The organism is Paenibacillus sp. UNC451MF (assembly GCF_000686845.1).
Classification (GTDB): Bacteria; Bacillota; Bacilli; order Paenibacillales; family NBRC-103111; genus Paenibacillus_S.
Map to the genome: position 1 here is coordinate 82,188 of NZ_KK366026.1, position 57,671 is coordinate 139,858.

Sequence of the window (57,671 nt, forward strand, 5' to 3'; positions counted from 1 at the left end):
AGGGTCCCCTTATAGCCACTTGGGTATCTCTCCAAAGCTATGGCTCCCCGAACAGGACTCGAACCTGTGACAACTCGATTAACAGTCGAGTGCTCTACCAACTGAGCTATCAGGGAATAACAATTTTTAATTTATCATGAATTTTGTTTCAAGTCAAGAGTATGCAACTTCAATTTCCCCCTGCAATTTCCACATGCGTATTTGCGCGGGTCCAGCTTTCTTTTGCGCAAATACTCTGTCTTGCAGACCGTGCATACCAGCTTGTAGCGGTAAGGCTCACGACGTTTGACCGTCGGCAAGGATCGGCAGAACCTTGTCCCCCCCACCTGCTTCAGCAGCGTCTTAAAATCTGCATCCCGGTGCTGGTAGCCCCTTTTGAGTAAATGCAAATGATAGTGACACAATTCGTGCTTGATGATTTTCTCTACATCTTCCATTCCGAATTGCTCAAGCTGATGCGTGCTGATCTCAATATCGTGCGTCTTGGTAAAATAGCGCCCTCCCGTCGAGGTCAGCCTACGATTGAATCGCGCCTTATGCAGAAACGGACGCCCAAACGAGTTCAAAGATATTTGCTCCACCCACTGCTGCAACTGCTGGTCATCCACTCTGCTCACCCACGTTTCTTTCATATTCTCACTTGAATTGTAACCGCATCATAGGCTACACTGTCAAGTAGATAGTTAATCAACCGGATATTTTGAACAGCAAGCATGAGAGGAGTCCATATTCATGTCCAAAATGAAATACGCCATCCTGCAGTTGGATACAACAATCGAATTTGTCGAGCTGCCCGCATCCCACATGTATCAATTAACAGCATTAAATCTTCGTCTTCATAAAGAGTTGGAGAAGTTAACTGCATCCAACGTACCTTCTCTTCCTAAGGTTATTGCCGAGTGCGACGGATTAGATATCGTCAATCTTGAATATAAACTGCATCACGGTCTCGAGTACATTAACCAGCTGGAGCAAGCCTTCTCTTCTATTAATGAGCAAGCTTATCCGCTAGTATCCCTGCTGACTGAAATCCGCGCGCTGCAAGCTCAATTGGAACAATGGTACGAGGACGAAGAAGAACTCGCGAATTAGGACCTGCACCCATCTGCCCACCCAGCCATATGCTATAGCATGAAGATGCATATCGGAAGGGCGGGAAGGGGCTGATTCATTTGCCACAATGGCTTTGCAATCAACTAATGAGAGCATTTTATAACAAAAACCGCAGGCAAATCAGGTTGTTGAACGATTGCTGGTTTTTCTACCGAACGCGAAGAAGCGACACGGAGGAATCCTCATCTTCACAACTTTAATAAAACTCATGTTAACCAAAAAATAGAGCACAGTACGGAGAAGTCTCCGGCTATGCTCTATTTTTTGGTATCGCATCTACTTTGATATCACGATAGTGCCTATGTTAGCATCGTCAAGCGCCTCTTACGGCTTTTTCATAGTCAGGCTGACGCGGCCTTTTTTCAAATCAACGCTCAGTACCCATACGGTAACGGTATCGCCTACGGATACCACATCCATCGGGTGCTTTACGAAAGAGTCACTTAATTGAGAAATGTGGACAAGCCCATCATTCTTGATGCCAATATCAACGAATGCTCCAAAGTCAATAACGTTGCGCACTGTGCCTTGAAGCTCCATGCCCGGCGCCAAATCCTCGATTTGTAGCACGTCCGTGCGGAAAATCGGCGCAGGCAGTTCGTCACGCGGATCGCGTCCTGGCCGCTGTAGGCTGTCCAGAATATCGCGCAGCGTCGGCACCCCTACACCAAGCTTAACAGCCAGCTCAGCAGGCTCTACGTGCTGAAGCATGTCCTTGAGCTCCTGAGAGCCTAGCTGGGACAGCTTCAGTTTCAGCTCGCCGAACAGCTTGTCCACTACATCATAAGACTCCGGATGGATCGGCGTATTATCGAGCGGATTTTTCCCTTCGCTGATACGCAGGAATCCAGCGCACTGTTCATACGCCTTGGCTCCTAGGCGAGGAACCTTCTGAAGTTGAGCGCGGCTGATAAATTTACCGTTATCTTCACGGTATTTCACAATATTTTTGGCCAAGGTGCTGTTAATCCCTGATACATAAGAAAGCAAGGAAGGCGAAGCCGTGTTCACATCCACACCGACATGGTTTACGGCGGATTCTACGACAAAGGTCAGGCTCTCATCCAGTCTCTTTTGTGTGACATCGTGCTGGTATTGGCCTACACCTATGGCCTTTGGCTCGATTTTGACCAGCTCGGCCAACGGGTCCTGCAAACGACGCGCAATCGAAATCGCGCTGCGCTCCGCTACGTCGAGATCCGGGAATTCAGTCTGTGCCAGCTTAGAGGCGGAGTACACGCTCGCTCCCGCTTCATTGACTATCAAATATTGCAATCGACGTTCTTTAATCTCGCCGATCAATTCAGCCACGAACTGCTCGGTCTCCCGTGAGGCCGTTCCGTTGCCGATAACAATCAGCTCTACACCATAGGTATCTATCAGCTTGCGGAACTTCGCCTTCGCCTCAGCTACCTTATTATTAGGAGGTGTCGGATAGGTCACAGCGATTTCAAGCATTTTGCCTGTATCATCCACCACAGCGAGCTTACAGCCTGTCCGGTAGGCCGGATCGACGCCAAGCACCACTTTTCCTTTAATCGGAGCTTGCAGCAGCAAGTTGCGCAAGTTCTCCGCGAACACTTCGATCGCTTTCTCTTCTGCTTTCTCCGTCATTTCATTGCGAACCTCGCGTTCGATAGAGGGAGCCAGAAGACGCTTGTATGCATCTTCAATAACTGCAACCAGCGTGTCCTTCACTACCGATGCGCCCTTGACCATCTGGCGGCCAATGTAATCATGGATACGGTCGGTCTGGACCTCCAGCGACACCTTCAGCACATCCTCCCGCTCACCGCGGTTAATTGCCAGTATCCGGTGAGGAGGCAGCTTGCGAACTGGCTCCTGGTAGCTGTAATACATTTCATAGACGGACTCCTGCTCGGCATCCTTCGCCTCGGTCCTTACAATCCCTTGATCATATGTATACTGGCGTATCCAAGCCCGTATCTTGGCATCGTCAGCAATCTGTTCCGCAATGATATCCATTGCGCCCTGAATGGCCTCGTCCGCTGTTTTAACGCCCTTGTCTTCATTAATGTACTTACCCGCTTCCGCACGCAAATCCCCCTGACGCGGTTGAGCCAGCATCCAGGTCGCCAACGGTTCGAGACCTTTCTCCTTAGCTACGCTTGCCCGAGTTTTTCGCTTCTGGCGATATGGACGGTATAAATCTTCCAATTCTTGCAGCTTCACGGATTTTTCAATGGCCAGCTTCAGCTCATCAGTCAGCTTGTCCTGCTCTGCAATAAGCCGAATCACTTCTAACTTTCTTGATTCCAGATTACGCAAATAAGCTAATCTTTCTTCAATGTCCCGCAGCTGGTTTTCATCGAGCTCCCCTGTCATTTCTTTACGATAGCGTGCTATAAAAGGAATCGTGTTGCCTTCATCCAGCAAGCCAACCGTAATTCGCACCTTAGCCGCAGCTAACTGCAGTTCACCTGCAATTTGTTTCAAAATACGCTCTTGAATAGCTGCTTTCATCTCTTCGTTAAGCTCGGTTCCTGCTTTGTTATCCTCTAGCTGAAGCACTTCATCTTTAGACATCGACATCTACTCCTAGTCCTCCTCCGTCTGTTCCCACTACTAAGGGACTGCCTGGTTCCGTGAAAAGGTCCCCCTGCTCTCCATAAAAATAGCTGCGTACAAATTAAAAAACGAGGGATCCCACGCGGTCCCTCGCTTCAATCCCATGAATGCGTTAAAACTCAATCAGTCCCACGCTTACCTGCAATGCATCATCCACTTTACGCATCGTCTCTTCGTCAAGGTGAGTAATTTTATCTGTCAGACGCTGCTTATCAATCGTGCGGATTTGCTCCAGCAAAATGACAGAATCCCTGTCAAAGCCGTGAGATTCCGCATCGATTTCTACGTGTGTAGGCAGCTTAGCCTTTTGAATTTGGGCCGTAATCGCCGCTACAATCACCGTAGGACTGAAGCGATTCCCAATATCATTTTGAATAATGAGCACTGGACGGATACCGCCCTGCTCGGAACCAACGACTGGTGATAGATCTGCGAAAAAAACATCGCCTCGTTTGACAATCAATAGTTACACCCCGCTTACTAAACGGTCAAGAGTGTTATCCGCTTCTTCCTCCGCCTGAAATGCCTCCGAAGCCATGTGTAAGTTGATCTTCGCCATCTCCATATAACCGCGCTGCATAGATTCCCTCAGGTGACGTTTCTTCCGTTCCACCAAATACAGCTTCATCGCCTGACGAATAAATTCGCTGCGATTCGAATTTTCTTTCTCCACAATACCGTCTACTTCCTGCAGCAAATAGTCCGGCAAGCTGATCATAATCCGTTTAGTGTTCTGCGCATTGGACACCAAGCATGCACCCCCAAAAACAATACAAACAATATTACCATTATGGCGAATATACAGCAAAATTATACAAGATGAGTATATGCCAGAGGTATAGCAAATATGTTATACCCCTCCTGTTTACTACACTATAGAGTTCCAAGTCATAAGAATCCACAGAAGTATGTATTATACATATTCGCGGCCAAACCCGAAATTCCTCTACTTTACTAACAATAAAATCATTGGAAAATGTTACCCTATACGGTTACTGGCGGGCGTTCCAGCCTTGACGCATAAGAGGATTGACCGTCGATACTACCGCACCGTCACGAATATAGACGCGGGGCACCCGATGAGATATCATGCAGGTGATCTCGTAATTGACCGTACCAAGCCACTCGGCATGTTCTTCCGCCGTAATTTTCTCTTCCCCTTGAGTACCCAAAATAACGACTTCTTCTCCATTTTGAACATCGGCGAGCCCTGTTACATTCATCATGCACTGGTCCATGCAAATACGGCCTACAACCGGCTTGCGCTCTCCTCTTACCAAAGCTTGCGCTTTGCCGGTCAACATTCTGGAAAATCCGTCCGCATATCCGATCGGAAGAGTAGCAATAGTTTCATCACCCTGGGTACGATAAATCGTCCCATAGCTTATACCTGAGTCTACAGGGAGCGTTTTTACCATTACGATCCCAGTTTTAATGCTCAGCACAGGCTCCAGATTAATAACCTGATGATTCACTTCCTCGGAAGGATATAACCCGTACATACTGATCCCGAGACGTACCATGTTATGGGTTAATTCCGGAGAATCGATCGCTGCCGCACTGTTGCCGGCATGAACATAAGTAAACTCCGTTCCTTTGTCCGTAAAATACTTTACAATCCTGTCAAAACGCCGATACTGCTCCAGCGTATACGTTTTGTCCTCTTCATCAGCACAAGCGTAGTGGGTGAACAGTCCCTCAACATGAAGGCCTGGCATACCAAGTGCCCGCTCAATAAACGATATGGCTTCTGCTTCCGTAGTAAGCCCCAACCGATTCATGCCAGAATCAATCTTAACATGGATTTTAAGCGGCTTTTCTCTAGGCTGCAGTCGTTCGAAAGCATCCAACAGCTCATGGCTGTACATGTTGACCGTAATATCATACTCCCACGCCATTTCCAAGCCTTCCGGAGGCGTATAGCCCAACACCAAAATGGGCGCCGTTATTCCCGCCTGCCGCAATTCCAAGCCTTCATCCAAAAAAGCCACCGCTATATATTCGACACCGCACTTCAGTGCCTCCCGGCTGACCTCTACCGCTCCGTGCCCGTAAGCATCCGCTTTGACCACAGCCATCATCTTCACATGGGCTGGCAGCACATGACGAAACCCTATCAGGTTGTTTCTCAGTGCATCCAAAGAAATCTCCACCCGCGTAGGCCGGTAAAACGAATCCATAAGTCCACCTTCTTCTGCGAAAATCAAGGGAAGCTCCCCATAAGCAGGGAACTTCCCCCTTGTCATTTTCCATGTGTCATTCAATAAACCTATGGTAATCCGATCTACAACAGGTGTCAATGAACAAAATCTTGAACATTCAGATATCAGGGAAACGTTAGTTTTTGGTAATTCCCACCCTGTAAATCACGTTTTTCTGGCTCTTTTGCCTTAAATATTGGAAGAAGTTCAATTATTAAATCCATTCAAGTACTCGAATCATTCTCAATATAGGAATGGCGTGTGGAAGGTTCAGGGTATACCACCACTAATTACTTGTCATAAAGTTACTTGCCCATCTCATCTTGGACGGCTTGAGCTACCTTAATCATCTCCGTTTGGTGAAGATCAGCTGTCGAAAGTCTGAATTCAACGCCTTCATATGTCCATGTCATTGTCTTCTTTTCATCCCCAATGACGACAGCCAACGTGAAGCCCAAGTCCACGATGTTTCCTGGAAGCGAGGTTACCGTCTGGGTCTCAGGGCGGGATTCAACGAGCGTGTAGTTATACTTACCTGCGTAGCGCAGCATAACCGCATCCTCATCGCCCAGCTTGATCATCTTAACGTCTTGCTTCTTCACGCCGCTAGGTACATAGTTCGGCTCGATGACGCCGAAAGACTGTACTTGTTTAGCTGCATCGGCTTTCGCTCCTGCTGCGGTACCGTTAGTTCCTGTTGCAGCTCCATTTGCAGCTGTACCGCTCGTAGGAGTGCCGGAGCCGTTGGCTGGAGTCGTAGTGTTATTGGTAGGGTTAGCTGTGCCTGTACCATTGGTTGCACCTTTGGACGCTGTGCCAGTTGCAGTACCGCTTGCTGCTCCCGACGTCGTTTTGTCAGCTGGAGCTGTGCTGGCTGAATTACCGTTAGTTGTTGTGCCGGCAGCCGTTGTACCCTTCCCTGCATCAGAAGAGGCACCACTAGTCCCTGTAGAGCCCGTAGTGGTTGATCCTGCTTTAGCCCCTGTTGTACCATTTGTGGTGGTGCCATTACTACTCGTGGAAGTACTGCTACCGGCTGACGTTCCGCTGTTAGTACCTGTCGCTTTATCACCGGCCTTGCCGTCAATCGTTCCAGCGTCATGAGTGCCTGGTTGCCCCGATGTTGGCAAGGACATGATGTTCCAGCTTGTCATATTCCGCTGCATATCAAAAGAATCCTTATCGAATTTCTTACCGAATTCAAATTGATTAAAGTCCACAATCATCATTACATTGGCATTGGCATCAGAAACTTCCACATGCTGTGGTGCGTAACTCTTTTTGTCCAGCCAGATCTTTTGCCGCGCTAACGATCCGTTTTGGTAATTAGCCAATACATCGAACACGTATGCATTTTGATCCGTTGTAAAATGACGCTCGTTATCCATCAGAATGCTTTGTACCAGCGACTGATACAAATAAACCTGGCCTTGATTCTCCGGCCAATCGCTTTGGAACCGGAAGCTCTTGTTCAGATGCGGCGTCAGTACAAACACCCCGTCATCGTTACGCAGTACAATCTGAGTAATGTCCTTCTTCGCATTCGTCAAAGAGATCCGATAGTAATGAGGGTTCTGGTACCATACCTCCACTTGATACTCCTGCGGCTCCTGCCCTGTGTGCAGCACCATCCGCCCGCTGCCTTGATAGCTCTGCAGCTTGTTCATTACCGAATCTAAATCCTTCACTACTGATCCCGAATCCTTCTTGCCGCAGCCTGCCAACACCAAGGTCAAGCTCAACACTAAGGCAATCACCCACGTGAATCGCCGCATTCGAATCCCCTCCACCACCATAGTTAATTTTCAACTGATAACATGTCTATGTGGGGACTTGGACAATTATGCAGACAAGGTTGGGGGAGGAAATAAAAACTCCTATAACCGGTTGGTTATAGGAGTTGGTGGGGATACTAATCTAAAGTATCTTCTGCTGCTTTTAATCTTGGTACTAAATCTCCTTGAATAATTAAATCTGACATATCCAATCGCTTGCGTGCTTCATTAGCATTTGCAGAGCAAGAGCTATTAGGTTGCAGTTGATTCGTCTTTAGATCATAGCACTGTCCTTCTGGGATCGAACCACTTGGTGTAAGAAAATAATGTGATTCATCTGCGTAGGAACCATTTCTGAAAACAACTAATCTAGAAGGATCCTTTTCGAATAAATCATTACCCATGAAGAAATGATTTTCAGTAGAAATACCAACTAGATGAAGTAAACTCGGGGTTAAATCCAAATGCCCTGAAGGAATATCACTAGTTGTATTATTCTTGTAGCCTGGTATGTGAATAATTAAGGGTACTTTATCCCACTTTGCTGCATCAATGACATCGGTATCCGTTTTTACAACTGTCGCGATATCCTTTATATCGATTGAACTATCATGATCACCATAAATCGCTAAGATTGTGTTGTCATATAGCCCTTTTTGCTTTAATTGATCAATGAATGCTCCAATAGCCATATCCGTATAATGAACTGTGTTTAAATACCTATCCAGCATATTGTTGTCTTTCTCCTCAAACACCTTATAATTAGCTGGCAATGCATCATAAGGATGATGATTGGAAAGAGTGATCAAAAATGAGAAAAAAGGTTGAGGTAGTGTAGATATCCTCTGAACGGATTGCTCAAGAAAATCTTTATCCGACAGCCCCCATCCAATGTTTTCTCCTGGTGAAAAATCGGAACCGAACATGCTAGAATCTATTCCAAGATGTTGATGCATGGTTTTCCGATTCCAAAACTGTCCATCATATGCATGAGCAGAAAAAGTTGAATATCCATTCTGTTTTAAAGCATTCGGCAAAGAATCGTAGTTTTGTTGAGGATATGAAAAATATACAGAGCCTTCATTCAAAGGATGTAAGGAAACCATTGACGTGAATTCCCCGTCCGAGGTTCTTCCCTGGTTTGTTTGGTCAAAGTAATTATCGTAGTACATACTATCTTTTATTAATTTATTTAGGTTAGGTGTTACTTCTTGCCCATTTATCTTAAGACCGATAACAAACTGTTGAAGGGCCTCAACCTGAAGGACAATAACATTTTTACCTTTGGCAACACCAAAATCAGCATTATTACTATCTTTTGTAGAGTGCGTCTTATACCAATCATTCATAGAATTAATCTGATCTGTAGTCACTTTTGGTTTATTAAAGCTCATGCTAATAAATTTATAGGCATCGAAGATATGGTAATTCATGACACCCACATTCTCAATAATCTTACTATTACTGAACCTTTGTACGAAAATCCCTGGATTTTCTTTGCTGATCAATTGGATATTGAAAAACAATAAGGCTGAACAAATGACAATCAAAATACTGGTAATAGCCTTACTATTTATTAAATTACTTGATACCCTCAATTGTGAGAAATGCATTTTTTGTGGTAACAGTAGCAGTAGTATCCCTATTAGTAAATCTGCAAAAATATATAATTGATTATAATGTAGAAGCTGAAGTATGCTTCCTTTAACGGAAGTTGCTTGCCCCATATACAATAACACAGGAATTGAAAGCACATTATCAAAGTACTCTAAGTAAACCAAGTCACCTAAAATCAATACCGACACTATTAAGTTAATAGCAAGTAAAACGGCCACACGTCGTTTTCGATTTTTCGTTAAGTTAAAGACAATACCAACCAGAAAAGCAAACAAGAATGAGCCTTTTTTCGCTTCTGGTGTTAAAACGAAGTGAGTTAGGTTGGAGAAATAATAAATTTTCAGAAAAATAGCTACAACAAACCATATTAAATCGATTTTTGACCATAGCCACTTTATAAAAGTAAGAATGTAGTTAGAAAACGGAACTATATTCTTTTTAGCCAAAATGTTCAATAATATCGCTATAATAGTTAACAAAATGAAACCAATATATAGGAAGTAATATAAGTTAAAAACAACTTGTTTGGTCGTCAATGCGTTATTAGGATTTTTTTCGGAAAACCAAGTAACATTCTCTTGGACCATATCCCACTGTAATTGATAAAGCCCAGATTTCTCGGGTGTATGGATCTGGGCAACAAATGTAATGTCTTCTCCTGGGGCTATATCTTTTGGCAAATTTGATCTAATACCATCATAATTTATTATATTCCCACTGGCATCTAACCAATGATAAGCTAAATAAATATGGTTTTCATTTTTCCAAATTGTATTACCTGTATTTTTCAAATGCACTTTAACTTCTCTAATACTATCTTTAAATGAAAACCATACTCTTCCTCCTGTTATTTCAGCACCATATACTGTTTGTGGTGAATCCTGCTTTGGGGCTTCTACTGCAAATGAAGGAACTAGATGGATAAAAGAAACAAATAGCAAAGTTATCAAAAAACCTATAAATTTATTCACATTTAATATTCCTCCTGAAATTTAACTTTGATTTTATAACTAGTTGTTCTAATACTATCAAATATTAGGCAACTAGTAACAGCCTTAATATTAGCCAATGTTTCTAAATGTTGCTGGCAATTAGTATATTACTACAAATATATTAAGTTTTTTTTACAAAAATGAAATCAAGAATAATTTTATTACCATACAATAACTATATTTTCTACCAGAATAAATAAATAACCGCAACTATAGCTGCGGCATATTAATTATTTTCTAGTTTATAGAAAATTGCGAAATAGCAATTGATAATTTTATATTGTCTAGACTATCTTTTATAATATCTTTTGGAATAATCGATTTTTCATCAGAAACAAAAACAACTCTATTGCTTCCTTTGGATGGAATGGTGAATGTTACTAACTTTGGACTTGTATCTATAATTCCTTCATACAGTTTAACATCGTTAACGAATATTTTACAGTTACTCGGAGAATAAAACCTAGATAATTTAACACTAACAACTGCATTATCACTTTTCGTGTATAGCGACATTTCAGCTCTTTCTGGCACCCATCTATAATTTAAATTGTCATGCTGCTCTAAGCCTTCCCATCCAATTAGGAATGAAGCCTCTGTTTCTTGACGGAATATATCCTCATTTGCAGCAAATCTTTTTACAAATCTTAGGTCAGATACACTGAACTTTAAACTTCCATTTTGATACTTAAGTTTCTCACTAACCGGGTCTCTAAGAAGGGTTTTACTTATTCCCACATCATTTGATATTGAAATAGGCAGCTTATCGGTAAAACGAATTTCTCCCCCTAAAGCACGTTCAGCAAAGATTTCTTCAGGGGGGTTATACAATGCAGGTGCTAATGATATCACAAATTTTGCCAATGGAGTAAAAGTTACATGATTATCTTCTTTGTATAGTGAAACACAGGTGAATGTGACGAGACCTGTTATAATCGAAAACAACAATGAAATTATAATAAAAGTCCATTTTCTCACATTACTAACAAAGCTTATAGTGCCTACAACTAATAATGGAATAAACCATACAGAATAACGATTAATGTACATCATTCCACTATTCCAATTTACTTGTGGAGAACATATTAAAGCGAAAATAAAAAGAAGAATGGTGCTCCAAATAGTTAATTTATCTTTTTTAAAGATCGCCCAAATGATTATAAATAACAGAACTGGAACATATGTAATTAAACCAAAATTCAAATCATAAAACAAACTAGCGATCTTGCTTAATGAGATTCCTTATAAGTTGCCGAATCTTTTCCAATCAAACTTGGCGTGTGGTAGCAAACCTAGAAAAAGCAAACAGTAAGAAAATACCTCTGGGCTCGACCAAGGCAGGTATAACAAAATTGGATTCAACAAATGAACTAGAACGAGCCAAACCTTTGATCTCTCAATAATGTTAGTTTTATAAACAATCCACCAAAATACAAGCAAATACAAAAGAAAGTTAACTAACTGGAATTGAATAAAAGGATGTAAACGGAGCATTTTAACAAAATAAATAAGGTATTGTGCATAAAGCAGAATACCCCAAAAATCCCAGAAATACACTTTTTCATTCAAAGCTTTATTAGCCCACTAAAAGCGAGATGAACATCATGTTTCTTCCACAATTCCTGCAGCTAAGCATGATCTTCCGAAGTGAATTGTGATAAGATAGTGATTTGCAAATGAGATAGTCATTCCCATATATTCACTTGCGTCACATTACAATTTAGGCTAGATATTTATTTCTTGTCATCATGCTTACTCCGCTCGATTATTTTAGCTCTATAAAAATGAATTTTTTTGATTTCCAGCTCTAACTTTTAACCTCTGGACAATATTATTACTCCTAAACAAATAACGCAAATACCAGAAATTTTATAGACTGACAAGCTTTCTCCTAAATAATAGTATCCAATAATGGCAGCTATAATATAACCCAAACTTAGAAATGGATAAGCATAACTTACTTGAACTCTAGAAAGAACAATTAACCAAACAAGCAGGCTTATTACATAGCTTCCTATTCCACTCCATATATATATATTCTTTATAATAGAGGGAAGCAAACCTATTATTGTTTGAATATCAAAACTTAACTTCCCGACTAAAACCATTCCTTTTTTCAACAACAACTGTGCGATTGCGTTTAAAACGACTCCTATTAATATCAATATAAAGTTAATCAAAATTTCACAACCTTACAGTAATTTATTAAGCGAAAATAATAATAACCCTGTAACTATCCCTAAAACTATTCCACCAATAACTTCGTGCTTCTTGTGCCCCATACTTTCTCTTAAGCCGCTTTCATCCATTTTATTAATGACTACCATTCTGTTTATTATTTTCGCATGTTTTCCAACATTACGTCTTAATCCAGTAGCATCAATAATAATTATTAAGGCAGTGGCTATACCAAGCCCAAAAATTGGAGAGTTCAACCCTTCTTTTAAACCTACTAAAGTAACAGAAGTAACAATTATAGTTGTATGGGTACTTGGAAATCCTCCATTTCCAATCTTCCCAAATGCATTTTTTCCAAATCTGATATAATTTATTAAGAACTTTAAAGAACCTGATACTAGCCAACCCATGAAAGGAGCTATAAAATATATCAAAATTTCACCTTCCTTATTAATTCCCTAACTATAAATCAACAAGTATTGATGAAACAAAGAAACTTAACTCTCTAGTGTCATTATTATTAAGTTCTTTAATTTCATGTGGAATTATACTTTGAGTAGTAGATGCAATCTTCAGTGTATTAAGCCCTGATTTTACATCTCCTTCAAAAACTATCTTTTGAGGATCCCTACCTATTTTCCCACTAAAAACAACTTGTTCATTTAAAGAAATTATACACTCTCTTTCTTTATAGAAACTTCCAATCACAATCTCAAATCTACTAGTTTTTTGTTTATTAGTATTAAAGATAAGATTTGATACTTTATTAGTCCATCTAAAATTATTAGTTTGACTTTTTTCAACACCATACCAACCGGATTGGAATGTTGCCGTTGTTTGATTAGCAAAAATATCTTGATTTGGTGCAAAGGTTGACAAATTAAAAATAGCATTTGATTTAGTTAACTTATAATTACCGTTAAGATAACCTTGTATCCCATAATTATTTTGTTGATATTCCTTCCTCATCCCAGACCAACTCCAGACTGCTACACTGGATGGCAACTGATCTTTGGAAACTTCTCTGCCTAAAGCTCTTTCAATGAACACCTCGTAAGGAGGGTTATATAATGATGGAACAGTTGTAAAAGCAATTTTTGCCAATGGACTAAATTTTACATAGTTCGCCCCATCATATTTAGTAATACAATATATTAACACAAAACCAGAAGAGAATATAAAAAGAGTGGACATAATTACCATATTCTTAATCTTGAAATTCCCAAAATAATTCATTGTAGAAATAAGGATGATAGGAATCATCCAAACACTATATCGATTAATATACATCATTCCACTATTCCAGTTAGCTTGAGTAGCACAGATAGTGGATAACATTAAGAGGATTATTGCCCAAAAAATAGCTTCTTTATTTAATCTAAATAGCAGCCAGATAAATCCAATTAAGATGACAGGAATGAACAAAATCATACCAAAATTTAAATCAAAGAATATGCTTAGTATTTTATTAATTGTAATTAAACTACTAGAAGCATACCCACTAGAGGCTATTATATTAAATTGTCTGTAGTTAATAAAATAAAACAAATATGGGATTAGTACTATACAAGAACATAGGCTCATAATAATAAATTTTTTATCAAGTCTCTTTGATGAATAAATATGAAAAAGAATAATACAAGCAACAATTATAGATATAGCAGGATTTTGTAATGATGCCAAGGATATTAGTACAATGGAATTTATTAATCTTTTTTCATATAATTCAATTATTCCTATAAACAAAAAAACATAACTGAAAACTTCAGGATGACTCCAAGGTAAATATAACCAAATAGGACTCAAAATACTTGCTAAAACAAGCCAAATTTTCTTTTTTATCGAAAATGAATTTTTGTTTAATATCCACCAAAACATGATGATTATGAATATCGAATTTGTTACTTGAAATACTTTAAATGTATTCATATGAAAAATTTTCAATAAAAAAAATACTGGTGTACATAACAAAGAATAAAACCAAAAATGATAAGAATAATAATCACCAGATAAATCTTTAAAATATCCAGAATAGTCAATACTTTTTATAATATTTGTATCAATATTATACTGAAGCGCTGTTGAATGAATTATTTCGATATCTTCTTTCTTTAAATCGGGAGTAAAATGGTTAACAAAAGACAAAGTCATTCCAAAATACTCCCAACCATCACCATATCTATTAGGTTTATGATAAAGAGATAGTAGTATCAACAAAATGGAAAATATTATTAAGAGTTTTGAAAGTACCTTGTGAATTTTTTTTTCGGTCAATTCCATTAAAGATAGTCCTCACTTACTCAAAATAGTATAAAATAATGGCAACGGTTAAGGCATATAAAACTACTGTTATTTGTAATGGCTTGTCCTGTAATAATACTTTCTCCGGGCTCCCCCCCTTGTCTTGCATATAAATTAGATATAAATATCGAAATATTCCATATAATACATAAGGAATGGTCCACATTAACTGAATGGTTCTTCCAGAGGTAAAAGTAAATAAAGAGTAGCTAATAATTGTTGCAGTTGTAACAATACTATTTAATTGATTAATTAATTCAGGAGAGTAATGCTCTAAAACTTTACGATGAGATCCCCTAGAGTCCTGAAGTAAAATCAATTCATGTCTTCGTTTGCTCAGTGCTAAAAATAATGCTAAAAGCAATGTACAAATGAGAAACCATGGAGTAAAATGGACCTCTATAACAAGTCCACCGCCTATTGCTCGTAACACAAAACCTGCAGCAATAATCATTACGTCAAGGATTACCACATTTTTTAATTTTAAAGAGTATGCAACATTAATAATAAAATAAAAACTTAAAAGTATTGAAAAAAGAGCATTGAGGTAAAAGCCAATTACTAATGAAATAGCTAATAAAAAAACTCCAAAAATCAAAGCCAGATATGGATTTAACGCCCCTGAAGCCATAGGTCTAAATTTTTTTTCAGGATGATTTTTATCCGCTTCTCGATCAACAAAATCATTAATTATATACACACACCCTGATACAAGACAAAATAAGATGAAGCCAACAAGAGACTTCAGACTCATGCTCAATGAAATATCCTTAAATGAGAAGAGAAGAGCCGCAAAAACAAGCAAGTTTTTAGTCCACTGCTTCGGTCTTAGTTGCTTTAATAGCAATAAAGGTAGCGCGTTATCTAACTTATCCTTTGTATCCTTTGCTAAAACAGGAGAACTCAAATTAATCACCCTTTTTTATACTTTAAATAAATCGAATATTGAATCAATGAACTTTTTAATATTTTTATCAAGTATGTCATTCATTACAAACTTCACAGAATTTTGATAACTTATCATTACATTTTTCAATGGTAGGTATATATTACTTTCTTCTCCTTTTTGTATTTTGTTGATAAAATCGGAATAATCTTGAGCACATTTTAAAATAGTATGCTTATTAAATGTGTAATCAATAATTGCATGACTAACTTTGTTAAATTCATCGTCGTTTAATAAAAGCTTTAAAAATTTTATTATATCGTCTTTTTCTTTCTTCTCATAAGAAACTTTATAAACAATACCTTCAGGAAATTCACTGAAAGAACCAATATCAGTAGTAATAACCGGCTTTCCATGCCCCATTATTCTAAGCAAGCTTGCTGAGTTTTCTCCTTGGGTAGGATATCTCAAGTTAAAACATATATCAGAGGCTGCAATATAGTTATCAAAGTCTTGAAGATCTACAAAACCAGTAATTATTACTTCATTAGATAGATTTAATTTTCTTATCTTATCCCCTAATGGATAATTTTCAGCTACTTGTCCTACAATATAAAACTTAAAATCCCCTAATATTTTTTCTTTTTTTAGTTCATACAGTGCATCTAATATTTTATCCACACGTTTGGTATGATTAATAAATCCTAACGTGCTTAAGATTAAGCTTTGTTGATCTATGCTTAGATGTTCCCTTGCTTCATACTTAGCTTTATTAATATTATTAGCATCCGCAATGTAAGGTGCCGGGATTGGCGCAACAGCAATAGGTACATAGCTTGCAATTTCATGTAAATGCTTTTGTGCAAAATGTGAGTGAACAATAACTCCTGCCGCGCTATCGAGTACTCTTAAATTCAATGGAAATTGTAAAGAGTTCGTTTCCCATATTGGCGGAATCTCACCCTTTTTGAACTTTTCGACTTCTAGTAATCCTTCATTTCCATGACTATAGAACATTTCATCTTCATATGATTTTAAATTTCCATTTTCCAAAGTCTTTGCTGCATAAAAATGATGTAAAGAAAAATCATGTAGAACCACTATACCAGGAAATTGAAGCATGATTTCATAAATCTCTTTATGTGCATGAAAGTTGTTACCCATATGATATATTATGGATTTATACTGATTCCCAGCATATAAATTAGCAAACTCATCATGAGTTTTTATACAAAAATTCTTTTTTATTATTTCATTTTCAATTTCAAAACCTCTAGGGACGTAGACATCTATATCAAAATAAACCTTTAATTGTGGCAGTAAATCTTCACTATAATCCGATATTCCTGAACGTATAGGATTAAGTGGTGAAAAATAAGCTATTTTATCCATTCTCTTATTCCTATCTTATAGTTTCAGTTAGCCGATCTATAACATAATCCCATGAAATATCTTTAACTAAATTGTGCCCTATTTCTCCAAAAGAGATAGCCTTATTCTTATTATGATATAAGTAATTAATTGTCTCTGATATTTGTTCGTGCTGAGATAAAATAAAGCCATTCTCATTATCTTGGACAAACTCTAAAACTCCACCTGAATCTTCGAATGAGATAATGGGCTTCTTAGATAAAAATGCTTCTAATGTCACATACCCATAATCCTCATCATAAGGAGCGTAATAAACACCTAAGCAATTGGCAAGATAGTGAAGCAGCTCTGCATCATCAATAAATCCCACCAACTTGATTCTGTGTTCTAACCCTAATTTATGAATTAATTTTTCTAGATTCTCTTTCTCTGGACCAGATCCTGCTATAATGCATTTTACATTATTATCCGTATATTTAATAGCATTTATTAATAGATCTATTCTCTTTAACTTATCCAATCTTCCAACTGATAAAATATAATCACCATAGGTTTCCGTAAAATACTTCCCATAATGTTTTGGAGGATGATACAGTACTTCTGCACCAATATTATTATACTTCTTTAGTCGATTAGCATTATTATTTGAAGTTGTAAATAGTTTTTTACTTTCATTCAAACTATTATTATCAAATCTTTTGACTAACTCTCTTGTAGATAGACTTTCTGGAGTATGGTCAAATTCACTATATTGTGTTCCAAATAAATCATAAACTTGCCTAAATTGATGCATTAACCAAATAACCTTATTATGATGCTGTACACCATAAGATGGAAACTTCATTGGAATCACCAAATCAATTTTCTCACCATTACTTTCAGATAAATCGATCAACCGCCAATTCAACATACTTTGAACTAATTGTTCATTGGGATACCATTTATATGGTAAAGTAACGATATCTGCATGATAATTTCTTTTCAGTAATTCATTCTTTAACGATTCCGCATGCAGTTCACCACCACCATAAAAGAATGGAACTTGTGCATGACAAATAGCAACTTTTTTCTTTTTCATGAATTCAGCCTCTCTTTTTCCGAAAACATACCAATGTAGCCAATGGAACATTTTGACTTCTAATTACCTCTTTTGGTAGTAATAGCTCTCCATAAGGTATTGAATCAATGATCTCAAAATTATTTTCAGACAACTCATCTTCAATCTCAAATTCGTACCAAAACACATCATACACATTAAAATTGCCCCAACTATCGTGCTCTCTTAATTGAGTTTCAGCAATTTTGTTTGGGAATTCACATAAAATAATTCCATCGTCTTTGATAAGATTATATAGTTTCTGATAAATAACTTTCCTGTCTAGATAGTCATAGTGTCTTATAAACCTAAAAATCGTAATTACATGAAACTGCTCCATTGATTCAAAATCGTAAAAGTTATCTTTTATATAAGTAACTTTACTAGTGGAATCAAGTTTCTTTGCTGAAACTGAAATCATAAACCCAGAATTTTCAAGAGCAGCAACACTTCCGTATTTAGTTAATTCTCTTAAAATTCTTCCATCACCAGATGCGATGTCCAGTAATTTAAGCCGATGTTGTTTTGAGCTATATTTTTCAATCAAATGATTTATAGCGGATCTCTCCAACAAATCGAAAGTTCGCATTGGATACTCTCTAAATCGATGTTCATCGTAAAGTGTCGCAATACGTTCATCGTTGTAATAATTAGCTATTTCACTTTGGCTCATAACCAAGTATTTCCCACTATCCATTAACTGATTTTGCCAAATTTTAAGGGTAGGCGCTGGAACTTGATCTTTCAGTAAGTCATAAATTTTTATATAGTCATGGGATTCTTCATTATTTAAATAAAACATCTTTTGACCTAAACTATCAACTTGTTTTTTATAAACATCATAATCATGGGCTAATAAATTTACTTTACAAATCAAATCTTCAATATTTGTCTCTGAGATTACCCCAAAACTAAATTTTTCAATAATATCACATATCCCCACTACATTTGTTACGATAACTGGTATTCCTAGAGCAATTGCTTCAATAATAGAAAGTGGGCTGGAGTGATTATTGTGCAATGATGTATAAGGAGCAATTACAGTATCTACATCTTTATAAAAATCGTACATGTCTATATAGCCGTTTAACACTTCAATATTTAAAATCTTTCGCCGACTGATTTCATCATTTAATCTATCTACAACATTGCCGCGCCAAGCTATTTTAAATTGATAATTATCCAACTTACTTGCTAATTCAAGTAACAATGAGATGCCTCTATCTTCCCATGATCTTTCAGACATAGGAGATGAAGCAAAACCAATTGTAAATTTATTGTTTTTTTCTTTCTTAAGATGATTTGGGTTCATATTCGTTTTTGTCAAAATTTGAGTAGAGCGAATTCCAAGCTTTGATAATAACTCTGTAACTACTGAGGATTTAGTTATTACATGGAGATTGCCGACATCAATTGCATGTCTAAGATGGATCAAATAGCCTTGCTCATATCTTGGCAGCGGGTTCATTCCGGTAATGGTATACAAGGTCAAATAAGAATGATCCTGATAATTAGATTCAAAAATATGGTAGCCTTCTAGGCTATCACTAAATACATGAATAATATCAGGTGAATATTTCGTTAGAAGTAGATCAAATTTATAACTCCAGCAAGTGATATTTAATTCATCATCAAAAAATTCTTCGTTATCCTTTAAGTTATTTTCCAAAGATATGAATTCAAATTGAAATGAATCCACTTTTTGATTGAAATTTCTATAGTAAGTTATTGCTTCTTTTTTTATTGCTTCTATATCAGTATCTTTCTTATAATTGAAGCAAAAAAAATATACCTTCGGCCTATTGTTCGTCACGTGTGTCGACATAACCTTTGATCTCAGCTCCTGTGTTTAGATTAACTAGCCCTAAACAGGACATTGCAGAAATGACTCGAAAGAAAGTAACATCCACAAGTCTGTCTACAGTTATGCTTTCTCCATTTGATTGATCTGTTATACCAAGGCTTAAAAAGTATGTTCCTTCATTTAAATGCATTGGGAAGTTAAATGTATATTTCAATAGATCTCCAGATTTAACCGGATCAATTTTACATCCAAGTATTTTACTATTAGAACCAAACACTTCCACACCATTAATTGTTTTGAATAGTATACCCAAAACCGGTTCTTCAATGTACTGTTCCGTTTTTGCTTCAACTTCAATAAGGATGTTTTCTCCTGACTTAAATACAGAACTATTCTCATTATTTTCATCAAGCAGCTTAAAGGAAGTAATACGGGCATTTCCATTACCGTAACGAATATCTTCTTTTTCTTTTTTTTCATTCACATTTAATTGGTCAAGGTTTGCAGTTAGTGACATTTTCTGATAAAAATTAGCAACTTCATTGGATGAACCTTCGAATATAAGGTTTCCATCATATATTAATGCTACCCTCGTACACAAGGCTCTTACGGCATTTAAATCATGACTTACAAATATAATTGTCTTCCCTTTTGCTTTAAATTCTTCAAACTTTTTATAACATTTCCTTTGGAATACTTCATCACCAACAGCCAATGCCTCATCAATTATTAATACATCTGGATCAACATTGATCGCTAAAGAAAAAGCTAACCTAACAAACATACCACTTGAATAGCTTTTTACTGGTTTGTCAAAGAAATCTCCAATACCAGCAAATTCTTTTATTAATTCAATTCTTTTTATCATCTCGTTTCTTGAAATACCATGTAAGTGGCTGTTTAATATTACATTTTCCTTCCCAGATAATTCAGGATGAAAACCAGCACCTAATTCTAAAAGTGCAGCAATTCTTCCGTTTACAAAGAATTGTCCATCGGTTTGCTGTTTTGTTTGTGCTAATATGCTTAACAAGGTGCTTTTACCAGATCCATTAAAACCTATAACACCGTATGTTTCCCCTTTTAAGACTTTTAAATTAATATCTTTCAATGCCCAGAAGTCTCTATGATTTTTTTTCAACTTAAATGGAAAAAGATCAAGAAATTTATGGAACGAACTTGAATATAATTTATAACGCTTTGATAAATTGATACATTCTATTGCTACTTCATTATTACTTTTGTGGCCTTTTTTTTGTTTATTTAAATTCTTATTTAATTTGAGATTCGTTATCAATACTTCTGATCCATAATCTTCAAACCAAGAAATACCTTCGTGTACAAGATCCCAGGTTATATCAAGGTTTTCTTTTTCTTTTACATCAAATGAACTTACTACAAAATTTGCTCGAACTACTATGGTCTCACCAGGAGAAACATTATACGGTAGTTTAGTCCTAACCCCTTCACTTAATACATTGTTACCATTTTTAATTCTATAGCAAACAGCAATAGGATTTTTTTTATCATAAGCATTCCACACACAGGTACCATTGTTAATTATAGAAAGCAAGACACTACCCATGTTATCTAATGAAGCTTCTAACTGTACACCCACATTAAGAACTTCTATTTTTGCATTATAATTATTGCTCATTGTAGATTCCTACTTTTATTTAAAGTTTCAAAAACTGATAGCATTCTACCTTCAAGTTCCAGATTATTCGGATCAAACTTCAATGCCGATAGGAGAAGTTGGTAACTTAAATCATATTCATTTTTTTGAAAATGAAAGTCACTTAACTCAATTAAAATATTTTTAGAGGCTTCTTTTACTGATTCCTCTTTTATTTTATAAAATTGATTTTTGGATCCTTCAATTTGAGAAATATTTGTAACTTGTTCATTTAATTTTTCCACATCTAATTTTTGTAATTCAATTTGATTTGTGAGAGCATGAATTTGTTGTTCTAATTTTTCAATGTCAAGCCGTTGAGATTCGATTTGATTCATCATGGTACTAATTTTGGTATCAGTGTCCATGTTTATATCGTCTTTCAACTTGTTAAAATTTTGCTCTAAATTATTATTTGATGCAGCTACTTCGGATAAATAACCATCTCTCATAGATTCCTGAGTCTTGATATCATTTACAATTTCATCAATTGATGTAGATAATAATTCTTCAATTTGTTTAATTTGCTCAGCTTGGTTATCTTTAAGTAATTGTTGAAGATATCTTACATTTTCAATCATCAGCTGATTAAAAATAATTTGTTTATTTAAAATGGGTCTAATAAGTTTCCTAACAACCTTTTTGAATGTAATAATGATCTTTCCTAAAAACTTTCTATGTGAAAAATAGTGAACCTCGGAGATATTATGAAGTTCAATTAGTTTTTCAATATTTGAAAAATAAGCATCATGAATTTGTTGTTCTGCTACAATGTTTTTATCAATATTTCTTTCAATATTTTCTTTCAATCTTTTTTTAAGTTGATCTGTATTAAAATTCAACTGCATTAAATTCACCGACCTTTTTTATTAAATCAAATCAGATACATCCTTAACAAGTTTTTTATAAATTAAGGTCCCTAAAATTAATGCTACCAATGTAGAAATGATCACTGTTGAAAAATCCGCAAACGGAAGAGGCTTATTGAAGACTATATTTTGGAACATACCTATGAAATAATATAAAGGATTCCATTCAATCAAATTATGATATTCTGTGGGAATAATGTCTTTAACATAAACAATTGGTGTAAACCAAAACCAAAGAGGCAAAACAATAGAGAATATATGGGATAAATCCCTAAAGTGGATAGTTGTTACACATAATGCTAACCCAATACCAAATGCAAATAATTGAAGAAGTAGTAATAGTGGAAATATCAGCAAATACGAAAATGTCACAGTATGTCCAATTAAGATTAAAACGATAAATAACAGAACATAATTTATAAATAGTTCAATTAATGATGAACAAATTATCGCTAATAATAAAATTACTTTAGGGAAATATACTTTTTTTACAATATTAGAATTTTCGATAAATACATTTTGAAGTCGTGTCAATGAATTATTGAAAATGGTCCAAGCCAATATACCAGAACTAAGATATATACTGTAATCAAAACTCCCAGTCATCTGAGGTAGTTTAGCCATCATCAATTTTGAAAAAATTAAAGTATATATTAAAATGTAACATATGGGCATCAAAATATTCCATAATATCCCTAAATGAGAACTCGCATACTTACTTTTAAAATCTTTTAATGTTAAATCCCTCAATAATCCAGCGTATTTCATTAGCATAGATCCACCAAATTCCTTATTATTTGAAAGAATTCCTTAAAAAATTCATTGTATCTGATAATGTTGTATCAATTGATCTTTCCATTTGCCATTGAATATCTTGAAAAATCTTACTATTATCTCCATAGTATAGAGGAATGTCATTTGGTCTATATAGTTTCTCATCCACTTCGTATTTAACATCTACAGTAGATAAAGTAATCAGTTTCTCCAATATGGTTATTATACCCACTGGAACTCCTGAACAAACATTATAGACCTCCCCTGTTTTCCCCTTTTTTGCAGCCAATAAATAAGCTCTAACTATATCACGGACATCAGTGAAATCTCTTTTGGATGTTAAATTACCAACTTTTAGAATGGGATTTTTAAGACCTTTTTCAATTTGGATTATTTGATATGAAAAGTCAGGAACGACAAAACCTGGTCTTTGACCAGGCCCGATATGATTAAAAGGCCGCATATGGATGATGTCTAAACCATACTTATCCACATATTGCTTAATCAATTTTGAAATAGTTGCTTTGGATTCACCGTAAGGGTTTTGTGGATATAATTCATAATCTTCTTTTATTGGCATATCCCAATCTCGATTAAACCCATACTCTTCAGACGAACCAATATTAATAATCCGAACAGGAATGTTTAATTCAACAATAGAATCCAATAAATTAATTGTTTTTATGACATTGGTATAGTATGTTTCCTCAGGATGTTTCCACGAATCAGGAACATTACTTTGAGCCATTAAATGAAAAATAAAATTTGGTTTAATAATATTAAGTGCTTTCTTTATTTCATCTTTATTATCAAAAGAGACTTGAAGTTGATAGTCAGAGTAGTCATTGCTTTCTTGTATGGAATTTCTTGAAGTACCGTAAACTGTATGACCATTATGCATTAATAGTCTTCCAAGATGTTTACCTACAAAGCCATTGATTCCAGTAATTAAAGAAACATTCATAGCTACACCTTTAGCTTTGAAATTCTATTTAAATCACTCTCAACCATCATTGTAACTAACTGCTCAAAACCTACTTCCAATTCCCAACCTAATTTATTCTTAGCTTTTGTACAGTCTCCTAATAGAAGATCTACTTCTGCTGGACGAACGAATTTCGGATCTATCACAACATAATCTTGCCACCGCAAACCTACATGTCCAAAAGCAATTTCAACCAGTTCATGGACAGTATGCATTTCACCAGTTGATATTACATAATCATCGGGTTTCTCTTGTTGAAGCATTAAATACATTGCTTTTACATAATCCCCCGCGAATCCCCAGTCTCTCTTTGCATCCAAATTACCCATTCTCAATTCTTTTTGCATACCAAGCTTTATCCGAGCAACCGCATCAGTGACCTTACGTGTAACAAACTCAACTCCGCGGCGAGGGGATTCATGGTTAAACAAAATACCTGAGCAAGCAAACATATTAAAGCTTTCGCGATAGTTGACCGTAATCCAGTGACCGTAAACTTTAGCTACACCATATGGACTTCTGGGATAAAAAGGCGTTGTCTCTTTCTGAGGAGTTTCCACTACTTTACCAAACATTTCACTACTTGATGCTTGATAAAACTTAGCTTCAGGCTTTGTTAATCTAACAGCTTCCAACATATTTGTAACACCTATCCCGGTAACCTGGCCAGTTAAAACAGGCTGTTCCCACGAAGTTCCAACAAATGATTGTGCTGCAAGGTTATATACTTCATCAGGGTTAGACAAGCGAACGGCTTGTATTAAGGATCCCAAATCAAGCAAATCTCCTTCAATAAACTCAATTTCGTTCTTAATATGTTCGATGTTATCCATAATAGGTACACTAGTCCTTCTACGAAGACCAAATACCCTGTAGCCTTTTGAAAGTAATAATTCAGCTAAATACGAACCGTCTTGTCCAGTAATACCTGTAATTAATGCAGTTTTAGTCATTTTCTAATGGCTCCTCATATTTAATTATCATGCTATAAATATTTTTCAAGTTTCTGTGTCCTTAACTCTTTTAAAAGCAATTTTATTTCTTGTGCTTTTTCTTTTGTACAAATTAATGTTACATCCTCTGTATCCACGATAATGAGATCTTCGATTCCCAAGGTAGCGACGAGCTTACCATTACTTTCAATGATGCATCTTTTGGTATCTAGATTAAGGATGTTTCCTTTAATTACATTGCCATTCTCATCATGATCATTTATTCGGTCCAGTGCAGTCCAACTGCCCACATCATCCCAACCAAAAACACAAGGAATAACATAAATATTATTAACTTTTTCCATAATGCCATAATCAATTGATTGATCTGGCATTCTAAAAAATTCATTTCGAATTAGTTCGTTTCGATCTATATTTGTTTCGAACGCTGATTTCAGAGTTTCTAAAACATCATGCATATCAGGCATAAGTTCTTTAATATATTGTCTAATAACAGCAGTCTTCCAAATAAAAATGCCACTATTCCAAAAAAAGCTGCCTGAATCTAAATATGCTTGTGCTGTTTCCGAATCTGGCTTTTCTACAAATTTACTCACTTTATGAACTTCTAGGTCATTAACCTTACTTACTTGTTTCGTACTTTCGATATATCCATAACCCGTTTCCGGATATGTCGGCTTAATTCCCAATGTAACAAGATTATTGCCTTCTTGCGAGACTTCAACAGCAGTCTTAAGAATTTTTATAAATCCTTCTTCATTTTCGATAATATGATCGGATGGTAAAACAACCATTGTACTATCTGGATATTTTTCTTCAATAATAAGAGATGCAATCCCTACACATGGAGCTGTGTTTCTACCAATAGGCTCAATAATAATATTTTCAATAGGGAGACTCGGTAATTGAGCGTGGATTAATTCAGCATAAAGTTCATTTGTTACTATAAAAATTCGTGAAATATCTATTAGTTTTTCAAGTCGGGATATAGTTTGTTGTATCATGGATTTATTTCCTGATATATTTAAAAACTGTTTTGGTAGGTTGGTTCGGCTTTTAGGCCAGAATCGCTCACCTTTTCCGCCAGCCATAATCACTGCGGTAATGGTCATGTCTTCCCCTCCTGTTTATCGACATAATACGCGAAATTAACTCACAATATTATAGCCTAATAAATTACTGCAAAGCAATCTTTTCTGGAATTATTTGTTTCCAACACCAAATCATTAGTATAATAGAATGAAAATCTTAGTCGATCATCGTTAAATCTAAGTATTTATTAAGTAAGTATGCATAATAATTTTTCACTCCATTGAATTGCCAATATGTTTAGTTGCATTAAGTAACCTTTTCAGAATAGAATTATATTAGATAACGTCGAATTATCGGAGGTTTTAGAACTTGAATTACTCATATGCAACATCAAAATCTAAAAAAGAACAATTGATTCCAACAATAGAAATAAATAAAAAATTGGAAACAAAAAAAAGTTATTCTAGTTTACTTGCAACATTGTTTATATTGCTTGAAGCTTTTTCTATTAGTCTCGTATTCTTTTTCTTATATGAATATCGTATTGCTCAAGAGTTTGATAGAGATCTTACTTTATGGAATGTTGACTCCCCACGATTTATTAATTATGTAGTATTCTATATAATCTCTTCGACAACCTACATCATTTTTATGTACCGATATCAATTATTTCAATTCAGATCTGGTTCTGGTCTCGCAGATGAACTTTATAAAGTTGTTAAAGCTTTTTCCTTCGCTATTCTAATAACTATTGGTGTAAGTTTTATATTAAAATATACGGACTTTTCAAGATTAGTTATTGTAAGCTATTGGTTGCTGGCCATTATAGCTTCTTGCACTATTAGAAGTGTTAAAAGACTTGTCTATAGTCAGTTAGCACGTCAAGGGGTAGTCAGTAAGAATGTGGTTATTGTAGGTGCTGGAAAAGTTGGGAAATTACTCATGGAAGAATTATCAAATTATCGTTATTTAGGATATAAAATTGTGGGTTTTGTGGACGATTACGAGTGTAATAATGTTAATAATCACAAATACTTGGGTCCAATTTCCAGATTAAATGAAGTACTAAAAGAAAATCTAATTGAAGAAATTATTGTAACAATTCCCTCAGAGAGGGATCTTGTGAATAAGCTTATAACGGATTTACGAAAATTAGATATTCAAATTAAAATTGTTCCTGACTTATACAATCTTGTTATGAGCACAGTTCAAATTGGCAATATTAACACACTACCTGTCGTAACTCTGGTTAAAACACCCATGAGAGGAATAGGTCTCGCAGCCAAAAGATTGATTGATATTATTGCGTCCTCATTATTAATCTTTATCATATCTCCAATATTTATTATGACATCCATTGCTATTAAGATAGATTCTAAAGGAAGTATCATTTATAAACAGAAACGCATAGGAAAAAATGGAAAACAATTTCATATGTTAAAATTTCGATCTATGGTTACAGAAGCAGACGTCATCTTAAAAAAGCTTCAAGATAAAAATGAAATGGATGGAATTGCTTTTAAAATGAAGGATGACCCTCGTATTACAAAGGTAGGGCGATTTATCAGAAAGTACTCAATTGATGAATTACCACAGCTTTTTAACGTTCTCAAAGGCGATATGAGTTTAGTCGGGCCTAGGCCTCCTTTACCGAACGAGGTGGAACGCTATGGAGACTGGGAGTGGCGAAGACTCGAAGTGCTTCCTGGTATAACTGGTTTGTGGCAGGTAAGTGGTCGAAGTGATTTATCTTTCCAACAATGGATGAATCTTGATGTCTATTACATTGAAAATTGGAGTATTACTTTTGATATCAAAATCTTACTTAAAACGATTCCTGTCGTTATAAAAGGTGAAGGAGCTTATTAATCTTGAACGTTTATTTGGATGGTCAGCCGCTGCTAGGACCACGATCAGGCATAGCAAGGTATGTTGAGTGTCTGAGTAAGCAGTTATCGTGTGACGAAGATTTTGAAGTGTACTTAGCATTCAACCGAATTGCAAAAGCTATACGTGAAAATCACGTTTTATCATTAAAACGTGATTTTCATATTCATTTAATAAACAATGTGTATCCTTATAAAGTGCTTCGAAGACTGTGTAAGCCTAATTTTCTTTACCATTTACCTTATGATATGATTTCTCGATTCAAAGCCGATATTTTTCATGGTACTAATTTTACTTATACTCCTTCTTGGAAAGGAAAAACTGTTATCACCATTCATGACCTTGCCTACATGAGATATCCTGAATCTACAAGTGAACGAATACTCAGTCATCACAGTAAATGGGTTCCATATAGTGCTCTAAAAAGTGATCATATTATCGCTGACTCTTTTCAAACAAAGCAAGATATTATCGACTTACTCCATATTTCCGAGGAGAAGATTGATGTTGTCCATTTATCTGCAGATGAACACTTTCAATTTGTACCTGATGCAAGTTCCATTTTAAATAAATATGCTCTTCCTGAAAAATACATTTTATTTGTGGGTACCTTAGAACCAAGAAAAAATTTGACTGGACTTCTAAAGGCCTATTTACTCTTAAAGCAAAACTACAACTATTCCGAAAAACTTGTTATTGTAGGCGCTAAGGGATGGAAGTACAATCCTATTTTCGATTGGGTGAAACAAAATAATTTGGAAGGAGATGTTATATTTACAGGATTTATTGATGATGTTGACCTTCCTGCTATTTATAGTGCTGCCTCAGTGTTTGTTATGCCTTCAATATATGAAGGTTTTGGGTTACCTTTACTAGAAGCCATGCAATGTGGGACCCCAGTTATTGGTTCTGACATATCATCCATTCCTGAAATTATCGAGGATTCCGGTTTTTTAATCAAACCAGACGCCCATTCTGAATGGGCTGAGGCAATCCATAAATTGATTTCTAACGAAAGCTTAAGGAAACACTATTCTCAGCTAGCCATACAACAATCTGGCCAGTTTACCTGGGAAAAAACCGCTAAAGAGACAAAAAACATTTATTATAAGGTTCTAAACAAATGAACTCTTAACTGTAGAAAGGAGGCTTTCTAATGAAAATCGCACTTGTTCACGATTATCTTAATCAGTACGGTGGCGCAGAACGAGTCTTGGAATGCTTTATGGACATGTTCCCTGAGGCCCCAGTTTATACTATATTATCTGATCTAAATAAGATGCCAGACCGTTTTAGGGAAGCAAATATTACTAATTCATTCATACAAAATGTTCCCTTTTCCAAAAAACACTACAAAAAAATGCTCAGCCTCTTACCACACGCTGTTGAAAGCTTCGATTTACGCGGCTATGATGTAATTTTGAGCTCCTCCAGTGCCTTTGCAAAAGGAATCATTACAAATCCTTCGCAGTTGCATATATGTTACTGCCATACGCCAATGAGGTATGTATGGGATTTATATCATCAGTATTTAGGGGAAATCAATAATCCTATCTATAAGAATGTATTACCTTTTATTCTTCATAAATTACGTAACTGGGATGCCATTAATTCTCAAAGAGTTGATCACTACATCGCCAATTCAATCAACGTTTCAAATAGAATAAAAAAATATTACAATCGCGAAAGCCATGTCATACACCCCCCCGTCTCTTTCGAGCGCTTTGATTTTGCGGGAGAGCCTGGGGATTATTTTTTGATTGTATCACGACTAATACCATACAAACGGATCGATCTTGTAATAGAAGCTTTCAACCTGCTAAAATTACCCTTGGTTATTATTGGTGATGGATATGATCGAAACAGGCTTCAAAAGCTAGCTGGACCAACCGTTCAACTCTTGGGATATCAATCAGACGAAGTCATATCCAAGTATTACTCTAACTGCAAAGCTTTTATATTAGCTGGTGAAGAGGATTTTGGAATTACACCTCTAGAAGCCCAAGCAAACGGTAAGCCAGTCATTGCTTTTGGAAAAGGTGGTGCTCTTGAAACCGTAGTTGATGGTAAAACCGGTATTTTCTTTTACGAACCTACTGCGAATAGTTTGGTTCAAGCCATTAATCGATATAACTCAATCTCATTCAATCCGCATATGATTCGTCAACATGCAAATCAGTTTAATGAGTTACGCTTCAAAGAAGAAATAAGAAGTTTTATTACAAGCGCCATTCAGCAAAAGGAGTATTCTCATGTATAAGAAAAATAAGCAACTGGAACGTGAAGGGAACACATCCATATTATTTTGGTTTCTCAGTATTTTTTTAGTCCTTTTTATGTTCTGGGCACCATTTCAAAAGGCACTATTTAATGGCAATACTTATGACTTTGAAAGACCTATTTACAGTTCTTTAGTCTGGGGCTTTCTTATCATGTTTATTGTTTCACTTTTTTTGTTTTATAATTGGAAATTGAAGGATCACGGAGATATTTTAAGTATTTTGGTATGGCTTCTACCTATTACTTTTTTACTAGCCAAAATAAATGAAGCATCCCACTATTATGCGACCAACATGGTATATATTGAGATGCTTTACGCAGTATTTTTTGTACTAGGTATTTATTTATGTAGGAGTTCCCTGGGAAATCGTATATTAACATACTGTATTATGTTGTCTGGTTATGTAATTGTTTGGTTTGGCATGATCAATTGGCTTGGGTACAAAGAATTCGCCGCAAAACTTATCCAGTGGTTCGTTGATGTTCCTAATATGGAATATAAAGATGCAGTCATGATGGCCAGTAACCAATTACGCCTTACATCAACGTTTCAGTATGCCAACTCCTATGCGGCTCTTTTAATTGCTTTATTGCTTGCAGCTGTATATCTAGTAGTAACAAAGCGTAAACCACTTACTATTGCTATTCATGCTTTTATGCTCGTTCCTATGATCCTATCTTTGCTGCTTACTTTATCTAGGGGCGGATTAGTCATACTGCCGATTGTTTTGTTATTGATTTTACCGTTTATGAAAATAACGAAACAAATCTTTATTTTTATCCACCTTGGTATATCCTCAGTGATTTCACTGATTATATTAAATAAAATCACTTTAGTAGGCGAACAGTTTCACCTTCACCAAGACCTGTCTACAGCAGCAAGTGGATTATGGATACTAATTGGATCTTCCGTAGGATGCGCAATAATTTCCTGGTTACTTCAACATTTTGTGTTTCCCAAAGTAGATGATTTTTTCAACTCTCGAATCAAGAATCGGTTTGCAAATATAATCTTACCTGCTGCAGCATTAATCATCGGCTGCTTAGGGATCTTTGTAGTATTTGGTAATACGGGAGCTATAAATTTATTCCCTGACTACATCAAACATCGCATTGAGACCATTAACTTTGAACAGCATAGTGTTCTTGAGAGAGGAACCTTTTATAAAGACTCTGTTAAACTATTTGAGGATTACCCTGTTTTCGGCGGAGGCGGAGGAGCTTGGGCTGCTCTGTACGAGAAGTATCAAAACAATCCTTATGTAAGTAGACAAGCACATAACTTCTTCATTCAGTACTTAGTTGAAACAGGGATTGTAGGCATTTTGATACTCCTTGCATTCCTAGTCTATATCTTTTATTTATATATTCGTCAATTTATTAAAACTGCAACTACGCAAGAGAGTTCGGATCGTCATGTTTTCTTTATTGTCACAATTTCGTTACTTGTTCATAGTATGATTGACTTTGATCTGAGCTATGTATATTTGGGGATACTTCTATTCCTTTCACTTGGTGGAATGATTTCCAATCCTGAGCAGCTCTTATTATCTGAAAAGTGGCTTAAAATCAATAAATACAAATGGATTTATCCGACATTACTTGTTATAGTATCCATCTTTATGTTCTTCAGTTCAACTAAAATGCTTAATGCGAATAGTAACTTTCAGTCTACTTTATCATTAGCACAGTCCAATAAAAGCATTAACGAAATTTTCGTTCCATTAAATAACGCGTTGAATGAACTTCCTAACCATCCTGATTATGCTTCTTATAAAATTGATCTTTTACTTCAAGCCTATAGTCAAACAAAGGATGAAAATTTTTACAATCAAGCTGTTGATCTTATTCAAAAGACTAGGGCAAAAGAACCACATAACCGAGCTCTGATTGATAAGGAAGTTTACACTTTAGCCATTAAAGGTCAGCTCCCTAAAGCGCTCGAGCTAGTTAATAAAGAGATTAATAATTTCCCTTGGGATATTACTCTTTATGAAAAAAATATTTTAATGAACTTTGATTTGGGTAGCAGAGCACAGTCTGCGAAAAATAATACACAGGCGGAACAATATTGGAATCAAGCCGTAGCAACCTATAACACCATTTTAGAGAAATCCAAGGAACTAGAATTGCTTCCTAAAGAACAGTTGCAAGGACGTGCTTTTGGTTTAACTAAAAATATAGCGTTCACCCTAGGACAGATCGATTATATGCACGGTAAATATGCTTCTGCAGAGTCTTTCTTAAAGTTCGAACTAAGCGACCAATTCAATGATCAGATGAATGTTGAGATGGCTAGATGGTACTTAGCTTCACTTCAGAAGCAAAATAAAACCGACCAATCCTTATACAATAAGCTGATTGCCAAAGATCCAAAAGAAAAGGATGAAATTAACAAGCTGGTAAACGCAACTTTTTCCGCTAAATAACGTTCTATTATTTGGGTATCAATTTTCGTAAGCAAAATGCTACCATTTCTAGTTGAGAGATGTTAGAATGGGTTTTATGTTTCTTTAAAATTACTTAACATAGGCCTTGGCCTTGTTATATAACTCCCGTCGAGAAAGGAGGTGAATGACGATAATGGCGAATTATAATCTTCAAAATGGATCAAACAGAGAAAGAAATAGGAGGAGAAACCTAGTGTTAAATCGTACTTTTGTTAAGAAAATATCTGCACTGTTATCTTTAATGCTTGTTATCGCAATGATGATTCCTGTGCTGGCTTTCGCCGCAACTGGATTTTCGAGTTTGACTTATAAAAATGGCTCCGTATCAGGTAGCGTATATTCCGACGTTTATGCTGATGCAAGCGTAGGAAGCGCTGTTTACGTAAACGTTTATAGCCCTGACGGTAAGTTCCTGACAACAACTAAAGCTGTTTACAACAACAAATATGAAGCTGGTAAAGGATGGTACTACGATATCCAAGCTTCCAGCATTTATGGTTACGGTTCGTTGACTGTAAATACTACTGTTTATAAAGATGGTGTAGTTTCAGTAGGTGATTCCGTTTACTCTACAGTAAATAACACTTCCACAAGCACTGGCGGCAGCAGCCACGGTGGCGGCGGTGGTGGTGGCGGCGGTGTTAGCACTGGCGGTACTATCTCCGTAAGCAGCGACGGTTCCGTTGATGCTAGCACTTTGACTAACGCTTTGGCTAACAACGACACTGTTACTTTGAACCTTTCCGGTGACCTTGCCCTTCTTCCTGCTTCCGCATTGGTTGATGCAGTAAAAGCTGGTAAGAAAATCGTTTTGGTTAACAGCAATGGTACTTTGACTCTTCCTCTTTCCGTACTTAAATTGGACGATCTTGCTAAAACGCTTGGCGTTGAAGTGAAAGATATGAAAATTAAAGTATCTATCGCAAAAGTAACTGGCGCAACTGCAGACGCTGTAAAAGCTGCTGCAACAGCATTGGGTGGTACTCAAGTAGCTGACGCTGTAGACTTTAATGTGGTAGCAGTGGATAACGGTAGCAAGACTGCAGCGGTTGACTTCGGTAAAACCTATGAATCTCGCTCCATCAATGTTTCCAAAACTGTTGATTCTAACAAAGTAACTGGTGTTGTATACAACGAAACAACGAAAAAACTTAGCTTCGTTCCTTCCACTTTTGCAACTGCAGATGGTAAAACGACAGCTACTTTGAAACGTAACGGCAGCAGCATCTACACTGTGGTTGAATCCAACAAAAGCTTTGCTGATGTGGCTTCCCACTGGTCTAAAGCTGATGTAGAACTTCTTGCTAACAAATTGGTTGTTGACGGTGCAACTGACACTGCGTTCCAACCAGACCGTAACATCACACGTGCTGAATTTGCAGCATTGGTAGTTCGTTCTTTGGGCTTGTCTTCCGCAACAGCAACTAGCAACTTTACAGACGTGAAATCCGATGCTTGGTATGCAAGCACTGTAGCTACAGCTGCTAAAGCTGGTATCATCGATGGCTACGAGGACAAAACTTTCCGTCCAGACGCTCAAATCACTCGTGAAGAGTTGGCAGCTATGGTTATCCGTGCAATGAACTATGCTGACATCGCTACAAATGTTACGGATCCACAATCCGTACTGAGCAAATTTAAAGATTCCAACAAAATCGTATGGGCTCAAAAAGAAATCGCTGCTGCGATCAACGCTGGTTTGATCAACGGTATGACTGATGATACTATCGGTTCCGCAAGCCAAGCTACTCGCGCACAATCAGCTACTATGCTGAAACGTTTCTTGAGCGTTGCGAACTTCATTAACTAATATCTTTAAAAGAAGACTCGATACTTCGGTATCGGGTCTTTTTTCGTCTGATCTTACATTCTACGAAACCCGAGCATATCACCTTTGTGTCTATTCTTGACTTCAAGAAAGGGATACCCACCCTGTTGACCCTATTGAAGAAAGAACCATATAGGCTACCGAAAAGCCATTAATCCATTAAGATGAGGCGAGCTCTAGGTTCTTCCGCTCTCGCTGGTTTCTAGATGCCCAATGTGCCAGAGGATTCATTACATAAAAAGTCTAAACTCTCCCCCTCTAAGCTCTTGCAGATATTCATAATAATCTCCTTGTCCACGTTATTCATTTCATCAGCGTAATAACATATTCAAGGTAATTGGTAATCCTCTAACAAGGCTTTTAGGTCTATACGACTTAAAACTTTATCTGAGTGAACTTCCAACTCAAGGAGCAGAACTCTTTAATCGATTTGAATATTATTTATTGTTTCATAAACTTATGTGCATACAAAAAAACCGGCAGCCCTCACTCGAAAGTGATAGCTGCCGGTTCTTTACTTGGAGGCTGATGGATTACATCATGCCGCCCATTCCACCCATGCCGCCCATGTCAGGCATAGCTGGTTTGTCTTTTTCTGGTTTGTCCGCGATAACCGCTTCGGTTGTCAAGAACATAGCCGCAACGGATGCTGCGTTTTGCAATGCGGAACGTGTTACTTTAGCAGGGTCAACGATACCGGATTCGAACATGTTAACCCACTCGCCGGTAGCAGCGTTGTAGCCGATGCCTACAGCTTCTTTTTTCAAGCGCTCAACGATAACGGAGCCTTCTTGACCAGCGTTAGCTGCGATTGTGCGTACAGGCTCTTCCAGAGCGCGTAGAACGATGTTTACGCCTGTTTGCTCGTCGCCGGAGGACTTAACTGCTGCTACTGCATTGTATACGTTAACGAGGGCTGTACCACCACCAGAAACGATACCTTCTTCAACCGCTGCACGAGTTGCGTTCAGAGCATCTTCGATGCGAAGCTTGCGTTCTTTCAACTCAGTCTCAGTAGCTGCTCCAACTTTGATTACTGCTACGCCGCCAGCCAATTTAGCCAGACGCTCTTGCAGCTTCTCTTTGTCGAAATCGGAAGTTGTTTCTTCCAATTGCGTACGAATTTGGGAGATACGAGCGCCGATGTCTTTTTTGTCGCCTGCGCCGTCTACTACGATTGTGTTTTCTTTCGTTACGCGGATTTGACGAGCTGTACCCAATTGCTCAGGACGAGTGGATTTCAGATCCAAACCAAGCTCTTCAGTGATCACTTGTGCGCCAGTCAATGCAGCGATATCTTGCAGCATAGCTTTACGACGGTCGCCGAAGCCAGGAGCTTTAACCGCTACGCAAGTGAATGTTCCACGAAGTCTGTTCATGATCAAGGTTGCCAAAGCTTCGCCTTCTACATCTTCAGCGATGATCAGAAGCGGTTTGCCTTGTTGTACTACTTTTTCAAGCACAGGCAAGATCTCTTGAATGTTGGAGATTTTTTTGTCTGTGATCAAGATGTATGGGTTATCCAAGATAGCTTCCATTTTGTCCGTATCTGTAATCATGTACGGGGAGATGTAGCCACGATCGAATTGCATACCTTCAACTACTTCAAGCTCAGTAGCAAAGCCTTTGGACTCTTCAACGGTGATAACGCCGTCTTTGCCCACTTTTTCCATAGCTTCAGCGATCAATTCGCCTACTTCTTCGTCAGCAGCGGAGATAGCCGCTACTTGTGCAATGGATTGTTTGCCTTCGATTGCTTTGGAGATGTTTTTCAATTCTTCTACAGCCGCTTTAACCGCTTTGTCGATCCCTTTACGGATAACCATAGGGTTAGCACCAGCTGTTACGTTTTTCAAGCCTTCGCGAATCATCGCTTGAGCAAGAACTGTTGCTGTAGTAGTACCGTCACCGGCTACATCGTTTGTTTTTGTTGCTACTTCTTTAACGAGTTGAGCACCCATGTTCTCGAATGCATCTTCGAGTTCGATTTCTTTAGCGATTGTAACACCGTCGTTAGTGATCAACGGGCTGCCGAATTTTTTCTCCAGAACCACGTTGCGACCTTTAGGACCCAAAGTAACTTTAACGGCATTTGCCAATGCGTCAACACCACGCAGCATTGCGCGACGAGCGTCTTCACTGAATTTAATATCTTTTGCCATGAGTGATACCCTCCCGAAAATGTAGTTTTATTTTAAGTCGTACCATTATTTGCATCGTAAGTAAAAGCTGGCTCGCTCATAAAGCAGCAGCTAATAGGCTAACTTAAGTAAGACCCTCTAAATTAGGCAAGAACGGCAAGAATGTCGCTTTCACGCATAATCAGAAGCTCGCGGCCATCAAATTTCACTTCAGTGCCAGCGTATTTGGAGAAAATGATACGGTCGCCTTCTTGCACTTCAAGCGGAACACGCACTCCGTCTTTAAGAACGCCGCTGCCAACTGCTACAACTTTACCTTCTTGCGGTTTCTCTTTAGCAGTGTCTGGCAACACGATACCGCTTGCTGTGGTTTCCTCCTTAGCAATGGCTTCAATGACTACGCGATCACCCAACGGTTTGATCATGAGAAAATAGCCTCCTTTAGATTATGGTTGTTTCGTATTTTTCTTTAGCACTCGAATATGCTAAGTGCTAACAACACTTATTATGATAATCAGTTTGTGTGAATTTTGCAAGTGGTTTTACCGATTTTACGGAACTTTCACACCCCATTCATTGTATCCATCCCAAAATAAAATATACGATGTCCTACGAGGGCCTTACATCCTGGGGATCAGGTTCTTTTCTTATGTAATAAAATACAATGCAAGGCGAGAAATTCCTGCTAGTCTTTAAAATTTGCTTGTCTTACTCTTAGGTAAAGAAAAAGCCTGCCCTCAGCCAATCAGAGACTGATAGAAGCAGACTTATTTAGCACCGTACTCCTCTTCCCACTCTTTATCCTTGCGCAGCTGCTTACGATATACCATACCTGACAACAGCACGCTACACTCGTATAGGATAATCATCGGAACCGATACGATGACAGCTGAAAGCATATCTGGAGGCGTAATCATGGCGGCCACGATGACTAAAATCAAATAGGCGTAACGGCGAATTTTGTGCAGCCGATTCGGATTCAAAATCCGCAGCTGTGTCAGAAACATAATGACAATCGGAAGCTCGAACAAAAGCGAGATCGGAATCAGAATGTTGAACATAAATGAAAAGTACTGGGAAATTCCATAGGTCTCCTGTAATGCTAGCTTTTCTGAGATCCCTGATGTAAATAAAAATGCCATTTTAAACACGACAAAATAAGCAAATGCCAACCCGATCAGGAACAATAGAAAAGCGAAAGGTACAAATTTCAATGATGCTTTCTGCTCTTCCTCTCTCAAACCAGGCTTTAAAAAAGACCATATTTGGTATAAAGCAAATGGTAGTGTAATAATGAGTCCGGTTACCAATGCAAAGCTCATGTACATCCGAATGCCATCCCATGGAGAAAATACGTTCCACGTAATATCCTTAGCCGGAGATACAGTTTTAAGATAAGCAATGATCGGCTGAGCCACAATAATGCCTATGACCATTCCGATAATGAGCACGACAAGTACCCATATAATCCTTTTGCGAAGCTCGCCAAGGTGCTCGACCAATGACATTCCTTCATCGATATCCTTCATTTGTTCACCAACCTGCTGTGAAGTGAATAACTATTAATCCGGCAGCCTGCGAGAATCCGTTGCCGGTCTTTCTTGCTGAGCAGGAGCCGATTCGGTTTGTGGCTGACTGCTGCTTTGAGATGAAGACGCCGGTGCTGAATGAGGAGTTACATCTTTACGTTGAGGCTGAGGCTGTGGTTCCTCATCTTGCAAGCCGCCCATCAGATCGTTAGCCGTCTTCTTAAACTCACGCATCGTTTTGCCCAGCGCCCTACCTAGCTCAGGCAGCTTATTCGGACCGAATAAGACTAGCGCCACAAGAGCAATAAGCAGTATGTGAGAAATACTCATAGGACCTCCTTTTGTTACTGTATTTCTTCCGTTCTTAAGAGTCTTTCCGACGGATTGATTTTGGTGAAATCCCATCCCTTTCTCGGAATAACCGCCAGAATGACTAAATGTTCACCCGTTTGATCTCGTCGGATAGACTCCTAACACCCGTACAAGCCTCCGTATCCCATCTCGGCTATCTCTTGACGAGTTATAAGCTCTCCTGCGCAAATGCGCGGCAAAAGCACATCGAACGAGGTATACGGATCATGCATCACACAACCGGGTAGCCCCATAATTGGAACCTCTCCCAAATATCCGATCAACAACATAGAACCTGGCAACATCGGTGTACCGTAGCTAACGATACGGGCCCCCGCCTGTTTAATCGCTCCTGGAGTCCGATCATCCGGGTCTACGGACATCCCGCCGGTTACAAGAATCAAATCGACCTTAAGCTCCTCCAAAAAATAGCGGATTTCGCTGACAATCGTTTCACTCTCATCCGGGGCAAGCCTTTGTTCTACTACTTCTGAGCCCAAGGCCGCCACTTTTTCTCGAACGATCGGCCCGAATTTATCTTGAATCCGCCCCTTGAACACCTCGCTCCCCGTAGTAATCAAACCTACGCGGAGGGGACGAAACGGCTTGACTTCGACCAGCGGCTCCATTGCCCGCTTCTCGACCTCACGTATTTTTTCCTCTTCTATAATAAGAGGAATCACCCGTGTCCCGGTCAACGATTGCCCTGGTTTTACGACAGTATTCGTCTTTATCGTGGACATGACGATTTGATCCAACTCATTGACCGCATCGACAAGCGGCTTATGTATTTTGGCCAATCCGTGAATCGAAGACTTCAGCGTAACTTTACCTTCGTGAGACTCAGTCAGTACAACGTTCATGCCTGCTGCTGCCTTGGCCATCCGCTTGGCTGCCTCATCCTCGTGAAGCCAGCCTTCCTCTAGAGCCATTGCATAAATATGCTCCTTACCTATATTCAGCAAGGCGGGAATATCGCTTTCTTGAATAACATGGCCTTTCTTGAACAGTCTGCCTTTAAATTCCCCGGGTAGAATCTGCGTCAAATCATGCGCCAGCATCATCCCAATGGCTTCCTCGACCTTCACCTCGCGAAGCATCTCGTCAGGCTTCATACCCATGGTCTCCTTCACGACCGGTCAAGATTCCTAAAGCATGAGGCAGTTGATCCATGACGGCTGCCAAATTCTCCGAAACGCCTTTGGGACTACCCGGTAGATTAATGATCAGCGTTCTGCCGCGAATCCCGGATACCGCCCGCGAGAGCATCGCTCTTGGCGTCTTCTGCATCGAAATCATGCGCATCGCTTCAGCAAATCCGGGTGCTTGTCGATCGATCACTTCCAAAGTTGCTTCCGGAGTTACATCGCGAGGGGCAAGGCCTGTACCGCCTGTTGTCAGGATCAGGTCCACCTTGAAATAATCGGTCATTTCAATCAGCGCGGCCATAATCTCGTCTTTCTCATCAGGCACTACACGGTACTCAATGATTTCCCCATTAATTTCCTCTTCGATCAGCTCCCGAATCACTTGGGCGCTCGTATCCTCACGCTCTCCCCGGGATCCTCGATCGCTTGCGGTTAAAATCGCCACTTTCCAACGCATAAGCTTACTCCTCTCCATGGGCTTATTGTACCGTAAAGTGATTACATTTCGGTGTCGTTTCTGTGAAAATCACCGTTTTTACCGCCAGTCTTGCTAACCAGCATAGTAGGACCAATCACCATATCCTTCTCAGCTGCCTTACACATATCGTAGACAGTCAATGCGGCTGCCGATACAGCAGTCAACGCTTCCATCTCAACCCCGGTCAAGCCCTTGGTCTTAACAGTCGCTTCAATATAAAGCCGGTCGTCAGCGTTATCGCTGAACCGGATATCAATACCGGTCAACGATAACGGATGACACATCGGAATCCAGTCCGACGTTTTTTTGGCTGCCATGACGGCGGCGACTTGTGCGACGGCAAGTACATCGCCTTTACCGATTCTACCTTCCTTGATCAAGGTTAAAGTAGAAGGCTTCATCGATACCGTCGTCCTCGCGGTTGCGGTACGGCTTGTCTCCTGTTTGTCGGAGATATCGACCATTCGGGCTCTGCCTTGCTCATTAAAATGAGTTAACGGAGTCGAATCACTCATTTCTTCAGCCCTCCTGTTTTGGAGGCGCGTAGCGTTCTTTCCTCCGTAATCAGCTCGTCCAACCGGAAGTCGAACAATCCCATCGGAACCTCCTTAATCATTTGCAAATCAAAGGCTCCTGCAATAATATACGGCATAGTCCAACCGGAACGCACGTACTGCTGCATGAAACGATCATAGAAGCCTCCGCCGTAGCCTAATCTGCCGAACTGTAAATCAAAAGCCAAACCTGGAACCAGAATCACATCGATCTGTTTCATTTCATGAAACCGCGGTGCATGCGGCACGGGCTCAGGGATATTCCAAGCGCCCTTTTCCAGATCGTGATAAGACTCTATCTCGAACAGTTTCAGAAGCTTAGGCTCCTGCTGCACTTTGGGGACAAGGACACGGTACTGCTTGGCCCAGCAAGCTTCCATAACCGGTGTCACATCGACCTCAGATTTCACTGGCACATACGTAAATAAAGTGGGCCGATGACCCGGCCTGACACTGGCATCCATAATCTCGCCGATTCGGCGAATTAACGCTTCACTAACTTGCTTCGATTTACTGGTATGCTCTGAAGGAGACAATGCATTTCGCTCTGCCTCTGCTAGACGTCGAAGCTCCATTTTCCATTCTTTGATATTCATGTAACGGCCTCTCTTTGATGGGGTCGGAAACGTGAGGAATTTGCTCTCTAATGAAAAAACATCATTTTCATTCAGTTTACAACAATTATCCATTAAAAAAAAGCAAGAGATCATTTACACGCAATTCTTTTCTGTTTTTGTCCTATTCTTGGCTTGCAGGCTTCATAACGACATATGGAAATCCAGGGCCTGTAAGAATCTCTTCCAACGGAAAAGACACAAGCCGGCCTTCGGAATCGATGAGATAGAACGAATAGCCGAGCTGTTCATGGTAAGACCTCAGCAACTGATGAAAAGGCTCGAGGTCGTTTTGAAGTGCCGCGTTATTGAGTTCAAATACAATCGTTTCAATCGTTTGCTGTGCCAAGTACTCTTCCATCCCAAGAAATGCGTGATACTCGCCTCCTTCGATATCGATTTTCAAAAGATCGATTCGGGGTATAGTGGAAGAAAGCTGGTCTAGCTTCTCCGCTGGTATGGTGATGGATTGAACCTCTTCTTTATAATGTTGAAAATAATTTTCATTATGCTTTTGAATAGAAGCATTTCCTTTAAATTTCTCATTGGCGTAAACGGGAATGACCGTATTTTGACTGTAAACCGCTTTGTTATAGACGATGGTACGGTCATGCAAATAATTAATGGAAAGTGAATCATTCAGATAATCGGTCATTTTTGGATTCGCCTCATAGGCTACCACTTTGCCTTGGGCTCCTACAAGCATCCCGAACAGCACGGAGTAATAGCCCACATTAGCTCCAATGTCGACCACCGTTTGTCCCGGCTTCATATGATTGATTAAGTATTTAGTCAAAGGCAGCTCCACTGCTCCTGACAACACAAGCTGAGGCATAAGACTCAAATCATCCGCAGGCACAATCAGAGTGCCATTCCAAACGGTTGAGATCAGCATTCGATTATTACCTATATAAAGTCCGTGCATAGATACCTCCTGAGAGCCTTTTATCCATTCCTATTAACGTATGCTCTGTATGAAGGAATGATGGCTTCAATCTCCGGACTGAGACAAGGCAACTTGGTATAGGACAGGCACATGATCGGAGGCATTCGTTGTTTCAGTCCAGGCTAACGCATCAGTCATAGCGGGAAAGCTTGTAAAAATATGATCGATTTGTCCCCCATGTAATACCGTAGACTCAGAAATAGGTAAAGGAGCCATATGCAGCTGCTGATTTAATTCCTTCATTAAAGGGTCATCATCAGCCATATTCAGATCCCCCAGCAACACAATCGGTGTTCGGATTTCTTTTACAATACGAAGCAGCTCAGGCATTTGGCGTTCACGGTCAGCTTGGGTCACCCCCAGATGAGTCGTTATTATCGTTATAACCTTCCGATCCCCCTGTTGATTTCCTTGTGCTGCGCTTTGCGGCCATGGCATCACCATTTCGGCAGTCAAGACAACCCGCGGCTCCTTCTCTCCTGGAAGTGGATAAACTCGTGGATTCATCAGAGGATAATGGCATAATAAAGCGATTCCATATTGAGATACGCCTTGTCTAATAGCCGGGGCATAGACGAACGTCATGCCAAGAGACTGTGCCAAGGCACGCGCTTGATCCTGAAGGCCGCTACGCCCCTGAAAACGGTCAACCTCCTGCAGCGCAATAAGGTCGGCATTCCCTTGCACCAGAGCATTCCGAACAGACTGCAAACGAACTTGACCGTCTAAACCTTTAGCATGACGAATATTAAATGTCATCAATGTTAACTTACTCGTTCCATTAATAGAAGATCGACTGAGTCCTGTGCCTGTAGGTATCCGAAAAGAACCTATTAGTACGCTGACTCCTATGACTATAAATAGATATAATGAGAGTCTCCCCCCACTTCGAAACTTCTTCCCATATTCCCGTCCCAAATTCGTTTGCAGCTGCACAGAGCTCACCTCTTTTTCTAACACATACGAAGTCCTGTACATCGTTCACCCGCGCGGCAAACTCCACGTACATCCTGTTCCATCGAGCATACGATAATGGTTGGAAGTTTGTATACAAGGAAACGGATGGAAACTTTTATTCAGCGCACTTTCAGCTAACATTAATGAGAGGTTAAGCTACGCTTCATAGGTTTTTCATAATCTGAGCCTATACTTCAATGTGTAAGGAAAATTATTCATAAAGGTGGAGAAACTTATGAAGCAAATAGGAAAAAAAATACTTACAGGTACAATCGCAGCAGGATTCCTGCTTGGAGGCGGATTGACTGCCGTTCTGACTCAAGCTCAAGCACAGGATACAGCAAGCTCGACTGTTCAAAATAATTCAGATACTAGCTCCAAACAAGATAAGGCAGGCTTCAAAAAAGGAATGGAAGGCCGCGGCGAACGTCCAGGATTTGGCTTTGGCGGCAACAACGTAATCAAAGAAACAGCTACATTGCTTGGTGTTGAGCAAAGCGTTATCACCGATGAGCTGAAGCAAGGCAAAACATTAGCTCAAATCGCTCAAGACAAAGCAGGTCTAAGCCAGGAGGACTTCTTGCAAAAATTAGTGGCTGCAGAAACAACAACTATCGATGCTGCGGTAACTTCCGGTAAGCTCACTCAAGAGCAGGCGGACAAGCAGAAAACGAATCTAACCGATCGTCTGACCAAAGAAATTACGAACACAGGCTTCGGCAAGGGCTTTGGTGATAAAGGCGACAAAGGTGAAGGCCGCGGCAACAATGTGTTCCAACAAATCGCTACCGTATTGGGTGTTGAACAAAGCGTCATCCAGGATGAATTGAAGCAAGGGAAAACATTAGTTCAAATCGCTCAGGATAAAGCAGGGTTAACCGAGGACGCTTTCTTGCAAAAACTAGTGGCTGCAGAAACAGCAAATATTGATGCAGCAGTGACATCCGGTAAGTTAACTCAGGAGCAAGCCGACAAACAAAAATCAGATCTTTCCGATCGTTTGAAAAAAATGATTGAAAATACGCAAAAGCAAGGACCTATGGGTGGCGGTTTCGGCAGACCGGATCATTTCGGTGGCTTTGCTAATAACGATACATTGGCCAAAATCCTCGGAATTACAACAGATGAGCTGACTACCCAACTGAAAGCAGGAAGCTCACTCGTTGAGATTGCTCAATCCAAAGGCATCACTGAGGATCAATTGATCACTCAAGTAAAAGACAGCATGACGGACTCCATTAAGAAATTTGTTGAGAGCAAAGGACAACAAGGCCACAAGGAGAAAAAAGCTCCAGCATCGGAAACTTCTTCCGCTGCTGCAACTGCTTCCGAATAAGCTTTCCTTTAAGTCTCGATTTTCCTCCTATACAACATAAAGAGAGCTGCCCCTTTGAGGTAGCTCTCCTTCATGTCTCATATAAAAACAAACCAACGGATAATAGGATGAGAGGAAGATTCATATGAAATATAAACAACTCCTAGGCATGTGTGCATTATTAGCGGTTATTGCGAGCGGCTGCGGAACAGCAGCAGACGGATCGGCAAAAAGTACCGCCAACGCAGCCGGCTCCACAAACACACCCGCGGCCCAAGCTCAGGATCAGAAGCAGGATGCAAATCAAAACACGCAGGACAAACAACAAAAAACAGCAATGAGCCAAGGTCAACGCCAAATGATGATGACCTTTCAAGAATTGATCCGGATGGATAAACAAGAAGGGCTCGGGATAACTAAAGAACAAGCCGCTCAAATGCTCCCCGTTGTGCAAGATAGTGTGACAAAAGATGAGCTTACTACAGATAACCAGACGAAGCTGGTTGAAAAGCTGACAGCTGAACAAAAGAAGTTTATTGATGATGCTGCTTCACGCACACCAATGAGACAAGGAACCGGCGATGCCAATGGCGGGGAAGCTAAGCAGAAACAAGCACCGACAGAAGAACAGCTTAAGAAGATGGAAGAAAATAAACAGCAACGACAGCAGCAGAAATCGGATGCTGAGGCCAATGGGCAAGATAATAAAGATAAACAGCCAAGAAACGGTGGTTTCCCTGGCGGTGGCAAAGATATCGGGCAGCAGCTCATTGAACTGCTTCAATCGAAATCCAAATAGCTTCCTTGGAGTCATGCTAAAGAGATACATAGCCTTTTAAAGTTATATAGAAAAAAGGACCCGCTACTCGCGGATCCTTTTTTATTAGTTTTATGAATGGATTATAGCTTCTTAATGGAGTTAATTTACGATAACATATACCGTCGTTTTCTTCTTAGCATACGTAATCGTTACGGTTGCTTTCCCTTTACCTGTTGCCTTGATGATACCGTCCTTTACATCAGCAACACGAATATTGGAAGAAGTCCACAATGCCGGAATTGTAACATCTTCTTCAGCCAAGTCCTCGAAAGTAGCTGTTGCTTTTACTTCTGCCGTCGAACCCGACTTCAGCTCTACGGTAACCACGTCGGTCTTCAAATATTTCAGCTTATCGATCTCAACAGGTACTGCAACACTCTTACCGCCGAACGATGCGGAAATAGTAGCACTTCCTGCAGCTACGCCCGTTACCAGCCCTTCACTTACATCAGCAATCTTGTAGTTGTTCGATTTCCACTGTGCAATGGCTGATACATCTTTCTTGCTATCGTCGGAAAGTGTCGCCGTCAATACGATTTGCACGGAAGAGCCACTTTTCGTAGAGACATATCTTTTATCAACTTCTAATGACTGTACTACGCCGATCTCTACCGCAATCGTAACTGACTTACCGCCGTACTTTGCCGTAATCGTCACTTTCCCACGCGATACCGGAGTCACAATACCGTTCTCTACCGTTGCAATCTGAGGATTGCTAGAGGTCCATTCCGCTTGGGAAGAAACATCCGTAGCATCTCCATTGGAGTCGGTGGCGCTTATTGTAATCGCCTTGGTCTCGCCTAAGTCAAAGTTAATGAATGATGGTTTCGCGGTCAGCTTGTCCGCCATATCAACTTGAACATTGAACGTAACCGCTTTGCTCTCGAACGATGCCGTTACAGTCGCCTCACCAGAGCCTATAGCTGTAACGATTCCTTCTTCCACTGTTGCCACTTTGGCATTGGAAGTAGTCCATACTGCATCTTTCTTAAGATTATCCGGTGTCGTTCCATCCGTATAAGTAGCTGTCAGGTTCAGCTCTTTCTTGTCGCCTTTCTTCAAAGAAACATTCGTATCACTTGTAGTAGTCAAGCTTTTCAGCACGCCTACGGATACTTGAATCGTTGCCGTTCTTGTGCCGTATTTAGCCGTAATAGTTGCAGCACCAGTACCTACACCTGTAATCACACCTTTACGAACCTCAGCGATATCGGGAGCGCTGGACGACCATTCAGCTTTTTCAGTAATATCATCGGATTTACCATCATTATAGATCGCGAACAAAGTGACCTTATCGTAGCCTCCAACTTGGAAGCTTACGGTTTTCTTATCCGGCTTGATGACATTCGGAATATCAACGGAAACTTTGATCGTTACACTTTTCTCGCCATAGGTTGCAGTAATCGTTGCTTCACCCGCTTTATAAGCGGTAACCTTGCCATCCGTTACTTTGACAATCGCTTCATTATCTACAGACCACTTCGCTTGTTTGGCCACATCCTCCTTGGTATTGTCCAAGTAAGTAGCCCAGAGAACAATCGTCTCTTCTTTGCCGGTGTTCATGAAAAGAGCGTCCTGCTCTGCTTCCAATCTTCTCGGCACTTCCACGTCTACAACCGCAGAAACGGTTTTGTTGCCATATTTTGCAGTAATGGTTACTTCACCGATAGCATTTGCGAACAATTTACCTTTTACAACACTTACAATAGCGTCATTACTCGATGCCCACTCCGCGCGGTCCGTAATATTTTCCGGATCCCCTTCCGCGTAGGATGCCATAAGCTTCAACTGCTCAGTACCATTCTTCTTCATATATACGTTCTCGGTACCGAGGTCCAGCTTAACCGCATTATCTACATCGACTTTAATCGTAGTTGATTTAGTACCATAAGTCCCTGTAATCGTTGCTTGACCTGGGCCGTAACCCGTGATTTCCCCTTTTAGCACATCAGCAACTGCAGGATTATCGGATTCCCAATCTGCCAGGTTCGTCACATCTACTTTACTGCTGCCATCCGGATAGGTGGCGAATAAAGTAATGGTTTCCGATTTGTTAATCAATAAGGATAATTGAGATTTACTCGGATCGACCCTCTTAGCAATTTCTACGCTCACTGGGATAGAAACCGTCTGATTGTTATATTTGGCGGAAACGATTGCCGTGCCCGAGTTTTGGCCTTTAATTTTGCCATCGACTACCGTAGCAACCGCATCGTTATCAATAGTCCACTCTGCTTTGGAAGTGACTTCTTCATTCGTACCGTCGTCATAATAGGCAGTCAGCTTAACCTGCTCTTCGCCATCCTTGCGCATTTCTACCTTTTGCTTATCTTTCACAAGCGAACGAACATGCTTGATGACAGTAACGTTAACAATTACGGTTTTCTCCATATAACTTGCCGTTACGGTTGTCGTACCTTCTGCCTTGGCTGTTACAACACCCGCATATACCGAAGCAACACCTTTCGCTTCTGGAGCCGGATTCGAAGTCCAGTCCGCTTTGATCGTAACATTCTCCGTCGCTCCGCTCACATACACAGCGGTAGCTGTTAAAGCTGCTGTTTCGCCTACTTCGAGCTGCAACTCGTTTTTATTCAATACAAGGTTGGATATTTCTTGAGTAGCCGCCATAGCGCTCATCACGCCAAAGCTGCTCGACACGATACTTAAAATAAGAAACAGTATACAAAGTCTTGTTGCCCGCAAACGCATTGTTTCATCTCCTAGTCTATGTACTTTATTGGACAGCATCCTAGTTAATAGAATCCTGCTTCATGTGACTCCTGCTGTTCAAAAAGCCGACATTGTATCGATGTTGACTATGACTTAAGCTTTCGCCGTCATTCGTTCTTGCACCGCAGTCCTCCTTTTAGGTGGTAGTCTTCGCCCGAAAAAGCCCTGCTTTTAAGGAGCGTGCCATAACATATGGCGGACGGTATACCTTATCGGTACAGTACATCTATTTTATCGACAAAATGCATCAAAAAGTTTAGGTTTTTATCTGAAAGAATGCTGAATGCTTCAGGGAGCCTGCTGCTGTATGTGGATAACACAGCCTGTGGATATGTTGATAGGAATCCATTGATCTATGCACAGACTTTATTTGTTGATTGTTGATTTGTGCATAAACCTGTGTATAATTCACCTAAAGCCCTATGTCATTTTGCTCACCGCAGCAAAAAAACAATGATTTGAGCTACTAGGCCGCACTAATACATGCAGGCTGAAAATTCATCAAGAACATGTTACACTAAGATAATTGAGACTATTACAGGCTTACACTCGTTAAGCTGCGTATTTATTGAAGCTATAGCACATCAAGTGCAAGTTAGCGCAAAAAGTTTAGGAGGCTAATCATGCTGCTGCAAGTTTCGGGAATTACAAAAAGCTACGGAATCAATACCGTGCTTTCTAATATATCGCTGCAAATCGAGGCCAGGGAACGGATCGGACTGGTCGGAGTGAACGGTGCGGGCAAATCCACCCTGCTGCAAATCATCGCCGGAGAGATGTCCTATGATTCGGGCGATATTTTCAAAAGTAAGGAAACAAAGATCGGCTATTTAAAACAAAATAGCGGACTCGTATCGGACCGTTCGATTTGGGATGAAATGAAAAGCGTATTTACCCATCTGGAAGAAGCTGAACAGGAGCTTAGAAGACTGGAAGCGATGATGGCGGATCCGGATGTGCTGGCAAACGACAAGCAGACGGAAGAGACGATGAAACGTTACGCATCCTTGTCCGAATGGTTCAAGGAGCAAGGCGGGTATGAAGCCGAGGCTCGCATCCGCGGAATTTTACATGGGATGGGATTTGGAAATTTCGCTCCTGAGACACCCGTCAACACGTTAAGCGGAGGGCAAAAGACACGGCTGGCACTAGCCAAAATGCTCCTTCAAGCACCTGACCTGCTGCTGCTGGATGAGCCGACGAACCATTTGGACATCCCTACCCTCACCTGGCTTGAAGGATATTTGCGCTCTTATTCCGGGGCCATCCTGGTCGTATCCCATGACCGCTACTTTCTAGATGCTCTTGTGAATGCCATCTACGAAATCGAACGTACAACGTCCAAGCGCTACACCGGCAATTATACCCGGTATGTCGAGACGAAGCAGGCCGAATATGACATCCAAATGAAGCAATTCGAAAAACAGCAGGAAGAAATCGCAAAAATGGAGGAGTTTGTTCAACGCAACCTCGTCCGCGCTTCTACCACCAAACGTGCACAAAGCCGCCGTAAAGCATTGGAGAAGATGGATAGGCTGGACAAGCCGCTAGGCGACTTGAAGCGAGCGAGCTTCTCTTTCGAGGTGGAGCAAACCTCAGGCAAGGAAGTACTGCAGGTGAGCAACGTATCCATATCCTACGATGGGCGCAAGCCACTGCTGCGCGACGTTTCCTTCCAGCTTCGCCGAGGGGATACGGCAGCTCTGATCGGACCGAACGGGATTGGGAAATCCACACTCCTGAAGACGCTAATCGGTACACAGCAGCAGGACAAAGGTGATATTCGTTGGGGAACCAACGTACGAATCGGTTACTACGATCAGGAACAGAAGGGCTTGAATCCAAACAAGACCATTCTCGCCGAGGTGTGGGATGAGTTTCCAAATTTGGAGGAAGCCCGCATACGGACAGTACTCGGCAGCTTTCTATTTAGCGGTGAGGATGTATTCAAGAAAATCACTGCGTTAAGCGGCGGAGAAAAAGCCCGCGTCTCCTTGGCCAAGCTGATGCTGCAAAAAGCGAACGTGCTTATTCTCGATGAACCTACCAACCATCTGGATTTGTTCAGTAAAGAAGTGCTGGAATCCGCGCTCATCGACTACGAAGGCACGCTGCTGTTTATTTCCCATGACCGATATTTCTTAAATAAAATGGCGGAGTCCATGCTAGAACTTAAAAGCGACGGAGTCACCTCTTATTTGGGGAATTACGATGATTACGTGGAGAAAAAGCAGGAGCTTGCCGAAATGGAGCAGCAGCGGCTGGCAGCCGAAGCGGCAAAAAACAAAAGCAGCGCGGCCAACGGCAATAAGCCCGCTTCTTCTGGAGCATCGATGGAAAGCGGCTATGAAGCCAATAAAGCGGCGAAGCGCGAGGAGCGCACCAAGCAGCGTAAGCTCGAGCAACTGGAGCAAACGATCGCCAAGCTTGAGGAAGAGCTGTCTCAAATCGAGGAGGAGCTTGCACAGCCGGAAGTATACAACGACTATGTGCTCGTTCAGCAAAAAAATGAAGCGATTGAACATAAAAAAGCCGAATTGACCGACTGCTATGAGCAGTGGGAACAATTGGCTGAATAATGCGGGGGCGTCTGTTTATTCAGACGCCCTCATTCTGTCGAGAAACCTGTTTTTCGTGAAATTCGCTATATAGGTAGGTGGGATATGCCTCGGAAGAGTTTACGTCCGCCTTTGAAACCCGTGAAATACCTCTAAACTCAAATCAAATTCATGGGTTTCAATAGCGGCTGGAGGGGGATATCCCACCGGAGTATATTAGCTTAGCATATTTCAGGTTTTGTAGGTTTCATGTCAATCACAGGGCGTCTGTTTATTCAGACGCCCTCTAGTTTTAAGAGCAGCAGGGGAACGCTGCTGTATACGATCATCGTTGCCGCGGCAACGATGCCGGAGTCGTTGAGCAGGAGCGCGGCTATAGCTCCGATGACATTGGCCGCACATCCGAACATGATATACGGATAGCGTCTTTGCCAGCGGCGGAACAGTCCGCGCGGCCGAAGCACGAGAACCGCCATGACGACCAGGCTGGTAAGCAGCACCTTGCTCCAAGCAGAGACACCGATCAGGTGCCAATTCATCTCCAGCTTGCGCATGATGATGACACCGATCAGGTCGAGACGCCCCTGGAGCAGCGTATGAAAGGCTCGGCCGATATGGCTCTGCTTATCGGCGGAGTCTACCGTGGCGCCTGCGTTCAGCAGCCACAAGCCTGCGAGCGCTGCCGCCAGCAGCAGCGCCAGCGTGGGCATGGCGCGCAGCCAGCGGCGTCCGCCAGCCAGGCGCGCGCCTAACGCGCCAAAGGCTACCGCCGCGGACAACGCTCCGCCGGCGTTAGTGCCGAGCGCCGGCGACGCGAGGTAGCCGGCGACGGCGGCGCCAACGGCCGCGGCGGGCCAGGCGCGCCACACGGCCGCGGCTCGTGCCGCCAAGCGGCTGCCGCGCAGCGCTGCGCCGGGCGCCGTGCCCGCTCGAGCGGCCAGGCTGCTGCCGGCGCGAAGCAGCGGCGCGAGCACGCCCACCGGCGGCAGCCGCCAGGCCGTTACGCCGCCAGCCTCGGCGGCTGGGCTGTGCAGCAGCGCGGTGGCGTAACCCGCCGCCTCCGGCGATACTCCCGCGGACGAAGACTCAGCCCGCGAAGCTGCAGGAAGCGTGACGCTATCTGCTCCCGCTTCCGCAGGGCGGCGCTTATGCCGCCGAAGCGATTGCTGCAGCGCGGTGAGTCCCAACAAGGATGCCCCCAGCACCACGCCCATGCACTCGTTGCCCATGCCGTAGTATCGCGCCCCGATCATCGGATCGTAGCCTAGCACCGATTGCTGCATTGCCTTCGCTCCATGCATTCCGTCATACAACAACAGCAAGGTCACTATCGATCCTATTCCCGCCAAACACACTGCGGTTCGCCCTGGCTTGGAAACAGCATAATACGCACAGCAAGAGCTGATAGCTAGTACCGATCCCAGTGCAATTACGGATGTGAGCACAGCAGGCTCACTCGGCATCCATCCCATGGACAATAACCCGGCAGGCGCCAGCAGTAATGAAAACAGCAGTCCGATACAACACATGACCGTCCTTTTCCCCATATACTTCTTTCCAAACATAGCCACAGACAGTACAGCAAGCATAACGGTTATTTCATATATGGCGAGACCATATAACAGCGGAGGACGCATCACATAGACGTTCTGCATATCTCTTACTTGTCCTAAGAGCCCCGGAAGTACATCTTGCTTCGGCATCGCATGGATGGTCAGCCCAATCATCGCCTCCGGCGTCTCTAGCCCAAACCTTCCGAGCAGCGTAGGGGCCAGATCCACTAACGACACGATGCCCGGACGGCGGGTTGTCGCAGAGGTAAGAAGCGCTTCGTCTGAGCCATTCATAGCTGGGCCGTACATAAGCAGCGGGGCCATATAAGCCTTTGCTCGTACAGCATCGCTGTTCACTTGCGGACTAAACAGCCAGAGCTCATTCCCCTCAGAATCTGGGGCTTTTCTTATCTCTCGCGCGGCTTCACCAATAAAACGATCCAGATCCGCCAAAACGGCCCGCTTCATTCCTTCGAAAGCCGCCTTCGAATACATCCCCTTCTCATCATACAATCGCGCAAGATCCCCAATTTCCATCAAAGTAACGGAAGGCGCGGGCTGCTCAAGCCAGCGGTTCAACAGCCACCTATAATCGGTTTTTAATCCGGAGGGCCACGAGGGATCACGAAGCTGTCCCCTACCGCTCACATCACCGTATTTTACCGCATTTGATACATCCATCAGCATTAGCGGTGCGTACCGCCGAATCAACCGTCCTATTTCATCCTCCGATGCTCCTATCGGTTTGGCTCGATCTGCGTTTCCCCATACACTAAGACGGATACCGGCTGACTCGAGTCTCTCCCCCAGAAGCCCCGGGACGGCACGATAATAGTTATTCATATTCATTCTGCGCATGACTTCTGCTTCTTTAACCACAATGGAGCTATTCGAGAAACGTCCGGCATGCCGCTGAACCATACCTGCCGCACCCTGTCCATTCCACAGCTCATTGCGCTGCAGTCCCTGTACCCCGGGCCCTCCCTCCGCAAAATGACCTGCGCCTATCGATAAATAAGCATCCTCCAGCCCTTTACCCGGTGTTCGGATATTAAGAGATCCCCAAGCAGCGCCTTGTCGAAGATTCATCAATTGAGGCATGGCCTCCTGCCAAGCAGGAGAAAGCTCCAGGAAAGAGAAGCCTGGTACAGACAATACCCATATTTTTTTATGTACTTCATGGGTTAGTTTTAGCCCCTCGGAAGATAAGGGCGGCTGAAGCTCGGAATATGCAGCGGCATGTCCGTACGGAAGTAAGCTTATCCCTAATGTAAGGACAATCCTGGCTATCCACAATGGATTCATGTTAGTGCTTCTCCTTTATCAAGAAACCCTCCTGGATTTCTTATTTATCCAAGTACAGTCCCCTAATATCCACCTATCTATCCAAACTGTGCATATTTAAATTAATAGCCCCTTTATCCACAAGCTTATTCACAATAAAATTAGTCCCTTCTCCCTAGAAAACCAACCTTTTCCGCGTTCATCCACAAGGATATCCACATTATCCACAGAATGGATGTCTAATGATTATCCACGCGCCTCTTTCTCATCTGGGTATAACAAAGGTTGATTTACAGCCTCTTTACAAAGTTATGCACATTATACACAGGGGCTGTGGATAACTATTATCCACAGCCCCTGTAGGTGTTTGACTATTAAGTTCCTTTTTCCAAACATACTAGCCTTGCTTTCTTCCGATATAGAGCAGATGGGGAGAAATGCCCAGCACATAAGGATTTTCAGCAGTCTGCTTCAGCATCTCTAAGATTTTCGCAAATTCATCTTCCCCTCTGCTTCTCCAGTAGTTCCATTGGTCGGGTTGAAGCAAAGAAGCAATATTGGACGAGCCTATCAGCTTTACGGTTTCGAAACCGTTGGTTTCCATAAACGGCTGTATTTCTTCTATTTGAAAGTAATAAGCACCAGTAAACCGTCTCTCCTCCTGGTGGTCAAACCGGCCGTTTTCCATAAAGCTTGCAATGTTATCGGCTGTATCATTAGGCTTCCAATGCTGAGGCGCCGTCAGTGAAGTGATCAAGTGCCGTACCCTTGACATGAATGCGACAAATACAAATCCGCCTGGCTTTGTCACACGGTACAACTCCTTAACGGCACTTATCTGATCCTGTTCTTGCTGCAGATGGTACATAGGTCCGAGCATCAGAGAAGCATCGAAGTGGTTATCCCTCAATTCACTCAAAGCGATCGCATTTGCCGTATGAAAGCCTTCAAAACGATCATCTAGGCCCAGCTCCTGCGCTCTCCCTCTTGCCGCATCAACCAGCTTAGCGGTAATATCCGTTAATGTGACTTTGTAACCTGCTTGAGCCAGCTTCATTGAATATTTCCCCGGACCGGCTCCATTATCTAATATAAGCCCTTGCTTAGGAAGATACGTCTGGATGAAATGCCAGTTAATTAAAAATTCAATCGGCTCGCGGTCGAGGCGGCCCCACTCGTCAAAAGACTCGTAATACTGCACGACACGATTCATTGTTTCCAGCTCCTCTTCCAATTCTTATAAGGAAAGGCCCTATTTATGAAGCTCTGGGTGCAGACAATTTTAGCTACTCATCCATTTGAAACTACAGCCGTCTTCTGGCCTGTGGAAACTGAACCTTCTGTTTGACCACATTGCCCCTGCTCCCGAACCGCCTGATTGCAAGCCGCCATGAATGCTTGAGCTACCGCCATCAATACATCTCGATGTTCTGATACCCCTCTGTAGCTGCTTCCATTGGCGCTCACAGTCACGATAGCTTCCCCGTTCGCTTCCTCACCAGAGGACATGGAATAAAGCTCCAAATCAGCGAACTCAACATGGATCGGCAGCACCTGCTTAATGCCCGCAACCAAAGCTTCTACGGGAGCATCTCCCGTTCCCGAACAGACGATTTGTTCTCCTGTCGAATTATTGGTGACGGTGCAGGAGGCCATCTGATGTCCTGCCGTTCCTGTAAGCACTTGAGCTTGAACTAAGGTGAACGGCTCAAGCACGGTGTTCACTGTACTGCCCACCAGCTCCATCAGCTGATGATCCTGAACGACCTTCTGCTTATCAGCCAGCTCTTTAAAGCTGGTGTACAACGATTCCATCTGGCCTTCTGTCAGCTGTACTCCGAATTGACTTACACGATGCTTGATCGCATGACGGCCGGAATGCTTGCCAAGAATAATCATGCTGCGCGGAACACCCAACCGATCAGGATCCATAATCTCGTACGTATTACGGTTTTTCAGCAACCCGTCTTGATGGATACCCGCTTCGTGCTGGAATGCATTGCGTCCGACAATCGGCTTGTTGAAAGCGATTGGGAAGCTCATAGCACGGCTCACCCTTTGAGACACGGTATAAATGTGCTCTGTTTGGATACCGGTTTCCGCCCCAAGCGCTTCTTTACGCGTTTCAATCGCCATAACCAGCTCCTCCAGGGAGCAGTTCCCTGCACGCTCTCCAACACCATTCACGGTTACCTCCACTTGGGTGACACCCGCACGAATGGCAGCCAAGCTGTTAGCTACGGCAAGCCCCAAATCGTTATGACAGTGAGCACTGAATTCCACTTGATCGCTGCCGCGGACGTTATTCATTACTCGGGTGAACATCGCACCGTATTCTTCAGGAAGTGCATAGCCTACGGTATCTGGGATGTTAATGATCGTAGCCCCTTCAGCTATAACCGCTTCAATCATTTCGAACAAAAATTCATCTCCAGTTCGAGTGGCATCCATTGGTGAAAATTCGATCCGATCTACAAATTGCTTAGCATAAGCGACCATAGAACGAGCGATTTGAATGACCTGCTCGCGTGATTTGCGAAGCTGAAAATCCAGGTGAATATTCGATGACGACAAGAATAAATGCAATCTGCGCCGCTCCGCAGCTTCCGTAGCACGTATAGCCGCATCAATATCTTCCTTTACCGACCGTGCAAATCCACAGATTTCAACGCCCTGAACCTCCTGGGAAATGCGCTGTACTGCCATAAAATCACCAGGGCTTGAAATCGGAAAACCCGGCTCGATAATATCGACGCCCAGCTGCGCCAACTGCTTCGCAATCACGATCTTTTGCTCTGGATTCAAGGATGCGCCCGGTGCTTGCTCTCCATCTCTCAGTGTGGTATCAAAAATATGGATTCTCTTCATTCCGTTTGGCTGATTTCCTTCTTGGTTATTGTTATGAATTGTCATTTGTAAAGCCTCCTCTAAGGTTTTTGAACTGCATCATTCCTGCCTATACAAAAAAGACCTATCGTCTCCACATAAGAGACGACAGGCCTTCGGCTGCCGCGGTACCACTCTCGTTGACTCTTTCCATTCGGAAAGGAGTCCACCTCGCTCGCAACAAGCGTCTTATCCGGCAAGCAGGTTCTGTTCATACACCGCTTCACCACGCCTTGTTGCGTTCCCCGATCACGTGGGGCTAATCCGTCAGAGCTTAATTTCCAGCCATGCTGGGTTCAGCCCTGCCGCTCCGGGGCGAGATTCAAGCATCCGTCGACTGCGTCGCACCACCCCGCAGCTCTCTGTTCGTCCGGCTTGCTTTACTACTCCCGTTCTTAGCGTTATTTTCTGTATATGATTTTGTTTTAGTACGTGTTGTTAAATAACCAAAAAAGGCCTGACGTCTCCTGTAAAAGAGACGACAGACCTGATCTATCGCGGTACCACTCTTGTTGACCCGGCTGCAAGCCAAAGTCCACCTCGTGTGCTTAGGGTATAATGCCCTTAAGCACGCCTGATCACGGAGGCCATCCGTTGAAACTTAATTGCCGATGCAGCGCTACATCGTTTCAGTTTCACCGCTCCCGGGCGAGTTTCGTAGGCTTCACTGACTGCGTTGCACCACCCCGCAGCTCTCTTAACAGTTCGGACCAACTACTGTTCCCGTTCCTAGCGTTTTAATATTGATTGCAATTATAGTATGCGTCTTTTGAAATGTCAATGCATGCATTTAAATCATTTTTGGAATAAAAGAAAAAGCCCCGGTATTCCGTTAAGGGAAATACCGAAGCTTTTAACACGATCGTTATTAGCCTTCACTGCCGAAAAATGCATACCGCAGCACGATCAAGACAGCCAGTACCCACATCAACCAATGAACCTTGTGATTATTGTTTCCGGTCATGCGGGAGAACGATGCCAAGATTACATAGGTGACAACACCGAACGAAATTCCGTTAGCGATATTGTAGGTGAACGGAATGAAAGTGATCGTGAAGAACGCTGGAATCGCAACAACAAAATCTTGGAAATCAATTTCTTTAACCGACTGCATCATCAGTACGCCGACAATAATCAAAGCTGCTGCC

At 40.9% G+C, this 57,671-nt stretch carries 46 protein-coding genes, 1 tRNA gene and 2 other annotated features (1 of these 49 only partly in view); of the genes, 10 read left to right on the plus strand and 37 right to left on the minus strand.

The annotated features are described in order from the left end of the window. Positions 1 to 40 precede the first annotated feature (40 nt). Together BP97_RS0134150 and BP97_RS0134155 are read right to left on the minus strand one after the other, a co-directional pair. Positions 41 to 116: transfer RNA gene (locus BP97_RS0134150), tRNA-Asn, on the minus strand. Positions 117 to 134: 18 nt separating this feature from the next. Beyond that, entirely contained in the window at positions 135 to 608 is a 474-nt protein-coding gene (locus tag BP97_RS0134155; RefSeq protein WP_028553080.1) for a SprT family protein, read from the minus strand. Between the two features lie 124 nt (positions 609 to 732). Between BP97_RS0134155 and BP97_RS0134160 the strand changes: the two genes are divergently transcribed. After that, positions 733 to 1,092: a hypothetical protein gene (locus BP97_RS0134160; RefSeq protein WP_028553081.1), complete on the plus strand. Its 360-nt coding sequence runs from the start codon at positions 733 to 735 to the stop codon at positions 1,090 to 1,092. 80 nt (positions 1,093 to 1,172) lie between these two features. Further along, entirely contained in the window at positions 1,173 to 1,313 is a 141-nt protein-coding gene (cmpA, locus tag BP97_RS40540) for a cortex morphogenetic protein CmpA (RefSeq protein ID WP_156043508.1), read from the plus strand. Between the two features lie 124 nt (positions 1,314 to 1,437). On the opposite strand, the gene BP97_RS0134165 is transcribed toward cmpA, so the two are convergent. From BP97_RS0134165 to BP97_RS0134260, 20 genes are all read right to left on the minus strand, one after another. Next, on the minus strand, positions 1,438 to 3,660 hold the full coding sequence (locus BP97_RS0134165; protein WP_036747140.1) for a Tex family protein: 2,223 nt from the start codon (positions 3,658 to 3,660) through the stop codon (positions 1,438 to 1,440). 154 nt (positions 3,661 to 3,814) lie between these two features. Next, positions 3,815 to 4,165: a type II toxin-antitoxin system PemK/MazF family toxin gene (locus tag BP97_RS0134170; RefSeq protein WP_028553083.1), complete on the minus strand. Its 351-nt coding sequence runs from the start codon at positions 4,163 to 4,165 to the stop codon at positions 3,815 to 3,817. 3 nt (positions 4,166 to 4,168) lie between these two features. Next, the gene (locus BP97_RS0134175; protein ID WP_028553084.1) at positions 4,169 to 4,450 is read right to left on the minus strand and encodes a CopG family ribbon-helix-helix protein; all 282 of its coding nucleotides are present in this window, start codon (positions 4,448 to 4,450) and stop codon (positions 4,169 to 4,171) included. A 244-nt stretch (positions 4,451 to 4,694) separates the two neighbouring features. Continuing rightward, positions 4,695 to 5,882 (minus strand): alanine racemase, encoded by a 1,188-nt coding sequence (gene alr, locus BP97_RS0134180; RefSeq protein ID WP_028553085.1) that lies wholly within the window; start codon positions 5,880 to 5,882, stop codon positions 4,695 to 4,697. 326 nt (positions 5,883 to 6,208) lie between these two features. Then, entirely contained in the window at positions 6,209 to 7,678 is a 1,470-nt protein-coding gene (locus BP97_RS0134185; RefSeq protein WP_028553086.1) for a LolA family protein, read from the minus strand. A 137-nt stretch (positions 7,679 to 7,815) separates the two neighbouring features. Beyond that, positions 7,816 to 10,266 (minus strand): sulfatase-like hydrolase/transferase, encoded by a 2,451-nt coding sequence (locus tag BP97_RS0134190; RefSeq protein ID WP_028553087.1) that lies wholly within the window; start codon positions 10,264 to 10,266, stop codon positions 7,816 to 7,818. 258 nt (positions 10,267 to 10,524) lie between these two features. Further along, positions 10,525 to 11,502 (minus strand): hypothetical protein, encoded by a 978-nt coding sequence (locus BP97_RS0134195; protein WP_028553088.1) that lies wholly within the window; start codon positions 11,500 to 11,502, stop codon positions 10,525 to 10,527. Between the two features lie 599 nt (positions 11,503 to 12,101). Continuing rightward, complete coding sequence (locus tag BP97_RS40040) at positions 12,102 to 12,467, minus strand: DMT family transporter (RefSeq protein ID WP_081824505.1); 366 nt, start codon at positions 12,465 to 12,467, stop codon at positions 12,102 to 12,104. 12 nt (positions 12,468 to 12,479) lie between these two features. Further along, positions 12,480 to 12,899, minus strand: a complete 420-nt coding sequence (locus BP97_RS0134205) for a divergent PAP2 family protein (RefSeq protein ID WP_028553090.1) — start codon at positions 12,897 to 12,899, stop codon at positions 12,480 to 12,482. Between the two features lie 28 nt (positions 12,900 to 12,927). Continuing rightward, positions 12,928 to 14,745 (minus strand): hypothetical protein, encoded by a 1,818-nt coding sequence (locus tag BP97_RS0134210; RefSeq protein ID WP_028553091.1) that lies wholly within the window; start codon positions 14,743 to 14,745, stop codon positions 12,928 to 12,930. Between the two features lie 16 nt (positions 14,746 to 14,761). Beyond that, positions 14,762 to 15,673, minus strand: coding sequence for a decaprenyl-phosphate phosphoribosyltransferase (locus tag BP97_RS0134215; RefSeq protein WP_036747094.1), 912 nt, complete (start codon positions 15,671 to 15,673; stop codon positions 14,762 to 14,764). 15 nt (positions 15,674 to 15,688) lie between these two features. Then, positions 15,689 to 17,044, minus strand: coding sequence for a glycosyltransferase family 4 protein (locus BP97_RS0134220; RefSeq protein WP_028553093.1), 1,356 nt, complete (start codon positions 17,042 to 17,044; stop codon positions 15,689 to 15,691). Positions 17,045 to 17,054: 10 nt separating this feature from the next. Continuing rightward, the gene (locus BP97_RS0134225) at positions 17,055 to 18,101 is read right to left on the minus strand and encodes a glycosyltransferase family 4 protein (RefSeq protein ID WP_028553094.1); all 1,047 of its coding nucleotides are present in this window, start codon (positions 18,099 to 18,101) and stop codon (positions 17,055 to 17,057) included. Between the two features lie 4 nt (positions 18,102 to 18,105). Next, positions 18,106 to 19,944: a glycosyltransferase gene (locus BP97_RS0134230; protein ID WP_028553095.1), complete on the minus strand. Its 1,839-nt coding sequence runs from the start codon at positions 19,942 to 19,944 to the stop codon at positions 18,106 to 18,108. Then, positions 19,919 to 21,580, minus strand: a complete 1,662-nt coding sequence (locus tag BP97_RS0134235) for an ABC transporter ATP-binding protein (RefSeq protein WP_051621224.1) — start codon at positions 21,578 to 21,580, stop codon at positions 19,919 to 19,921. Before BP97_RS0134235 ends, BP97_RS0134230 begins: the two co-directional genes overlap by 26 nt. Then, positions 21,577 to 22,446, minus strand: a complete 870-nt coding sequence (locus tag BP97_RS0134240) for a hypothetical protein (RefSeq protein ID WP_028553097.1) — start codon at positions 22,444 to 22,446, stop codon at positions 21,577 to 21,579. Before BP97_RS0134240 ends, BP97_RS0134235 begins: the two co-directional genes overlap by 4 nt. A gap of 21 nt (positions 22,447 to 22,467) precedes the next feature. Beyond that, positions 22,468 to 23,235, minus strand: a complete 768-nt coding sequence (locus BP97_RS38470; protein WP_028553098.1) for an ABC transporter permease — start codon at positions 23,233 to 23,235, stop codon at positions 22,468 to 22,470. A gap of 25 nt (positions 23,236 to 23,260) precedes the next feature. Further along, a complete protein-coding gene (locus BP97_RS0134250) occupies positions 23,261 to 24,205 on the minus strand; it encodes a GDP-mannose 4,6-dehydratase (protein ID WP_028553099.1) in 945 nt (314 codons plus the stop codon). Between the two features lie 2 nt (positions 24,206 to 24,207). Then, entirely contained in the window at positions 24,208 to 25,179 is a 972-nt protein-coding gene (gmd, locus tag BP97_RS0134255) for a GDP-mannose 4,6-dehydratase (RefSeq protein WP_028553100.1), read from the minus strand. A gap of 32 nt (positions 25,180 to 25,211) precedes the next feature. Further along, complete coding sequence (locus BP97_RS0134260; protein ID WP_028553101.1) at positions 25,212 to 26,291, minus strand: mannose-1-phosphate guanylyltransferase; 1,080 nt, start codon at positions 26,289 to 26,291, stop codon at positions 25,212 to 25,214. 289 nt (positions 26,292 to 26,580) lie between these two features. Here BP97_RS0134260 and BP97_RS0134265 point away from each other — a divergent pair, with 289 nt between their 5' ends. From BP97_RS0134265 to BP97_RS0134285, 5 genes are all read left to right on the plus strand, one after another. Further along, positions 26,581 to 28,080, plus strand: coding sequence for a sugar transferase (locus BP97_RS0134265; RefSeq protein WP_028553102.1), 1,500 nt, complete (start codon positions 26,581 to 26,583; stop codon positions 28,078 to 28,080). 2 nt (positions 28,081 to 28,082) lie between these two features. Then, complete coding sequence (locus BP97_RS38475) at positions 28,083 to 29,225, plus strand: glycosyltransferase family 4 protein (RefSeq protein ID WP_051621226.1); 1,143 nt, start codon at positions 28,083 to 28,085, stop codon at positions 29,223 to 29,225. A gap of 29 nt (positions 29,226 to 29,254) precedes the next feature. Beyond that, positions 29,255 to 30,358, plus strand: a complete 1,104-nt coding sequence (locus tag BP97_RS0134275) for a glycosyltransferase (protein ID WP_028553103.1) — start codon at positions 29,255 to 29,257, stop codon at positions 30,356 to 30,358. Beyond that, positions 30,351 to 32,807: an O-antigen ligase family protein gene (locus BP97_RS0134280; protein ID WP_036747095.1), complete on the plus strand. Its 2,457-nt coding sequence runs from the start codon at positions 30,351 to 30,353 to the stop codon at positions 32,805 to 32,807. The genes BP97_RS0134275 and BP97_RS0134280 overlap by 8 nt, the downstream gene beginning before the upstream one ends. A 214-nt stretch (positions 32,808 to 33,021) precedes the next feature. Then, positions 33,022 to 34,638 carry an S-layer homology domain-containing protein gene (locus tag BP97_RS0134285; protein ID WP_028553105.1) on the plus strand — a complete coding sequence of 539 codons (1,617 nt, stop codon included), beginning with the start codon at positions 33,022 to 33,024 and terminating at the stop codon, positions 34,636 to 34,638. A 551-nt stretch (positions 34,639 to 35,189) separates the two neighbouring features. Here BP97_RS0134285 and groL read toward each other — a convergent pair. From groL to BP97_RS0134335, 10 genes are all read right to left on the minus strand, one after another. Further along, entirely contained in the window at positions 35,190 to 36,818 is a 1,629-nt protein-coding gene (gene groL, locus BP97_RS0134290) for a chaperonin GroEL (RefSeq protein ID WP_028553106.1), read from the minus strand. Positions 36,819 to 36,940: 122 nt separating this feature from the next. Beyond that, the gene (groES, locus tag BP97_RS0134295) at positions 36,941 to 37,222 is read right to left on the minus strand and encodes a co-chaperone GroES (RefSeq protein ID WP_028553107.1); all 282 of its coding nucleotides are present in this window, start codon (positions 37,220 to 37,222) and stop codon (positions 36,941 to 36,943) included. A 342-nt stretch (positions 37,223 to 37,564) separates the two neighbouring features. Then, complete coding sequence (tatC, locus tag BP97_RS0134300; protein WP_028553108.1) at positions 37,565 to 38,326, minus strand: twin-arginine translocase subunit TatC; 762 nt, start codon at positions 38,324 to 38,326, stop codon at positions 37,565 to 37,567. 33 nt (positions 38,327 to 38,359) lie between these two features. Next, positions 38,360 to 38,656 carry a twin-arginine translocase TatA/TatE family subunit gene (gene tatA, locus BP97_RS0134305; protein ID WP_028553109.1) on the minus strand — a complete coding sequence of 99 codons (297 nt, stop codon included), beginning with the start codon at positions 38,654 to 38,656 and terminating at the stop codon, positions 38,360 to 38,362. 140 nt (positions 38,657 to 38,796) lie between these two features. Further along, the gene (locus BP97_RS0134310) at positions 38,797 to 39,792 is read right to left on the minus strand and encodes a molybdopterin-binding protein (RefSeq protein WP_028553110.1); all 996 of its coding nucleotides are present in this window, start codon (positions 39,790 to 39,792) and stop codon (positions 38,797 to 38,799) included. Further along, positions 39,782 to 40,282 (minus strand): molybdopterin adenylyltransferase, encoded by a 501-nt coding sequence (gene mog / locus BP97_RS0134315; RefSeq protein WP_028553111.1) that lies wholly within the window; start codon positions 40,280 to 40,282, stop codon positions 39,782 to 39,784. Before mog ends, BP97_RS0134310 begins: the two co-directional genes overlap by 11 nt. Before the next feature lie 41 nt (positions 40,283 to 40,323). Further along, positions 40,324 to 40,818 carry a cyclic pyranopterin monophosphate synthase MoaC gene (moaC, locus tag BP97_RS0134320; protein WP_028553112.1) on the minus strand — a complete coding sequence of 165 codons (495 nt, stop codon included), beginning with the start codon at positions 40,816 to 40,818 and terminating at the stop codon, positions 40,324 to 40,326. Beyond that, on the minus strand, positions 40,815 to 41,453 hold the full coding sequence (locus BP97_RS0134325) for a 5-formyltetrahydrofolate cyclo-ligase (RefSeq protein ID WP_028553113.1): 639 nt from the start codon (positions 41,451 to 41,453) through the stop codon (positions 40,815 to 40,817). Before BP97_RS0134325 ends, moaC begins: the two co-directional genes overlap by 4 nt. A gap of 142 nt (positions 41,454 to 41,595) precedes the next feature. After that, positions 41,596 to 42,396, minus strand: a complete 801-nt coding sequence (locus BP97_RS0134330; protein WP_028553114.1) for an FkbM family methyltransferase — start codon at positions 42,394 to 42,396, stop codon at positions 41,596 to 41,598. A 66-nt stretch (positions 42,397 to 42,462) separates the two neighbouring features. Then, complete coding sequence (locus BP97_RS0134335; protein WP_197035587.1) at positions 42,463 to 43,353, minus strand: endonuclease/exonuclease/phosphatase family protein; 891 nt, start codon at positions 43,351 to 43,353, stop codon at positions 42,463 to 42,465. Between the two features lie 256 nt (positions 43,354 to 43,609). Between BP97_RS0134335 and BP97_RS38480 the strand changes: the two genes are divergently transcribed. After that, complete coding sequence (locus BP97_RS38480) at positions 43,610 to 44,710, plus strand: hypothetical protein (RefSeq protein WP_051621228.1); 1,101 nt, start codon at positions 43,610 to 43,612, stop codon at positions 44,708 to 44,710. A 124-nt stretch (positions 44,711 to 44,834) separates the two neighbouring features. Beyond that, the gene (locus BP97_RS39340) at positions 44,835 to 45,488 is read left to right on the plus strand and encodes a hypothetical protein (protein WP_051621230.1); all 654 of its coding nucleotides are present in this window, start codon (positions 44,835 to 44,837) and stop codon (positions 45,486 to 45,488) included. 120 nt (positions 45,489 to 45,608) lie between these two features. On the opposite strand, the gene BP97_RS38490 is transcribed toward BP97_RS39340, so the two are convergent. Then, complete coding sequence (locus BP97_RS38490) at positions 45,609 to 48,221, minus strand: Ig-like domain-containing protein (protein ID WP_036747098.1); 2,613 nt, start codon at positions 48,219 to 48,221, stop codon at positions 45,609 to 45,611. Positions 48,222 to 48,865: 644 nt separating this feature from the next. Between BP97_RS38490 and BP97_RS0134360 the strand changes: the two genes are divergently transcribed. Further along, on the plus strand, positions 48,866 to 50,821 hold the full coding sequence (locus BP97_RS0134360; RefSeq protein WP_028553116.1) for an ABC transporter ATP-binding protein: 1,956 nt from the start codon (positions 48,866 to 48,868) through the stop codon (positions 50,819 to 50,821). A 254-nt stretch (positions 50,822 to 51,075) separates the two neighbouring features. Here the strand turns inward: BP97_RS0134360 and BP97_RS0134365 are convergent, their stop codons facing one another. From BP97_RS0134365 to BP97_RS0134380, 4 genes are all read right to left on the minus strand, one after another. Next, positions 51,076 to 53,658, minus strand: a complete 2,583-nt coding sequence (locus BP97_RS0134365) for a hypothetical protein (RefSeq protein ID WP_028553117.1) — start codon at positions 53,656 to 53,658, stop codon at positions 51,076 to 51,078. Positions 53,659 to 54,034: 376 nt separating this feature from the next. Continuing rightward, positions 54,035 to 54,850 (minus strand): class I SAM-dependent methyltransferase, encoded by an 816-nt coding sequence (locus BP97_RS0134370; protein ID WP_028553118.1) that lies wholly within the window; start codon positions 54,848 to 54,850, stop codon positions 54,035 to 54,037. A 77-nt stretch (positions 54,851 to 54,927) separates the two neighbouring features. Beyond that, complete coding sequence (locus BP97_RS38495; protein ID WP_051621257.1) at positions 54,928 to 56,505, minus strand: 2-isopropylmalate synthase; 1,578 nt, start codon at positions 56,503 to 56,505, stop codon at positions 54,928 to 54,930. 116 nt (positions 56,506 to 56,621) lie between these two features. Then, positions 56,622 to 56,929: a binding site (T-box leader), on the minus strand. 65 nt (positions 56,930 to 56,994) lie between these two features. Next, positions 56,995 to 57,263: a binding site (T-box leader), on the minus strand. A 128-nt stretch (positions 57,264 to 57,391) separates the two neighbouring features. Continuing rightward, a protein-coding gene (locus BP97_RS0134380; protein ID WP_028553119.1) for an NCS2 family permease crosses the window boundary here: on the minus strand, positions 57,392 to 57,671 show its final stretch. The gene runs 1,118 nt beyond the window's last position; the window shows 280 of its 1,398 coding nt (coding positions 1,119–1,398); the start codon falls outside the window, past its right edge; the stop codon is at positions 57,392 to 57,394.

What these genes read in the sequence shown, in the direction of transcription:
- mog (WP_028553111.1), bottom strand. Translation starts at nt 40,282, where the DNA reads ATGCGTTGGAAAGTGGCGATTTTAACCGCAAGCGATCGAGGATCCCGG.
- BP97_RS38480 (WP_051621228.1), top strand. Translation starts at nt 43,610, where the DNA reads ATGAAGCAAATAGGAAAAAAAATACTTACAGGTACAATCGCAGCAGGA.
- groL (WP_028553106.1), bottom strand. Translation starts at nt 36,818, where the DNA reads ATGGCAAAAGATATTAAATTCAGTGAAGACGCTCGTCGCGCAATGCTG.
- moaC (WP_028553112.1), bottom strand. Translation starts at nt 40,818, where the DNA reads ATGAGTGATTCGACTCCGTTAACTCATTTTAATGAGCAAGGCAGAGCC.
- tatA (WP_028553109.1), bottom strand. Translation starts at nt 38,656, where the DNA reads ATGAGTATTTCTCACATACTGCTTATTGCTCTTGTGGCGCTAGTCTTA.
- BP97_RS0134325 (WP_028553113.1), bottom strand. Translation starts at nt 41,453, where the DNA reads ATGAATATCAAAGAATGGAAAATGGAGCTTCGACGTCTAGCAGAGGCA.
- BP97_RS0134225 (WP_028553094.1), bottom strand. Translation starts at nt 18,101, where the DNA reads ATGAAAAAGAAAAAAGTTGCTATTTGTCATGCACAAGTTCCATTCTTT.
- groES (WP_028553107.1), bottom strand. Translation starts at nt 37,222, where the DNA reads ATGATCAAACCGTTGGGTGATCGCGTAGTCATTGAAGCCATTGCTAAG.
- BP97_RS39340 (WP_051621230.1), top strand. Translation starts at nt 44,835, where the DNA reads ATGAAATATAAACAACTCCTAGGCATGTGTGCATTATTAGCGGTTATT.
- BP97_RS38470 (WP_028553098.1), bottom strand. Translation starts at nt 23,235, where the DNA reads ATGAAATACGCTGGATTATTGAGGGATTTAACATTAAAAGATTTTAAA.
- BP97_RS0134250 (WP_028553099.1), bottom strand. Translation starts at nt 24,205, where the DNA reads ATGAATGTTTCTTTAATTACTGGAATCAATGGCTTTGTAGGTAAACAT.
- BP97_RS0134230 (WP_028553095.1), bottom strand. Translation starts at nt 19,944, where the DNA reads ATGTCGACACACGTGACGAACAATAGGCCGAAGGTATATTTTTTTTGC.
- BP97_RS0134275 (WP_028553103.1), top strand. Translation starts at nt 29,255, where the DNA reads ATGAAAATCGCACTTGTTCACGATTATCTTAATCAGTACGGTGGCGCA.
- BP97_RS0134210 (WP_028553091.1), bottom strand. Translation starts at nt 14,745, where the DNA reads ATGGAATTGACCGAAAAAAAAATTCACAAGGTACTTTCAAAACTCTTA.
- gmd (WP_028553100.1), bottom strand. Translation starts at nt 25,179, where the DNA reads ATGACTAAAACTGCATTAATTACAGGTATTACTGGACAAGACGGTTCG.
- BP97_RS0134235 (WP_051621224.1), bottom strand. Translation starts at nt 21,580, where the DNA reads ATGAGCAATAATTATAATGCAAAAATAGAAGTTCTTAATGTGGGTGTA.
- tatC (WP_028553108.1), bottom strand. Translation starts at nt 38,326, where the DNA reads ATGAAGGATATCGATGAAGGAATGTCATTGGTCGAGCACCTTGGCGAG.
- BP97_RS0134370 (WP_028553118.1), bottom strand. Translation starts at nt 54,850, where the DNA reads ATGAATCGTGTCGTGCAGTATTACGAGTCTTTTGACGAGTGGGGCCGC.
- BP97_RS0134260 (WP_028553101.1), bottom strand. Translation starts at nt 26,291, where the DNA reads ATGACCATTACCGCAGTGATTATGGCTGGCGGAAAAGGTGAGCGATTC.
- BP97_RS0134280 (WP_036747095.1), top strand. Translation starts at nt 30,351, where the DNA reads ATGTATAAGAAAAATAAGCAACTGGAACGTGAAGGGAACACATCCATA.
- BP97_RS0134160 (WP_028553081.1), top strand. Translation starts at nt 733, where the DNA reads ATGTCCAAAATGAAATACGCCATCCTGCAGTTGGATACAACAATCGAA.
- BP97_RS0134365 (WP_028553117.1), bottom strand. Translation starts at nt 53,658, where the DNA reads ATGAATCCATTGTGGATAGCCAGGATTGTCCTTACATTAGGGATAAGC.
- BP97_RS0134165 (WP_036747140.1), bottom strand. Translation starts at nt 3,660, where the DNA reads ATGTCTAAAGATGAAGTGCTTCAGCTAGAGGATAACAAAGCAGGAACC.
- BP97_RS0134310 (WP_028553110.1), bottom strand. Translation starts at nt 39,792, where the DNA reads ATGAAGCCTGACGAGATGCTTCGCGAGGTGAAGGTCGAGGAAGCCATT.
- BP97_RS0134240 (WP_028553097.1), bottom strand. Translation starts at nt 22,446, where the DNA reads ATGCAGTTGAATTTTAATACAGATCAACTTAAAAAAAGATTGAAAGAA.
- BP97_RS0134185 (WP_028553086.1), bottom strand. Translation starts at nt 7,678, where the DNA reads ATGCGGCGATTCACGTGGGTGATTGCCTTAGTGTTGAGCTTGACCTTG.
- BP97_RS38495 (WP_051621257.1), bottom strand. Translation starts at nt 56,505, where the DNA reads ATGAAGAGAATCCATATTTTTGATACCACACTGAGAGATGGAGAGCAA.
- BP97_RS0134360 (WP_028553116.1), top strand. Translation starts at nt 48,866, where the DNA reads ATGCTGCTGCAAGTTTCGGGAATTACAAAAAGCTACGGAATCAATACC.
- BP97_RS38490 (WP_036747098.1), bottom strand. Translation starts at nt 48,221, where the DNA reads ATGCGTTTGCGGGCAACAAGACTTTGTATACTGTTTCTTATTTTAAGT.
- alr (WP_028553085.1), bottom strand. Translation starts at nt 5,882, where the DNA reads ATGGATTCGTTTTACCGGCCTACGCGGGTGGAGATTTCTTTGGATGCA.
- BP97_RS0134330 (WP_028553114.1), bottom strand. Translation starts at nt 42,396, where the DNA reads ATGCACGGACTTTATATAGGTAATAATCGAATGCTGATCTCAACCGTT.
- BP97_RS0134220 (WP_028553093.1), bottom strand. Translation starts at nt 17,044, where the DNA reads ATGGATAAAATAGCTTATTTTTCACCACTTAATCCTATACGTTCAGGA.